Annotated in this window: 55 protein-coding genes (2 of these 55 cut by a window edge); 29 read left to right on the forward strand and 26 right to left on the reverse strand. The window is 66.0% G+C overall.

The window, feature by feature from the left end; all coding sequences use genetic code 11:
- On the reverse strand, positions 1-123 hold the start of the coding sequence (locus J7573_RS07770; RefSeq protein ID WP_294332063.1) for a LysR family transcriptional regulator. It extends 669 nt beyond the left edge of the window; only the first 123 of its 792 coding nucleotides appear in the window; the start codon lies at positions 121-123; its stop codon lies beyond the left edge, outside the window.
- 122 nt (positions 124-245) lie between these two features.
- On the opposite strand from J7573_RS07770, the gene J7573_RS07775 reads away from it, so the two are divergent.
- Entirely contained in the window at positions 246-974 is a 729-nt protein-coding gene (locus J7573_RS07775) for an SDR family oxidoreductase (RefSeq protein WP_294332066.1), read from the forward strand.
- Positions 975-985: 11 nt separating this feature from the next.
- On the opposite strand, the gene J7573_RS07780 is transcribed toward J7573_RS07775, so the two are convergent.
- The 3 genes from J7573_RS07780 to J7573_RS07790 form a co-directional block, all read right to left on the reverse strand.
- On the reverse strand, positions 986-2,209 hold the full coding sequence (locus J7573_RS07780; RefSeq protein WP_294332069.1) for an amidohydrolase family protein: 1,224 nt from the start codon (positions 2,207-2,209) through the stop codon (positions 986-988).
- A 64-nt stretch (positions 2,210-2,273) separates the two neighbouring features.
- A complete protein-coding gene (gene cynS / locus J7573_RS07785; RefSeq protein ID WP_294332074.1) occupies positions 2,274-2,744 on the reverse strand; it encodes a cyanase in 471 nt (156 codons plus the stop codon).
- Positions 2,745-2,773: 29 nt separating this feature from the next.
- Entirely contained in the window at positions 2,774-3,433 is a 660-nt protein-coding gene (locus J7573_RS07790; protein WP_294332076.1) for a carbonic anhydrase, read from the reverse strand.
- A 111-nt stretch (positions 3,434-3,544) separates the two neighbouring features.
- Here J7573_RS07790 and cynR point away from each other — a divergent pair, with 111 nt between their 5' ends.
- Complete coding sequence (gene cynR / locus J7573_RS07795) at positions 3,545-4,432, forward strand: transcriptional regulator CynR (protein ID WP_294332079.1); 888 nt, start codon at positions 3,545-3,547, stop codon at positions 4,430-4,432.
- Positions 4,433-4,449: 17 nt separating this feature from the next.
- On the opposite strand, the gene J7573_RS07800 is transcribed toward cynR, so the two are convergent.
- The 6 genes from J7573_RS07800 to J7573_RS07825 are packed head-to-tail and all read right to left on the reverse strand — an operon-like array spanning position 4,450 to position 9,403.
- The gene (locus tag J7573_RS07800; protein ID WP_294332082.1) at positions 4,450-4,935 is read right to left on the reverse strand and encodes a DUF2878 domain-containing protein; all 486 of its coding nucleotides are present in this window, start codon (positions 4,933-4,935) and stop codon (positions 4,450-4,452) included.
- A 2-nt stretch (positions 4,936-4,937) separates the two neighbouring features.
- On the reverse strand, positions 4,938-6,197 hold the full coding sequence (locus J7573_RS07805) for a cyclopropane-fatty-acyl-phospholipid synthase family protein (RefSeq protein WP_294332084.1): 1,260 nt from the start codon (positions 6,195-6,197) through the stop codon (positions 4,938-4,940).
- Positions 6,172-6,984 (reverse strand): DUF1365 domain-containing protein, encoded by an 813-nt coding sequence (locus J7573_RS07810; RefSeq protein WP_294332087.1) that lies wholly within the window; start codon positions 6,982-6,984, stop codon positions 6,172-6,174. The genes J7573_RS07805 and J7573_RS07810 overlap by 26 nt, the downstream gene beginning before the upstream one ends.
- Entirely contained in the window at positions 6,981-8,228 is a 1,248-nt protein-coding gene (locus tag J7573_RS07815) for an FAD-dependent oxidoreductase (RefSeq protein ID WP_294332089.1), read from the reverse strand. The genes J7573_RS07810 and J7573_RS07815 overlap by 4 nt, the downstream gene beginning before the upstream one ends.
- A 3-nt stretch (positions 8,229-8,231) precedes the next feature.
- Positions 8,232-8,984 carry an SDR family NAD(P)-dependent oxidoreductase gene (locus J7573_RS07820; RefSeq protein ID WP_294332090.1) on the reverse strand — a complete coding sequence of 251 codons (753 nt, stop codon included), beginning with the start codon at positions 8,982-8,984 and terminating at the stop codon, positions 8,232-8,234.
- Entirely contained in the window at positions 8,981-9,403 is a 423-nt protein-coding gene (locus J7573_RS07825; protein WP_294332092.1) for a nuclear transport factor 2 family protein, read from the reverse strand. The genes J7573_RS07820 and J7573_RS07825 overlap by 4 nt, the downstream gene beginning before the upstream one ends.
- A 171-nt stretch (positions 9,404-9,574) precedes the next feature.
- Between J7573_RS07825 and J7573_RS07830 the strand changes: the two genes are divergently transcribed.
- Positions 9,575-10,537, forward strand: coding sequence for a helix-turn-helix domain-containing protein (locus J7573_RS07830; RefSeq protein WP_294332095.1), 963 nt, complete (start codon positions 9,575-9,577; stop codon positions 10,535-10,537).
- Here J7573_RS07830 and J7573_RS07835 read toward each other — a convergent pair.
- Genes J7573_RS07835 through J7573_RS07845 form a run of 3 tightly spaced genes read right to left on the reverse strand, consistent with a single transcriptional unit; the run spans position 10,513 to position 13,423 of the window.
- Complete coding sequence (locus J7573_RS07835) at positions 10,513-11,808, reverse strand: FAD-binding oxidoreductase (RefSeq protein WP_294332096.1); 1,296 nt, start codon at positions 11,806-11,808, stop codon at positions 10,513-10,515. The two genes, J7573_RS07830 and J7573_RS07835, sit on opposite strands and share 25 nt — an antisense overlap.
- A 23-nt stretch (positions 11,809-11,831) precedes the next feature.
- Entirely contained in the window at positions 11,832-12,254 is a 423-nt protein-coding gene (locus J7573_RS07840; RefSeq protein WP_294332099.1) for a Rid family hydrolase, read from the reverse strand.
- A 29-nt stretch (positions 12,255-12,283) separates the two neighbouring features.
- Positions 12,284-13,423: a tyramine oxidase subunit B gene (locus tag J7573_RS07845; protein ID WP_294332102.1), complete on the reverse strand. Its 1,140-nt coding sequence runs from the start codon at positions 13,421-13,423 to the stop codon at positions 12,284-12,286.
- A 305-nt stretch (positions 13,424-13,728) separates the two neighbouring features.
- Between J7573_RS07845 and J7573_RS07850 the strand changes: the two genes are divergently transcribed.
- Together J7573_RS07850 and J7573_RS07855 are read left to right on the forward strand one after the other, a co-directional pair.
- Positions 13,729-14,940: an MFS transporter gene (locus J7573_RS07850; RefSeq protein WP_294332106.1), complete on the forward strand. Its 1,212-nt coding sequence runs from the start codon at positions 13,729-13,731 to the stop codon at positions 14,938-14,940.
- A gap of 85 nt (positions 14,941-15,025) precedes the next feature.
- Entirely contained in the window at positions 15,026-15,970 is a 945-nt protein-coding gene (locus J7573_RS07855) for a 2-dehydropantoate 2-reductase (RefSeq protein ID WP_294332109.1), read from the forward strand.
- Here the strand turns inward: J7573_RS07855 and J7573_RS07860 are convergent.
- Positions 15,937-16,563 carry an NIPSNAP family protein gene (locus tag J7573_RS07860; RefSeq protein ID WP_294332112.1) on the reverse strand — a complete coding sequence of 209 codons (627 nt, stop codon included), beginning with the start codon at positions 16,561-16,563 and terminating at the stop codon, positions 15,937-15,939. The genes J7573_RS07855 and J7573_RS07860 overlap by 34 nt on opposite strands.
- Before the next feature lie 269 nt (positions 16,564-16,832).
- On the opposite strand from J7573_RS07860, the gene feaR reads away from it, so the two are divergent.
- Positions 16,833-17,738: a transcriptional regulator FeaR gene (feaR, locus tag J7573_RS07865; protein WP_294332115.1), complete on the forward strand. Its 906-nt coding sequence runs from the start codon at positions 16,833-16,835 to the stop codon at positions 17,736-17,738.
- Positions 17,739-17,753: 15 nt separating this feature from the next.
- Here the strand turns inward: feaR and J7573_RS07870 are convergent, their stop codons facing one another.
- The 4 genes from J7573_RS07870 to J7573_RS07885 form a co-directional block, all read right to left on the reverse strand.
- The gene (locus J7573_RS07870; RefSeq protein ID WP_294332117.1) at positions 17,754-18,896 is read right to left on the reverse strand and encodes a LuxR C-terminal-related transcriptional regulator; all 1,143 of its coding nucleotides are present in this window, start codon (positions 18,894-18,896) and stop codon (positions 17,754-17,756) included.
- Between the two features lie 114 nt (positions 18,897-19,010).
- The gene (gene cysN, locus J7573_RS07875) at positions 19,011-20,903 is read right to left on the reverse strand and encodes a sulfate adenylyltransferase subunit CysN (RefSeq protein WP_294332120.1); all 1,893 of its coding nucleotides are present in this window, start codon (positions 20,901-20,903) and stop codon (positions 19,011-19,013) included.
- Positions 20,903-21,817 carry a sulfate adenylyltransferase subunit CysD gene (cysD, locus tag J7573_RS07880; RefSeq protein WP_294332586.1) on the reverse strand — a complete coding sequence of 305 codons (915 nt, stop codon included), beginning with the start codon at positions 21,815-21,817 and terminating at the stop codon, positions 20,903-20,905. Before cysD ends, cysN begins: the two co-directional genes overlap by 1 nt.
- A 93-nt stretch (positions 21,818-21,910) precedes the next feature.
- Entirely contained in the window at positions 21,911-22,381 is a 471-nt protein-coding gene (locus J7573_RS07885; protein ID WP_294332121.1) for an SRPBCC domain-containing protein, read from the reverse strand.
- A gap of 146 nt (positions 22,382-22,527) precedes the next feature.
- Between J7573_RS07885 and J7573_RS07890 the strand changes: the two genes are divergently transcribed.
- From J7573_RS07890 to J7573_RS07905, 4 genes are read left to right on the forward strand one after another with little or no spacing between them, the layout of a single operon-like run.
- A complete protein-coding gene (locus tag J7573_RS07890; protein WP_294332123.1) occupies positions 22,528-23,649 on the forward strand; it encodes a DUF1214 domain-containing protein in 1,122 nt (373 codons plus the stop codon).
- Positions 23,639-24,808 carry a sulfotransferase gene (locus J7573_RS07895; RefSeq protein WP_294332124.1) on the forward strand — a complete coding sequence of 390 codons (1,170 nt, stop codon included), beginning with the start codon at positions 23,639-23,641 and terminating at the stop codon, positions 24,806-24,808. The genes J7573_RS07890 and J7573_RS07895 overlap by 11 nt, the downstream gene beginning before the upstream one ends.
- A gap of 23 nt (positions 24,809-24,831) precedes the next feature.
- Positions 24,832-25,620, forward strand: coding sequence for an SDR family oxidoreductase (locus J7573_RS07900; protein ID WP_294332126.1), 789 nt, complete (start codon positions 24,832-24,834; stop codon positions 25,618-25,620).
- Positions 25,621-25,630: 10 nt separating this feature from the next.
- The gene (locus J7573_RS07905) at positions 25,631-26,596 is read left to right on the forward strand and encodes an acetyltransferase (RefSeq protein ID WP_294332129.1); all 966 of its coding nucleotides are present in this window, start codon (positions 25,631-25,633) and stop codon (positions 26,594-26,596) included.
- An 81-nt stretch (positions 26,597-26,677) separates the two neighbouring features.
- Here J7573_RS07905 and J7573_RS07910 read toward each other — a convergent pair whose 3' ends face one another.
- Together J7573_RS07910 and J7573_RS07915 are read right to left on the reverse strand one after the other, a co-directional pair.
- Positions 26,678-28,060, reverse strand: coding sequence for a DUF1329 domain-containing protein (locus J7573_RS07910; RefSeq protein ID WP_294332134.1), 1,383 nt, complete (start codon positions 28,058-28,060; stop codon positions 26,678-26,680).
- Between the two features lie 23 nt (positions 28,061-28,083).
- A complete protein-coding gene (locus J7573_RS07915; RefSeq protein ID WP_294332136.1) occupies positions 28,084-29,661 on the reverse strand; it encodes a DUF1302 domain-containing protein in 1,578 nt (525 codons plus the stop codon).
- Between the two features lie 243 nt (positions 29,662-29,904).
- Here J7573_RS07915 and J7573_RS07920 point away from each other — a divergent pair, with 243 nt between their 5' ends.
- Positions 29,905-30,714 (forward strand): FAD-dependent oxidoreductase, encoded by an 810-nt coding sequence (locus J7573_RS07920; protein ID WP_294332141.1) that lies wholly within the window; start codon positions 29,905-29,907, stop codon positions 30,712-30,714.
- Positions 30,715-30,716: 2 nt separating this feature from the next.
- The gene (locus J7573_RS07925; protein ID WP_294332143.1) at positions 30,717-31,595 is read left to right on the forward strand and encodes an SDR family NAD(P)-dependent oxidoreductase; all 879 of its coding nucleotides are present in this window, start codon (positions 30,717-30,719) and stop codon (positions 31,593-31,595) included.
- A 46-nt stretch (positions 31,596-31,641) separates the two neighbouring features.
- Here J7573_RS07925 and J7573_RS07930 read toward each other — a convergent pair whose 3' ends face one another.
- From J7573_RS07930 to J7573_RS07955, 6 genes are all read right to left on the reverse strand, one after another.
- Positions 31,642-33,225, reverse strand: coding sequence for a FadD3 family acyl-CoA ligase (locus J7573_RS07930; RefSeq protein WP_294332145.1), 1,584 nt, complete (start codon positions 33,223-33,225; stop codon positions 31,642-31,644).
- Between the two features lie 68 nt (positions 33,226-33,293).
- Positions 33,294-34,040, reverse strand: a complete 747-nt coding sequence (locus tag J7573_RS07935) for an SDR family oxidoreductase (protein WP_294332147.1) — start codon at positions 34,038-34,040, stop codon at positions 33,294-33,296.
- Between the two features lie 92 nt (positions 34,041-34,132).
- The gene (locus J7573_RS07940) at positions 34,133-35,224 is read right to left on the reverse strand and encodes a ferredoxin--NADP reductase (RefSeq protein WP_294332149.1); all 1,092 of its coding nucleotides are present in this window, start codon (positions 35,222-35,224) and stop codon (positions 34,133-34,135) included.
- Position 35,225: 1 nt separating this feature from the next.
- Positions 35,226-35,981: a glucose 1-dehydrogenase gene (locus J7573_RS07945; RefSeq protein ID WP_294332151.1), complete on the reverse strand. Its 756-nt coding sequence runs from the start codon at positions 35,979-35,981 to the stop codon at positions 35,226-35,228.
- The gene (locus J7573_RS07950) at positions 35,969-37,633 is read right to left on the reverse strand and encodes an FAD-binding protein (RefSeq protein ID WP_294332589.1); all 1,665 of its coding nucleotides are present in this window, start codon (positions 37,631-37,633) and stop codon (positions 35,969-35,971) included. The genes J7573_RS07945 and J7573_RS07950 overlap by 13 nt, the downstream gene beginning before the upstream one ends.
- A 22-nt stretch (positions 37,634-37,655) precedes the next feature.
- Complete coding sequence (locus J7573_RS07955; protein ID WP_294332153.1) at positions 37,656-38,171, reverse strand: flavin reductase family protein; 516 nt, start codon at positions 38,169-38,171, stop codon at positions 37,656-37,658.
- A 215-nt stretch (positions 38,172-38,386) separates the two neighbouring features.
- On the opposite strand from J7573_RS07955, the gene J7573_RS07960 reads away from it, so the two are divergent.
- From J7573_RS07960 to J7573_RS08040, 17 genes are all read left to right on the forward strand, one after another.
- Positions 38,387-39,568, forward strand: coding sequence for an acyl-CoA dehydrogenase family protein (locus J7573_RS07960; RefSeq protein WP_294332156.1), 1,182 nt, complete (start codon positions 38,387-38,389; stop codon positions 39,566-39,568).
- Positions 39,569-39,702: 134 nt separating this feature from the next.
- On the forward strand, positions 39,703-40,830 hold the full coding sequence (locus tag J7573_RS07965; protein WP_294332159.1) for an LLM class flavin-dependent oxidoreductase: 1,128 nt from the start codon (positions 39,703-39,705) through the stop codon (positions 40,828-40,830).
- Positions 40,831-40,849: 19 nt separating this feature from the next.
- Entirely contained in the window at positions 40,850-41,746 is an 897-nt protein-coding gene (locus tag J7573_RS07970) for a VOC family protein (RefSeq protein ID WP_294332163.1), read from the forward strand.
- A gap of 11 nt (positions 41,747-41,757) precedes the next feature.
- Positions 41,758-42,639, forward strand: a complete 882-nt coding sequence (locus J7573_RS07975; RefSeq protein ID WP_294332166.1) for a CoA-transferase — start codon at positions 41,758-41,760, stop codon at positions 42,637-42,639.
- Positions 42,640-42,650: 11 nt separating this feature from the next.
- Positions 42,651-43,442 (forward strand): ketoacid CoA transferase, encoded by a 792-nt coding sequence (locus J7573_RS07980; protein WP_294332169.1) that lies wholly within the window; start codon positions 42,651-42,653, stop codon positions 43,440-43,442.
- Between the two features lie 38 nt (positions 43,443-43,480).
- Positions 43,481-44,353: an enoyl-CoA hydratase gene (locus J7573_RS07985; RefSeq protein WP_294332171.1), complete on the forward strand. Its 873-nt coding sequence runs from the start codon at positions 43,481-43,483 to the stop codon at positions 44,351-44,353.
- Between the two features lies 1 nt (position 44,354).
- Complete coding sequence (locus J7573_RS07990; RefSeq protein WP_294332175.1) at positions 44,355-45,422, forward strand: nitronate monooxygenase; 1,068 nt, start codon at positions 44,355-44,357, stop codon at positions 45,420-45,422.
- Positions 45,423-45,434: 12 nt separating this feature from the next.
- Positions 45,435-46,190 (forward strand): enoyl-CoA hydratase family protein, encoded by a 756-nt coding sequence (locus J7573_RS07995; protein WP_294332177.1) that lies wholly within the window; start codon positions 45,435-45,437, stop codon positions 46,188-46,190.
- Between the two features lie 11 nt (positions 46,191-46,201).
- Entirely contained in the window at positions 46,202-47,368 is a 1,167-nt protein-coding gene (locus J7573_RS08000; protein WP_294332180.1) for an acyl-CoA dehydrogenase family protein, read from the forward strand.
- Between the two features lie 10 nt (positions 47,369-47,378).
- Positions 47,379-48,434: an acyl-CoA dehydrogenase family protein gene (locus J7573_RS08005; protein ID WP_294332183.1), complete on the forward strand. Its 1,056-nt coding sequence runs from the start codon at positions 47,379-47,381 to the stop codon at positions 48,432-48,434.
- A 21-nt stretch (positions 48,435-48,455) separates the two neighbouring features.
- A complete protein-coding gene (locus J7573_RS08010; protein ID WP_294332186.1) occupies positions 48,456-49,604 on the forward strand; it encodes an acetyl-CoA C-acetyltransferase in 1,149 nt (382 codons plus the stop codon).
- 9 nt (positions 49,605-49,613) lie between these two features.
- A complete protein-coding gene (locus J7573_RS08015) occupies positions 49,614-50,489 on the forward strand; it encodes an SDR family oxidoreductase (RefSeq protein WP_294332189.1) in 876 nt (291 codons plus the stop codon).
- 169 nt (positions 50,490-50,658) lie between these two features.
- Positions 50,659-51,807, forward strand: a complete 1,149-nt coding sequence (locus J7573_RS08020; protein WP_294332190.1) for an acyl-CoA dehydrogenase family protein — start codon at positions 50,659-50,661, stop codon at positions 51,805-51,807.
- Positions 51,804-52,994: an acyl-CoA dehydrogenase family protein gene (locus J7573_RS08025; RefSeq protein ID WP_294332192.1), complete on the forward strand. Its 1,191-nt coding sequence runs from the start codon at positions 51,804-51,806 to the stop codon at positions 52,992-52,994. The genes J7573_RS08020 and J7573_RS08025 overlap by 4 nt, the downstream gene beginning before the upstream one ends.
- A 16-nt stretch (positions 52,995-53,010) precedes the next feature.
- Entirely contained in the window at positions 53,011-53,793 is a 783-nt protein-coding gene (locus J7573_RS08030; protein ID WP_294332196.1) for an SDR family oxidoreductase, read from the forward strand.
- A 2-nt stretch (positions 53,794-53,795) separates the two neighbouring features.
- Positions 53,796-54,254 carry a MaoC family dehydratase gene (locus tag J7573_RS08035; RefSeq protein ID WP_294332199.1) on the forward strand — a complete coding sequence of 153 codons (459 nt, stop codon included), beginning with the start codon at positions 53,796-53,798 and terminating at the stop codon, positions 54,252-54,254.
- A gap of 10 nt (positions 54,255-54,264) precedes the next feature.
- A protein-coding gene (locus tag J7573_RS08040) for an acetyl-CoA C-acyltransferase (protein ID WP_294332202.1) crosses the window boundary here: on the forward strand, positions 54,265-55,239 show its 5' portion. Its footprint extends 228 nt past the window's final position; the window shows 975 of its 1,203 coding nt (coding positions 1-975); the start codon lies at positions 54,265-54,267; the stop codon falls past the right edge of the window.

Here is a 55,239-nt window from a genome sequence, read left to right on the forward strand (position 1 = left end):
ATCTTCCAGTGCCTTGATGCTGCCCGACAGCGCCGGTTGGCTGAGGTGTATGGCGCGTGCGGCGGCGGTGATATTGCGTTCTTCAAACACGGCGATGAACGCACGAAGCTGACGATAATCCACGGGTTATCCATAAGTTCTGCCGATGGCAGCCACAAGAATATCCCATTTTTCGGGGTTTTAACCCTTACCTATACTTGCCCTGCGCTTTATCAATAGGTACTTCGAATTTCAGGAGTTACACCATGACTACCCATAAACCCCTGGTCGTGATCACCGGTGCCAGCTCTGGCATTGGCCTGGCCACCGCCAGGCTGCTGTCCGGTCGCGGCCACGCGTTGCTGCTGCTGGCGCGTCGCCTGGAGCCGATGCTGCAGCTGCAACTGCCCAATACCCTGGCGCTGTCGGTCGACGTGACCGACCGGGCGGCGGTGCTGGCGGCGGTAGGCCAGGCCGAACAGCGTTTCGGCCCGGTGGACGCGATCATCAACAACGCCGGGGTGATGCTGCTGGGTAACATCGCTACCCAGGACCCTGGCGAATGGGACCGCATGCTCGACATCAATGTGCGCGGGCTGCTCAACGGCATCCATGCCGTGGCTGCCGGCATGGTCGAACGCAAGCAAGGCACCATCATCAATGTCAGCTCCGTTGCCGGGCGCAAGACGTTCCCCAACCACGTCGCCTACGTCGGTACCAAGTTCGCTGTCAGCGGCCTGTCCGAGAACCTGCGCGAAGAACTGTCGCCGAGCAATGTGCGGGTGATCACCATCGAGCCGGGCGCCGTGGACACCGAACTGCTGAGCCATACCAGCGATGAAGCCATCAAGGCGGGCTACGACGAGTGGAAGAAAGACATGGGCGGGGTACTGAGTGCCGAGCACATCGCCGAGGTGATCGACTTCGCCTATGGCCAGCCGCAATCGGTCTGCGTGCGCGAGATCGTGGTCTGCGCCACGCGTCAGCAGCAATAACGGCAGGCGGCTCAGAAGATCACCGCGCGCCGATGTTCTGCGGTCGCCACCACCTTGCCCCGCTTGAGCACCATCAACCGCGCTGGCAGGTCGAGAATCACATCGCTGACCGTCTGCGTGTCCACCAGCACCAGGTCGGCGTCGTTGCCCACCGCCAGGCCATAGTTGTGCAACCCCAAGGCCTTGGCCGGGCGGGTAGTGAGCATCGACAACACCGTGGCCTGGTCATCGGCGCCGCCCAGGTGGCAGGCCGGGAGGGCGAGTTGGGCGATGTTCAGCAAGTCGCCGGTGCCATACGGGGTGAATGCATTGCGAATGTTGTTGGTGGCCAGGCACACGTTCACCCCGCCATCGCGCAATGCCCGCACCGGGGTCAGGGTGCGCCGTACATTGTGGCTGTCGCCGCGGGCGCCCAGGTGCAGGTCGGTGGCCGGCAGGCACATCACGCTGATGTCGGCCTCGCGCAGCAGTTCGATGATGCGCGCCTGCCGCTCGGGCTCGACTGCGGCCAGGCTGGTCAGGTGGCCGACGCAGACGCGGCCTTGGTAGCCCTCGACGAGGGTGCGTCGGGCCACGTACTCGATGGTCATCTGCTCGGCGTCATCGGCGAAGTCCTGGTGGAAGTCGATGTCCTTGCCGTAGCGCTTGGCCAGGTCGAAGACGAAGTCGATGTGATCGAAGGGGGATACGTCGTTGTAGGGAATGCCGCCGACGACATCGGCGCCTTTTTCCATGGCCTCGACCATCATCGCCTTCATGCCCGGCAGTTTCAGGATGCCTTCCTGGGGGAACGCGACCACCTGGATGTCGATGATGTCGCGAAATTTCTCGCGCAGCTCCAGCACCACGTCGAAGCCGGTGAAGCCTTGCACCGGGTCGAACTCGGCATGGGCGCGGACATGGGTGCTACCTGCCTGCACGAGGGCGCGCAGCACCTGGGTCGAACGTTCGAGGATGTCCTCGCGGGTCAGCGTCGGTTTGAGCGCGGCGGTGACTGCAATCGCTTCCTTCAGGGTGCCGGAGCGATTGGCCTTGCGCTGCATGACGTTGGCTTTCTCCAAGTGCAGGTGGCCTTCGACGAAGCCCGGAATCAGCACATTGCCGTTGCCTTCGATTTCCTGCGCTGCCTGTGCGGCAATCGCCGGCGCGATCTGGGCGATCTTGCCGTCGTGCACGGCCACGTCCAGCAACGGTTGCGCGTCATCGATGCGCACGTTTCGAAAGATGAGATCCATGGGCATTGCTCCTCGCATTGGGTCGGGCCCGCCGCCCTCAGGCGGCGAGCCGGTTACAGCAGGATCAGAACGGCTTGGTCGGCAGGTACTTGCCATCAAGGGTGATCACGGCGCGGGAGCCGCCTTCCGGGTCGTCGACCTTCTTCACGTCCAGCTTGAAGTTGATGGCGCTGATGATGCCGTCGCCGAACTTTTCGTGGACCAGTGCCTTCAGCGTGGTGCCGTAGACCTGCAGCATCTCGTAGAAGCGGTAGATGGTCGGGTCGGTCGGGACGCCGTTCTGCATGCAGCCGCGGATCGGGATGGTCTGCAGCAAGGCGATGCCGTCAAGGTCGAGGCCGAGCTTGTCGCCCACCACCTTGGCTGCGTCGGCGGGCAGCGGGTGCTGGCCGAGCAGGGCGGCGGTGACGAAGGCTTCGGAAAGGCCGGTGCCCTCGGTGATCTGGGCGTAGGACAGGTCCTTGCGGGCCTTGGCCATGAGGATGACTTCGGTCAGGGCCTGGCGAACGCTCTGGGTAGCTTGCGACTGGATCATGGGGTTATCTCCGTGGGTGGAAAGCAGGGTCAGGCAACGTGCCTGGCTTGATGGAAAACGGCGTGTACCTCGGGGTTGTCGGCGAGGGACACGAAGCTGTTGGTGCGGCCGTCGAAGGCGTCGATGCGGCCGCTCTCGATGTCGTAGATCCAGCCGTGCAGGGTCACCCGACCTTCTTCGAGGGCCAGGCGCACCGACGGGTGGGTCTGGATATTGGCCAGTTGGGCGATGACGTTCTCGCGCACCATGGCCGCAACCTTGGTCGGCTGGTCCGGGTGCTGGCGGGCTTCGTTGACCACCCGGGCGGAGTCGGCGTAGCGCAGCCAGCCGGCAACGGCGGGCATGTGCTCCAGGCACTTGCAGGTGGCGATGGCGGTCATGGCGCCGCAGTCCGAGTGGCCGCAGATGACGATGTCGGCCACCTGCAGTGCTGCGACGGCGTATTCGACCGAGGCGGAAACGCCACCTGGCTCAGGGCCGTAGGAGGGCACGATATTGCCGGCGTTGCGGATGACGAACAGGTCGCCGGGCTCGCGCTGGGTGACCAGCTCCGGCACCAGGCGGCTGTCGGAGCAGGAGATGAACAGCGCCCGTGGGCTTTGCTGGGTGGCCAGGTCCTTGAACAGCTTGACCCGCTCCGGGAAGGCGTCGCGCTGGAATTTCAGGAAACCGTCGATGATGTCTTTCATGGCTGCTGCCTCAGTGTCGCGGTGTGTTGAAGCAGAGATTACGGAGCGTGTGGCATAAGGTAAAAGTCTCATTTATGATGGCTACCATCAGATTATCTTATGTGAATAGCCATGCTTGCCCGACACATCCAGTACTTCCTCGCCGTAGCGGCGCACCACAGCTTCACCAAGGCCGCAACGGCCCTGCATGTGTCTCAGCCAGCGTTGTCGCAACAGGTCCGCCAGCTGGAGGAAAGCCTGGGTGCACAGTTGTTCGATCGCTCGGGGCGTACCACGCGGTTGACCGATGCCGGGGAGGTCTACCTGGCCTATGCGCGCCGGGCCGCGCAGGAACTGGAAGAAGCCAGGCGCGCCATTCATGACGTGAGCGACCTCAGCCGCGGTTCGCTGCGGGTGGCGGTGACGCCGACGTTCACCACGTACCTGGTCGGCCCCTTGGTCGAGGCGTTCCACAATCGCTATGGGAACATCACCCTGAACGTGCGTGAAATGTCCCAGGAGCGCATGGAAACGCTGCTGCTCGCGGATGAGCTGGACGTGGGGATCGCCTTCGAGGGCGCCCAGGCCCAGGACATCGAGGCCAGCCCGCTGCTGGTCGAGACGTTGGCGTTGGTGGTCAACCGCCGCCACCCCTTGGCCCAGGCAGCGTCCATCGGGCTGGAGGCCTTGAGCGCAGAATCGTTGGTGCTGCTCAGCGGCGAGTTTGCTACCCGCGAACAGATCGACCGCTTCTGCCAGCAACATGGCATTCACCCGCAGGTGCGGATGGAAGCCAACACCATCAGCGCGGTGACCGAGATCGTGCGCCGCACGACCCTGTCGACCCTGCTGCCTGCGACCATCGCGCTGGCCCATGACGACCTGGCCGCCATTGCCCTAGACCCGGTCCGCCTGCAGCGCACGGCTGTGCTGATGCAGCGCAAGGGCGCCTATCAGAGCGCTGCGGCGCGGGTGTTCGTCGAGATGGCTACACAGGTGGCTGCGCAATTGGGCAGTTGAACCTTGCGTCGCTTTGGTCAGCCTCGTGCGGCGAAGCGCAAGGCCAGCGGCAGTGCCAATGCCCAGACCGGCGCCAGGACCAGCGCGGTCTCCAGTCGCCCCAGTGGCAGCCCGACACCCGCCAGTCGGGCGCCGGCCAGGTAAGCCAACGGGCCACCGAACAGGCCCAGCAGCACCGCGAGCCACGCGGGTTGGCCGAGCCCTGCCAGGCTATGACGCATGCCACTGGCCAACACCAGCCACAGCAGTGCCAGCCAAGGCGGTAGCGGCCTCGGGTTGAAGCTGAACACACCGAACATGCCCAAGGTGCTGTCCAGCAGGCAGCCAGCCACCGCGACCCACAGCAGCACGCGCAGCTCACCGCTTGGGCTCAGCCACAGGTGCAGCAGCAGGCCGATCACCACCATGAGCAACAGCCAGGGCCGGTGCGCGCCCAGCACACACAGCCACCAGCCGGCCTGCAGCCACAGCGCATTGCCCAGCAGCCAGCCACGGCGGCCCATGTTCAGGCGCCCGGTAGCGGCGCCCGCCGCGCCTTGGGCCCGGCCCACAGCATCTGGGCCACGCCGATGGTCCGTTCCTCGAAGCCGCCCTGGCAATAGCACAGGTAGAACTCCCACAGGCGCTGGAAGGTGTCGTCGTACCCGAGCCTGCTCAGCTCCGCACGCGAATGGCGCAGGTTGTCGCGCCAATGGCGCAATGTGCGCGCATAGTCCTGGCCGAAATCCTCGAGGTGCACCAGGTTCAGTGCGGTCTGGCGGCTGGCGGTGTCGAGCAGGACGCTCAGCGAGGGCAGGGTGCCGCCGGGGAAGATGTAGCGCTGGATGAAGTCCACCGAGCGCCGGGCCTGGGTGTAGCGCTGGTCGCGGATGGTGATGGCTTGCAGCAGCATCAGGCCGTCGTCCTTGAGCAGCGCGGCGCACTGGCGGAAGTAGGTGGGCAGGTAGCGGTGGCCGACGGCCTCGATCATCTCGATGGACACCAGCTTGTCGAAGCGCCCGCGCAGGTCGCGGTAGTCTTCGTGCAGCACGGTGACCAACCGCTCCAGGCCCAGCGCCTTGACCCGCTGCAAGGTGTGGGCGTGCTGCGCGGCGGAGAGGGTGGCGGTGGTGACCCGGCAGCCGTGGTGCAAGGCCGCGTGGATGGCCAGGCTGCCCCAGCCGCTGCCGATTTCCAGCAGGTGTTCGCCGCTCTTGAGTTCGAGCCGCTGGCAGATCTGCCGGAGCTTGTTCGACTGGGCCTGCTCCAGGCTCTGCTCGGCACTGTCGAACCGCGCGGCGGAATACATCATGGTCGGATCGAGCAGCCGCTCGAACAGCGCATTGCCCAGGTCGTAGTGGGCCAGGATGTTGCGCCGCGCACCGCGCCGGCTGTTGCGGTTGAAGCGGTGCAGCAGGCGCAGGGCCGGGCGCGCCAGGCGGGCCAGGCCGCCTTCCATGGCGTCCAGCACGTCGAGGTTGGCGACGAACAGCCGGGTCACCGCGGCCAGGTCCGGGCTGCGCCAGTAGCCGTGGATGTAGCCTTCGCCCGCGCCGATCGAGCCATTGCCGGCCACCAGGCCCCAGGCGGCCTCGTCGACAATTTCCACTTCCGCGTAGAGCGGGCTGGCGACATCGCCAAAGGTCCATTGCCGGCCCTGGCTGATCAGGCGCAGATGGCCACGGCTCAGCCGACGCAACTGCGCCAGCACTGCGCGCCGGGCCAGGCCGCCGAGCAGCGGCGCGATGCCGGCCGATTTGCTAATGCTCAAGGTCGGTTCGGACATGGTCGGGTTCCTCGCGGATGGCTTGGCCAAGGGCCAGGTCGTGCTGGCTGACGGTGTGGTCGTGCACGGGGGTGCGTTTGAGCAGCAGGCGCAGGGCTTGCCAGTAGATGCCGCTGACGGTGCGCAGGCTCATCCAGGGGAAAGCCAGCAGGTGCTGTTGCAGGCTGGCGCGGTCGAGCGGCTGGCGCTGCACGGCAAGGTTCGCTGCGAACACCGGGTGCCCGGCGCGCCAGTTTTCCATGTGCACACGCACGCGCTGCCCGTCGACGGCGAAGCGCAGCCGGTAGTCCATGTCCATCGGCATGAACGGCGAGACGTGGAAGGCCTTGGCCACGGTATATGGCCGGGTCAGGTCGCCTTGCACCGGCAGCACGTAGTGAAAGCGCTCGCGCCAAGGGGTGTTGCGCACTTCCAGCAGCACGGCCGCGACCTGCCCTTGGCGGTCGTGGCAGAAGTAGACGCTTACCGGGTTGAACGACAGCCCCCAGCAGCGCAGTTGCGTCAGCAGGTGCACGGCGCCTTCGGGCACCTGCCCGGTGGCCTGGCCAACCAGCAGGCGCGCGGCCTCGACCAAGGGCATGCCTTGGCGGGTCAATGCGGGCAAGTAGTCGGTTTCGCGCCAGCACAACGGCGCCAGGCGCGAGCGGCCCAGCCAGCGGGAGAGGCTGAGCAGGCGCGGCAGTTCGTCGAGGTCCAGGTAGAACAGGCCGATGCGGTAGCGGAACGCGTGGGGCCTGGGCGTCAGGCGCCGGTGGCTGAGCCAGCCGTGGCACAGGCTGCTGTTCACAGCGTTTCTCCAAAGCGCCTGGCGACCGTCAGTGCACTGAGCACGCCGTCTTCGTGAAAGCCATTGGCCCAGTAGGCACCACAGTAGTAGCTGTGCAGCGGGCCCTGCAGTTCGCCCTGACGGGCCTGGGCGGCCAGCGCGGCAAGGCTGTACTGCGGGTGCGCGTACTCGAAGCGGGCAATGATTTGCGCCGGGTCGACCATCGCGGTCTGATTGAGGCTGACACAGAAAGTGACCGGTGCCTCGATGCCCTGCAGGATGTTCATCGCGTAGGTGAGTGCAGCGGGGGCCTGTTCGCTGCCGCCCAGGCGGTAGTTCCAGCTGGCCCAGGCCCTGCGCCGGCGCGGCAGCAGGCGGGTGTCGGTGTGCAGCACTACGTCGTTGCTGGCATAGCGGATGGCGCCGAGGATCGCCTGCTCCTGCTCGCTGGGGCTGCCCAGCAGTGCCAGGGCCTGGTCGCTGTGGCAGGCGAAGACCACCTTGTCGAAGCGTTCGCTGCCGCCTGCCCAGGCCACGCTCACGCCTTCATCGTCGCGGTTCACCCGTTGCACCGGGCAGTTCAGCCGGATGCGTTCGGTAAAGGGCCGGCACAGCGGTGCCAGGTAACTGCATGAACCGCCCTCGATCACCCGCCATTGCGGGCGCTGGTTGACTGACAGCAAGCCGTGGTTGCGGCAGAAGCGCACGAAGAACTGCAACGGAAAATGCAGCATGTCGGCCCGTGACATCGACCAGATGGCCGAGCCCATGGGCACGATGTAATGCTCGATGAAGCGTTGACCGTAACCATTGTCGTGCAAGTAATCGCCCAGGGTGGTCGCGCCATCGATGCGTTGCTGGTCGAGGTCGGCCAGTGACTGGCGGTTGAAACGCAACACATCGCGCAGCATGCCCCAGAAGCCTGGCGACAACAGGTTGCGGCGCTGGGCAAACAGGCTGCGCAGGTCATGCCCGTTGTACTCGAAACCGGTTCGCGGGTCGTGCACCGAAAAGCTCATCTCGGTGATGCGCGAGGCCACGCCCAGGTGCTCCAGCAGGCGGATGAAATGCGGATAGGTCCAGTCGTTGAAGACGATGAAACCGGTGTCCACGGCAAAGTGCTGGCCGCGCCAGTGCACATCGACGGTATGGGTGTGCCCGCCGACCCGGTCTGCCGCTTCGAATACCGTGACAGCATGCCGGCGTGACAGCAGGTGGGCGCAGGTGAGGCCGGCGATGCCGCTGCCGATGATGGCGATGCGCATGGTTCAGCCCTGGGGTTGGCGCGCCAGGCGCTGGCCCAGCTTCAGGCGCCAGCCTGCCGGCAGTGCACCGAGCAGGCGCAGCAACAGGGTGAAGCGGGCGGGGAAGGTGATCTCCAGCGGGCGACGGGGCAGGCGCGCAACGATGTGCCCGGCGGCGCGCTCGGCGCTCCACAGCTGGGGCATGGGGAAGTCGTTGCGCCGGGTCAGCGGGGTATCGACGAAGCCGGGGCTGACCAGGGTGACGGCGATGCCCTCGCTGGCCAGGTCGAGGCGCAGGGATTCGACCAGGTAGCGCAGCGCGGCCTTGGACGCGCCATAGGCACCGGCCCGTGGCAGGGCAAACCAGCTGACCGAACTGCCCATCACCACCAGGTGCGGGCGTTGGCTGCGCCGCAGCAAGGGCAGGGCGGCGGCCAGGCAATGGCTGGTGCCGATCAGGTTGGTGCGGATCACCCGCTCGACCAGCGCCGGGTCGAACTGCCCAGGCTCAAGGTACTCGCAGGTGCCGGCATTGAGGATCACCAGGTCCAGCGAGCCCCAGGCCTGTTCGATCTGCGCGGCGATGTGTGCCACCTGCTCAGGCTGGTCGACATCGCCGATGGCTAGCAGCACCTGGCCTGCAAAACGCGCGGTCAGGTCTGCCAGGCGCTCTGCCTGGCGAGCCCCAAGCGCTACCTGGTGGCCTTGCTCCAGCAGGCGCTGCGCCAGTTGCGCGCCGATGCCGCTGCTGGCACCGGTCAGCCAGCAGCGGCTCATGCCAGCCTGCCCTTGAGCCAGCGCACCGCGCTGCCCAGCACCGGAACATGTTCGTAGAGCAAGGCGCCGGCGTCGAAGTAGTCCTGATGGAAGTAAACCCGTCCACGCCAGCGCAGGTGGCTGCAGCCTTGCAGGCTGATCGGCTGGCCGCCGGCCAGGCGCGGGTGGCGATAGTGCAGGGTCCAGCGGATGTAACCGTGGCCCGCTTGTGGCTCGTCAAGGCCCTCGAAGCTGTAGCGGACCTCGGAAACATTGGCATACAGCTGCGCGAAATAGGCACGCAAGGCCGCGAGCCCACTGACGTGATGGAGAGGGTCGCGAAAGCTGACATCGTCGCTGTACAAGTCGCCAAGCAGGTCGAGATTGTGTGGACCCAGCGTGGCAAAGCGCTCGGCGAAATGCTGCAGGTAGGTGGACATGCACAATACCTGTACAAAATGAAATTACTGTACAAGGTATAGTGCAGGTCACCGGGGAAATCTATACAGAAAAATCATTTTGTACAATTTACCCGGACCACGCCGCCGATACCCCGGGTGGCCTGCTCTTTGCTTGCTTTCGCCTCACGCAATCGAGGTAACAGCAACGCCATGCACGCCCAACGCCACCGCTTCAATGACGTCAACGCCCATGCCAGCGCGATCCTCGGCTGGCAGCAGACCTACGACCAGATCAGCGCCGGCAGTGCACACACCGAGCTCACGCACCTCACCGCCGAGCGCTTCCAGATTTTTCGTGAATGCCTGGACAAGCGTGTGGTGCAGCACGGGGCAGCGCCGGCGCGGCGCTTTTGCCTGGCGATACCGGCTGGCAGCGCGCGTGCCGGGGTGTTCCAGGGCAGCAGCGTCGGTAGCGCGGATGTCACGCTTCTTCACAGTGGTCAGGAGTTTTTTGTCCATGCGCCCGAAGGCATGGACCTGCTGGCGGTCAGTGTCGAAGCCGATCGTCTGGAGCGACTGGCCGAGCGCGAGTTCAGCGCCCAGGAACTGCGGGCGTTGAACAGGGCCACCCGCTTGAACGTCAGCCCGGCCTTCCTGGGCGCGATACGCGCGCAGTTGCAGGGGTTGATCAACGCGGCGGTGCAGGGCGAAGCACTGGTGGAAGCGCAGCTCGAAGACTTGCTGCTGGAGTGCATGCTGGTGCTGCTGGACCAGGTCAGCCAGGGCGGCGCGGCACGTGCGGGTAATGTTGCGGTCAGTGCCTACCTGGTCCGCCAGGCGCACCAGATGGCCCTGGATTGCCTGGACGAGCCGTTGTCGGTGTTGCAGATCTGCGAGCGCCTGGATGTCAGCCGCAGCACCTTGCAGCGCAGTTTCCTCGGGGTCACCGGCCTGAACCCGGTCGAGTACCTGCGTGCGGTGCGCCTGAATGCCGTGCGGCAACGGCTGCAGTGCACCGCCGCCGAGCAGTTCACCGTTGCCCGGGTGGCCAGCGACCTGGGCTTTACCCACCTCGGGCATTTCTCCGGTGCCTACCGCGCGTTGTTCGGTGAACTGCCTTCACACACCGCTCGCCAGGACAGCGCCGTTCAGGCAAAGCGTTCCAGGCGGTAAGGCGTGGGGTCGACCAGCGGGGTGCTGCCATCGACCAGGTCCGCCGCCAGTTGCCCGGCTGCGGGCGAGGTACCGAAGCCGTGGCCGGAGAATCCGGTCGCCAGCACCATCCCCGGCAGTTGCTGAACCGGCCCGATCACTGGCAGTGAGTCGGGTGTCACATCGATGGTGCCGGCCCACGCCTGCTCGATGCGCGCCTGCTTGAACACTGGCCAGGCGGCCCTGAGGTTGTCCAGCGCCTCCTGGTTCAACGCCGGGTTGGCGGCGGGGTCCTGGGTGCGGATGCGCTCGAACGGGGACACCGAAGCGGGCGACCAGCGCCGTGCCAGTGCCAGGTCCTTGAAGAACGGCTTGCCGAACGACACCCGCAGCAACCCCCGCTGGGCGCGGAACTGCGGCAGGTAGCGTCGCCCAAGCAGGGCATGATCGAGGGTCAGATGGGCATCGAGGGCACCCCGCTGGGTGATGATGAAACCACCGTCCATATGCTTGCGGAACGAGAAGTCCGGGCCGCCCACGGCGATGTCGGTCGGGCCTTCCATGGCCGCCGTGCGCAGCACCGAGCAGTTCAACGGCAAGGTCGGCAAGGCGACCCCGTGGTTGCCCAGCAGACGCCGCGACCACAAGCCGCCGGCCAGCAGCACCTGCTCGCAGCGGATCTCGCCGTGTTCGGTCACCACGCCGTCGATACGCCCGGCGGCGGTGGTTACGCTGCGCACGGCGCAATGCTCGACAATCACCGCGCCACGGGCCATGGCGGCCTGGGCGATGGCGCTGCTGGCCAGGGTTGGCTCGGCACGGCCGTCGCTTTCGGTGAAGATGCCACCGGCCCAGGTGGCTTGCCCACCTGGCACGCGCTGGGCGATTTCGGCGTTGCTCAGCAGCCGCGAACCGACCGGCAGGCCTTCTACCGACTTCAGCCAGGCCTGGTGCATCGCCATTTGCCCGGGTTCCCGGGCGGCGAACAGGATGCCCGCCTGCCGGTAGCCGACCTCGCGCCCGACCCGGGCGGGCATTTGCGCCCACAACCGGTCCGCGGCCAGGGCCAGGGGCAGGTCCTCGCGGTGGCGGCTGGTCTTGCGCACCCAGCCGAGGTTGCGCGATGACTGCTCGCCGGCGATGCGGCCTTTCTCCAGCACCACCACCGGGATGTTGCGCTCGGCGAGGGTCAGGGCAGCGGTCAGGCCGACGATACCGCCGCCGATGATGACCACGGTGGTGGCGCTGGGTGGCGTGTTTGCGCAGTGCACCGGCGCGATGACAGGGGACATGGACGGTTCTCCTCGAAGGCGGGCTAGCGCGACAGGTCGATCAGCTGGGTGGTGGCACGGGAGGCACCGCGGTAGGCGGTGACCTCCAGCTCCACCCGGTACACCGTCGCGCCCAGGGGCGGGCAGGTGACCGTGCTGGCCGGGTCGATGCCGCGAAACACTTCGCCGACGAGGGTCATCACGCTGGCGACATCCTCAGGCCTCTGGATGAACACCCGTGAGCAGACCACATCGGCCAGGGTCGCATCCACGGCGTTCAGCGCCGCTTCGATGTTGGCGAACACCTGGCGGGTCTGGGCCTCGAGGTCCTCGGGGATTTCGCCGGTCGCCGGGTTGCGCCCGGCGGTGTTGGAAACGAAGATCCAGTCGTCCACGGCCACCAGGCGCGAATAGCTGCCCAGGGTCTCGTATTTCGATCCGGTCTTGAGTTTGGTGATCTGCAGCATGGCATTGTCCTCAGGGTTGGATGGATGAATCAGCTCAGGGCCGGGCTTTCCCACAGGTTGAGGCTTACACCGACGCCGCGCTCCAGCGCCTGGCGGTACACCACCGTGCCCCAGGCCACGTCCTCGACCGGCATGCCGCCGACCGACATGATGATGATCTCCTCGTCGTTGCAGCGGCCGGGGGCAACGCCTGCGACGATCTTGCCGATGTCTTCCAGCTGCTCGGCCGGCAAGGTGCCTTCGGCGATCATGTCCATGAACCGCACGCCTACCAGCGGCACGTGGTTGTGCGCGGGTTTCGGCAGCTCCTCGAACCAGGCCTCGTAGAGGCCGGTGTTGTCGACCACCTTGCGCACGTCGGGCTGTTCCATGCCGGCGTCGATGCTGCAGCCGGCCGGCATGGCCAGGAATGCGCCGGGCTTGACCCATTCGCGCTTGACCAACGGGTAGGTGGAAGGGTCACCGGTTTCGCCGGAGGTGCAGTAGGTGACCAGGTCCGAGCCGCGTACCACCTCTTCGATGCTGTCCACCACTTCGATGGTGGTGATCTGCGGGTAGGTGTCGCCTACCCAACTGATGAAGTCGTCCAGGCTCTTCTGGCCGCGGCCCTTGAGCTTGAGCGTGTCGACCTGCGGGCACACGGCCATGAATGCGGCCACGGTGGTCTTGCCCATGACGCCGGGGCCCAGCAGGCCGATTACCCGTGAATCGCGACGGGCCAGGTGGCGTGCGCCGACACCGGGGATGGCGCCGGTGCGGTAGGCCGACAGCAGGTTGGCCGACATGTGCGCCAGGGGCGCGCCGGTGTCCGGATCATTGAGGGTGAACATCAGGATCGAACGCGGCAGGCCCTTTTCGCGGTTGGCGATGTTGGAGCCGTACCACTTGACCCCGGCGGTGCAGAAGTCGCCGCCCAGGTAGGCAGGCATCGCCATCATGCGGCGGTCGGCCGTGGGCTTGGGCATGTTGGGGAAGGGCGAGTCCTTGGGGAAGGTGATCATCGCACCGTGGGAGTCGCTGTTCGGCCCGGCCATGCGGTAGTCGCCGTGGTGGAGCAGGGCGAACATCTGCTCCATGGTGTTCACGCAGGCCAGCATGTCGGTGACACCGGCGCGGATCATGTCCTGCTCGGACAGGTAGAGAAAGTCGATTTTTGTAGTTGTAGTCATGGCTCATCTCGGGGCGGAGGAAGAGGGCCGGCAGCGAAGGCTGCTGCCGACGGCGCCGATGTTAGGAACCCGCCAGGGCTCGCGGCTATCCCGAATTGGTCAGGAATGACGGGGTGCCCACAGCCATCTCGATCCGTGCGCTCTAGCCTGCGGTTCGCCGCGATTTCAGCGGCGTTCGGGCCGTATCGGCGTTGGCAACCATGACCAAAAGCGCGGCAACGGGGTACATGCCGGGTACCTGCGGGCATTGCACACTGTGGCAGTCACAGGGCACCCGCTCAGCACACTCCATTCAGGATCAATCCATGAGAACAACAACATCCAATCCGATTGACAAAACCTCCGTGTACATCTGCGCCGGCCTGGTTTCCGCCGGCGGGGCGCTGCTGCTCAATGTGCTGCCGGTGCTGTTCGGCGCCCTGGCCGAGCAGTTCGGTTATGGCGAACAGCAACTGGGCAGCCTGGCCATGGCCATGAACCTGGGTTTCGGGGTGCTCGGCCTGGCCTCGCTGCTGTGGATCCAGCGCCTGAGCTGGCGGGTGATCTCTACCTTGTCCTCGCTGCTGGTGGTGGCTGCGCTGGCGGGCATGCTGGGCAACCCCACGTACGAGACGCTGATGCTGCTCATGGCCCTGGCAGGGGCCGGCACCGGTGCGCTGTATGCCCTGGCGATGACCATCTTCGGCGACAGCGCGCAACCTGAGCGGGCCTTCGGCTTCAAGCTGGGCATGGAGACCGTGCCCGGCGCCTTGCTGCTGATCGTGCTGCCGGTGGCGGTGGCGCCGCTGTGGGGCTTCCAGGGCATGCTGGTGACGCTGGTCATCAGCATGCTGCTGATGGGCGTGGTCCCGTTGCCGTGGGTGCCGAGCCGCAGCGCACGGCAACTGGAGGCGCGTGCTGGCGGGGCGCCAGTGGTGTGCCGCCACAGCCGCACCATCGCCTGGCTGAGCCTGCTCGCCAGCCTGGTGTTCCTGACCGGCATCATGTCGGTGTGGGCCTTCCTTGAACTGATGGGCAAGAAGAGCGGCCTGTCTTCGGACACCATCGGCTCGGTGCTGGCGCTGGGCTTCATCATCAATGCCGGCGGCGGCTTCATTGCCTCGTCGGTCGGCCTGAAGGCCGGGCGCTTCCTGCCGGTGGCGGTGATCATCGCGGCCGAGGTGGCGGGCCTGGTGCTGTTGGCACAGTTCGACTCGCTGACCACCTATGTGGCCGGGGTGATGTGCTTCCTGTTCTCGATCAGCTTCGTGCTGGCCTACACCTTCGGCGTGATGGCCGAGTTCGACCTGTCGGGCCGGCTGGTGGCCCTGGGGGCACTGTGCCTGTCGGTTGGTGCGGCGGTGGGGCCGGCAGTCGGTGGCCTGCTGATCGAAACCTACGGCTACACCGCGGTGCTGCTGTTCTCCGGTGCCTGCTCGATCAGCGTGCTGGCGATCTACGGTGCTGCCGTGCTGCGCTCGCAGCAGGCGGGCAAACGCGAGCCGATGGGCGACGCGGTGACCTTGCCGAAGCTGTAATGGCGGCCGCTTATCCAGCCGAGGCTCGCCGGGGATGACCCGGCGAGCTTTTTTCATGGCGCAGACAACAAGGACGAAACCCAACATGAAGATTGCCGTGATCGGGGCAGGGGCAATGGGCAGCCTGTTTGCCGCCCGGTTGATCGACGCCGGTGCCGAAGTGACCCTGGTGGATGTCGATGAGCGCTTGCTCGACACCCTGCGTACCCATGGCCTGCGCCTGGAGGACGAACAGGGCGTGCGCGTGTACTGGCCTCGGGTGGCACGCGCCGAACAGTTGCAGGGCGAGGTCGATGCCTTGCTGATGTTGACCAAGAGTCATCACACCCGTCAGGCCATCCAGGCGTGCCGGCACCTGCTTGGCCAGCAGACCCTGGTGCTGACGTTGCAGAACGGCCTGGACAGCGTGCCGGTGTTGCGCGAGTACGTGGCGGAACCTTGCCTGGCGATCGGCATGACCCTCTACCCGGCCGATGTGCTGGCACCCGGCAGCGTACGCAGCTGCGGCGGTGGCGAGGTGCGTTTGCGCGGGCTGTTGCCTGGGGCGGGGCAGGCCGGGCCGTTGCAGGCACTGATCGATGGCCTGCGCCGTGGCGGCATGTGCTGCATCGAAGACCCGGATATCGAGGTGAGCATCTGGGAAAAGGTCGCCTTCAATACGGCCCTGAACTCGCTGTGTGCCCTCACGGGGGTGAGCGTGGGCGAGCTTGGGCGGTGCGCGCGCGGCCGCGAGGTAGCGTTGGCATTGGTCGCCGAAGCGGCCGCGATTGCCGCGTCGGTGGGCGTGGCGCTGGACCCGCAACGGGTTGTGCAGGCGGTGGAGGAGGCGTTCGTCGTGCACGCCGGGCACAAGCCCTCCATGCTCCAGGACCTCGAACATGGCAGGCGCATGGAGATCGACGCGCTGTCCGGCGCGTTGCTTGCCCATGCCCGGCGCCAGGGTGTGCAAGCCCCGGCGATGGCTGCCATCGACCGGCTGTTGCGCCGGGCGCAGCGTCAGCGCAGCGGTGAGAAAGCTGCTGGCAGATAGACCACCGAGTTCATCTTCTGCAGTTGCGGGGCAGAATTCTCCGGTGGCCATACCCCGTCGCCGACGGCGCGGGTGCGCACCTCCAGGCGTTGCTCCAGGCTGGCGTAGGGCCAGATGTGCAGGTAGCGCGGCAGCCGGCCATTGGTGGCGTAGAACGCGGCATACACCGGCGAATACTGCTCCCCGGTGCGCGGCCCGACCGCCTTGCGCCAGCCGGCCAGGGTCGGTGCCAGGCCCGAGGTGACCAGGTCGTACTCGCGCAGCTCGTAGAACGGCCCATGCTTGCCCGGGGTCAGTGGCTCGAGAAAGGGGAACAGGCGATAGTCGTCCATGTGCTGCTCAAGCACGAACTCACCAATGCCGAAGGCGTCGCTGGCCAACAGCACGCGCTCGCGTTCGGCCACCTGGACCTCGACGCTGGCGAAGCGGCGCAGCACCGCAATTGTGTTTTGCGGGCCGATCTCGGACACCCAGCAGCCGATCAGCTCGACGCCTTCGATGGCGGCCTGCAAGGCCTCCTGCAGGCGCGGCAGGGCCTGGCCGGGTGTGCGCACGCGCAAGGTGAAGCGCAGCAGTTCGTAGTGGTTGGACATCAAGCGAGACTCCTGGATAAAAGGCCCGGACCTTCCCCGCACGGCAACGCCCGGGCAAAACGGTAGGGCACGCTAAAGGGCAGCAGGCCGGGCGCTCAATGACAGGGGCGATCAATGTTGTTGCGCTATCCGCAACGACTTCCCGGTCCGAGATCACCTTGGGCAATGTGGCGCGGTATGTGCTTGCGCTACGGTCATCAGTCTTTTTGTTACCCAAAATCACGTGAATATTGCACTAATATGGCGCGTGCTCCCGATAGAGGTGGTTCATGAACGGTCAAGCGATGTCTGTCTGGAACGAGCGTGTCCACGCGGTATGCGGGCGCTTCGAAACCCGCTACGACCAGTGCCAGAGCCTTTTCATCGGCGATTTGCGCCCGTCGCTGCTGGGCACCACGCAGGTCGCCCACATCCGTAGCAATGCCCACGCGATCGCCCGTTCGGGGCGCGAGGCGGGGCGTGATGGTGACTCACATTGTTTCCTTGTGTTACAGCAACAAGGGGAAATGTCCATCGAACTGGGCGACCGGGTGATGGAACTGCGCGAAGGCGACATGGCACTGCTGGATTCGGCGCAAGCAATGAAGATGGTCCCCCGCGGGCTGTTCTCCCATGTGTCCATCCACTTGCCCCGTGAACGCTTGAAAAACCTCGATTCCAGCCGTTTCGGCAAGCTGTCCACCGCCGGCGCCTGCGGCCAGCTGTTGGCGACGATGGTGCGCCAGGTGGCCGAAGGCGAGCTCGAACAGTGGGCCTGCGCGGAAGACGGTGACGGCCTGCAGGCCGCACTGGTGGGGCTGCTCGGCTCGGTGCTGGAATACCGGGCGCGTGACAGTTCACCCGGCCTGCACCTGCATGAAGTGCAGTCGCTGATTCAGCAGCGCCTGGACTCGCCGCGCCTGACGCCGGTCGCCCTGGCCGACGAGCTGGGCATTTCCAGCCGCCAGCTGTATCGCCTGTTCGAAGCCAGTGGCGACAGCGTCTGCCGTTACATCCTGCGCGAGCGGCTGCTCAAGGCCGCCCAGGACTTGCGCAACCCTGCCTATGGGCATCGCTCGATCACCGACATCGGCACCCGTTGGGGCTTTGCCGATTCCGCGCATTTTTCCAAGACCTTCAAGAAGCAGCTGGGCATGACGCCGCGCAGCTATCGCGGTCAGTGGCAGCAGGCGTGAGCCCGTCCACGTGGCTCAGCCCAGCGATGCCACACTGTTGAGCAGTGTCTTTACCAGCTGCGCCTGCCGTGTGGCGCCGGTCTTGGCGAAAACACCGCGCAAGTGCGCCCGTACCGTATTGCGGGAAACCTGCAGAGACAGCGCCGTCTCGTCCAGTGTCTGCCCATCCATCACCAGCAGTGCCACCTCTGTCTCGGTCGGTGTGAGCTGGAACAGGCTGCGCAACAGATGGCGTGAAGCCAAGGGTGAATCCGCGGGGTCACGAATGAACAGCGCCACAGCCGGGCGCCGAGCACCCTTGCGGGCCTGGTAGCTCAGCGGTATCGGGCGCAGCAACAGGTTCAACGGCATCTCACCGCTGGGCCGGGACAGGGTCAGCACCTCCAGCTCATCCAGGCCGCGCTGGCGCAGGACATTCTGGATGGCTTGCTGCAGGGTGCGGTTTTCGTGATTGAGATAGGCACACAGTTTCTCTTGCCGGCATTGCAGGCCATCACCGTTCTCGAACAAGCGCGCCGCCGCCTGGTTGCAACGCAACATCCGGCCGTTCTCGTCGAGGATCACGGTGCCGACCATCAACCGGTCGATGGTGGCTGCATACAGCTGGCGTTCGGAGTCGAGCTGATCAACCGCCGAATGGAGGTCAACGGCCTGTTGCAGGTGCGGCAACAGCATCTGCACCAGGGCGATCTGGGTACCGTCGAAATCTTCGCTGGCATGCCCGCGGCTGGCAAACAGCGCGCAGTGCATGCCGGCCTGGGTCACCATGTTGGCTACCAGTACGTGCCGCAGGTCCAGCGGCTTGAGGTACTTGCAATAAAAGTCGTGTGCCTGCCAGGCCTCACGGCCAAACACCTGGTCAGCGGTGGCCACCTGGCCGGGCGGCCATTCAATGAACGGGCAGATCGAATAGTAGTATTCGCTGTACGAAGGCTCCCCTGGAAGCAGCGGTCCATGGGCCGAGGCGTTGACGATCAAACCAGGTCGCTGATGCTCGGGGTTGCGCAGCACCAGCGTGATGAAGCTGGCGTCCAGGCGCTGGCGGAGCTGCTCCAGGAACCCTGCCCACGGTGCGGGTTCGAGGGGGCCCTGGTACACCAGGCCGAGCAAGGCGCTGAGTTCCTCTGTAGCGATGGGGGACGGGCATAGGGTAGGCATGCTGTGCTCATCGATTGGCAAGGATAAGGCAGTATCGATGCCGGCTTTGGCCGGTAAATCGTCCGTCTGGACTAGCAGGGCACAGGTGCGGCGGGGTCGCCGCACCTGTTTTGCTCAGTGCTTGAGCAACGCTTCGACGATGCGCTCGGCGGCCGTTTCGGCGGTTTCACGCTGGGTGTCGATGTGCAGCTCCGGGTGCTCCGGTACCTCGTAAGGCGAGTCGATGCCGGTGAAGTTCTTCAGCTCACCACGGCGGGCTTTCTGGTACAGGCCTTTGGGGTCGCGCTGCTCGGCCACGGCCAGCGGGGCGTCGATGAACACCTCGAGGAAGTTGCCCGGCCCGGCCAGGTTGCGTGCCATCTCGCGCTCGGCGCGAAATGGCGAGATGAACGAGACCAGGGTGATCAACCCGGCGTCGAGCATCAACGTGGCCACTTCGGCGACGCGGCGGATGTTCTCCACCCGGTCAGCTTCGGTGAAACCCAGGTCGCGGTTCAGGCCATGGCGCACATTGTCGCCGTCCAGCAGGTAGGTGTGGCGGCCAAGTGCATGCAGCTTGCGCTCCACCAGGTTGGCAATGGTCGATTTGCCCGCGCCTGACAGCCCGGTGAACCACAGCACGCGCGGCGTCTGGCCCTTGATCGCGGCATGGGCAGCTCGGTTGACGTCGATCGCCTGCCAGTGCACGTTCTGTGCGCGGCGCAGGGCAAAGTGCAACATGCCGGCACCGACGGTGCGATTGCTCAGGCGGTCGATGACGATGAAGCCTCCCGTGTCGCGATTGACGCCGTAGGCATCGAACGCGATGGGGCGGTCCAGGTGCAGGTTGCACACGCCGATGCCGTTCAGCTCGAGGGTCTTGGCGGCCAGCTGGGTGAGCGTGTTCACGTCCACCCGGTGCTTGAGGTTGGCGCAGCTCATGCCCACCGTGCGGCAGCCGATCTTCATCAGGTACGGGCGCCCGGGCAGCATGGCGTCTTCATCCATCCACACCAGGGTGGCTTCGAACTGATCGGCCACTTCGGCGGGGGCGTCGGCCAGGGCGATCAGGTCGCCGCGGCTTATATCGATCTCGTCCTTGAGCACCAAGGTCACGGCCTGGCCGCATTCGGCGTGTTGCTGGGGGCCGCCGGTGCCAAGGATCCCGGTGACTTCACTCTGCTGGCCGGAGGGCAGCACGCGGATGCGCTCGCCGACGCTGATGCTGCCGGCGGCGACGTTGCCGCAGAATCCGCGAAAATCCAGGTTGGGGCGGTTCACCCATTGCACTGGCAGGCGGAATGGCGCCTGGCTGGCGTGGGCTTGCTCGAGCGGTACCTCCTCCAGATGGGCCAGCAGGGTGGGGCCGGTATACCAAGGGGTGTTGGCGCTGGGAACCAGCATATTGTCGCCGCACAGGGCCGACAGCGGGATGCACTGGATGTCGTCAAGGCCGATCTGTGCGGCGAAGGCGCGATACTCGGCTTCGATGCGCTGGAAGACGGCTTCGGAGTAGTCCATCAGGTCGAGTTTGTTGATTGCCAGCACCACCTTGCGGATGCCCAGCAACGACACCAGGTAGCTGTGCCGGCGGGTCTGGGTCAGCAGGCCCTGACGGGCATCCACCAGAATGATTGCAAGGTCTGCGGTCGAGGCACCGGTGACCATGTTGCGGGTGTACTGCTCATGGCCAGGGGTGTCGGCGACGATGAACTTGCGCTTGTCGGTGGCGAAAAAGCGGTAGGCCACGTCGATGGTGATGCCTTGCTCGCGCTCTGCCGCGAGCCCGTCCACCAGCAGGGCGAAGTCCAGTGCGTCGCCTTGTGTGCCGAGCTTTTTCGAGTCGGCTTCGAGCTGGCCGAGCTGGTCTTCGAACAAGACCTTGGACTCGTAGAGCAGGCGCCCGATCAGGGTGCTTTTGCCGTCATCGACACTACCGCAGGTAATGAAGCGCAGCAGTTGCTTGTGCTGCTGCGCTTGCAGGTAAGGCGTGAGTTCGTCGTGCTGGCCGTGGGTGATTGCATTCATCAGAAGTAGCCCTCTTGTTTCTTCTTCTCCATGGATCCAGCCGAATCGCTGTCGATCAGGCGGCCCTGTCGTTCCGAGGTGCGGCTGACCAGCATTTCGCTGATGATCGAAGGCAGGGTGTCGGCGTCGCTGTCGATGGCACCGGTCAGCGGGTAGCAACCCAGGGTGCGGAAGCGCACCTTGCGCATCTGTGGGGTTTCGCGCTCACGCAGTGGCAGGCGGTGATCGTCGACCATGATCAGGGTGCCGTCGCGCTCCACCACCGGGCGTTCCTTGGCGAAATACAGCGGGACGATGGGGATCTGCTCAAGGTAGATGTACTGCCAGATATCCAGCTCGGTCCAGTTCGACAGCGGGAACACCCGCAGGCTTTCGCCCTGGCGCTTGCGCGTGTTGTACAGGCGCCACAGCTCGGGGCGCTGCTGCTTGGGGTCCCAGCGATGCTGCTCGGAGCGCAGGGAGAACACGCGCTCCTTGGCGCGGGACTTTTCCTCGTCGCGCCGCGCGCCGCCGAACGCGGCATCGAAGCCGTACTTGTCCAGTGCCTGTTTCAGGCCTTGGGTCTTCCACACGTCGGTGTGCAGCGCCGAACCATGGGTGAACGGGTCGATGGCTTTTTCCACCCCCTCAGGGTTGATGTGCACCAGCAGCTCCAGGCCCAGGCGTTTCGCGGTCTGATCGCGGAAGTCGATCATTTCGCGGAATTTCCAGGTGGTGTCCACGTGCAGCAGGGGGAAGGGCGGCTTGCCCGGCGCGAAGGCTTTCATCGCCAGGTGCAGCATGACGGCGCTGTCCTTGCCGATGGAGTAGAGCATGACCGGGTTTTCACACTCGGCCACCACTTCGCGGATGATCTGGATGCTCTCGGCTTCCAGCCATTGCAGATGAGTCAACATTGCATACCTCCTCGTGATCTTCCGGGCTCTGGCCCGGCTGAGGCCAAGGTATGCAATGCGCCACCGGCGCCTCTTCGTCTGCTCGGACGAAGTGTGCCGGTGGCATGAACCTCAGTTGCGGCGGGCGTGCAGCAGCTCGGCACGGGCCTTGAGCGCCAGGGCCACGGCGTCGAAGCCTTGCTTGACCCATGGGCCGTGGTTGCTCATGACCGTATCGGCAGTGGGGCCGAGAAACTGGTCGGTGGTGCAGTAGCGGCAACTGTTCGGGCCGGTACGCTCGATCAGCTGCTCGCGGCGGGCGGCATCGGGGTTGTCGGCACTGGCGTGCATTTCCCAGGCGAGCAGGCGCTGCGGTTCGAAGTCGGCCAGGTACTCGACCACGTGCAACAGCTCACCTGGCGAGGCCGGGTTGGGCAGGTACAAGTTGACCGCCTCGCCCAGGCGCAGGGTGGACTCTACCTTGACGGTGTAAGGGTTCCACTGCGGGTAGCTGGGCAGGTCGATCAGGATCGACCAGACCCGTTCGGCGGGGGCGGCAATGTCCACGGTTAGCGAGCGGACCAGGTTTTTTTCAGTCGTCATCAGTACTTCCTCATTGTGTGAACCAAGGGCCGATCGTCGCTGGATACGGCCACTGGCTCCTCGTCCGCTCGGACGTAGCATGCCAGCGCCGGGGCTCCTTAATTTCTCCAGGCATGGCGGTACCACCGCTGACCAAGGAGATCGACATGGCCGAAGAACAGACCGTTGAGCAGGTATGCAACGGCGAAACCTGGAACCAGTTTTGCGAGCAGCTGCGGCGCAGTGGCGAGCAGATCATGCGTGCGGAGGCGCCCGCCGACGCACAGACCCGCGCCGAAGGCTTTCGTTACCTCACGCGGCTGCTGCGTATCGCGCTGGAAATGCACCTGGAGTACGCCGACCCCGACTTCCCGGGGTTTATCACGCCCTCCCATGAAACCGCCAAGATCGGCGCCGATAACCCCGACAACCTGTACCGCTACGCCCGCCTCAACGGTGCCCGGCGCTACCGGGTCAGCGGCCAGCGCGGAAGCGTTGCCTACCTGAGTTTCGGTACCCAGAAGGGTGGCTACGAAACCAACGGCAAGATGATCCAGACCGGCTTCATCGACGCCAGCCAGTTGCAGCTGGACGCCGACGGCCATTTCGAAATCATCCTCAGCCAAGAGCCGCAGGCCGGTGGCAACTGGCTGCGGCTGGAACCCGAGAGCAACGCGCTGATCGTGCGCCAGACGTTCCTCGATCGTGCCAGCGAGCAGGCTGCGCAACTGCACATCGAGCGCCTGGACGCGGATCGGCTGCCGCAACCGCTGGATGCCCACGGCCTGCAGCAAGGGCTGCAACGCGCCGCTGCGTTCGTTGAAAACACCGCACGCCTGTTCGCCGACTGGGCCCAGGGCTACCAGGCCCACGTCAACCAGCTGCCACCGGCCGATCAGCCGCTGTGCCAGGCGGTGGGGGGCGACCCGAACATCTTCTACTACCACTCCTGCTGGGCGCTGGCAGATGACGAAGCCCTGGTGATAGAGGTCAGCCAGGTGCCGCGATGCGACTTCTGGAACCTGCAGATCAACAACTACTGGATGGAGTCGCTGGATTATCGCTACCACCGCATCTGCCTGAACAAGCACTCGGCGCGTCTTGACCCGCGGGGCGGCCTTCGCGTGGTACTCAGCGCGCGTGACCCGGGCCTTGCCAACTGGCTGGAAACCGCCGGCCACCCGCACGGCACCTTGTGCCTGCGCTGGGTGGGCGCAGACACACCGGTACACCCCACCACCCGCGTGGTGAAACTGCACGAACTGGAGGCGCTTGCCGATGAACAGTGAATTCTCCCCGCAACGCCTGCTGGCCGAAGCCAGTGCCCGTGCCGGGGGCTTGCAGGATTTTGGCCAGGGAAGCTTCCGCGAGGGCCTGGCGGTATTGGCTGACGCACTGGAGAACGAGGCCCGGCTGACGCCCGGCGGGCGTTCCCAGTTGCATGAGAAGCTGCTGGCGCAGCTGGTCAACCGCCTGGTCATCGAGCACTTCTGCAAGCGCTTCCCGGAGATCCTCGACCAGCCCATCGACGACCCGTTGGTGATCGTCGGCCTGCCACGTACCGGCACCACCCTGTTGCAGCGTACCCTGGCGGTAGACCCCCAGTTCAACAAGGCCCAATGGTGGGAAACACGCTATCCGGCGCCTCAGCCTGGCGAAGACCCTGCCAGGCCCGAGGCCCGCATCCAGCGTGCCCGCGCCGAAGTGGCGGCGATGGTGCAGCATTTGCCACAACTGCTGGCGATCCACCCGTTGGACGCCGAGCAAGCGGACGAAGAGTTCATGCTGATGGAGCACAGCTTCCTCTGTGCCATGGACTCCTACGTCAACGTGCCGAGCTACACCGCCTGGCTGGACCGCCAGGACCAGACCCAGGTCTACCAGTACCTCAAGCGCTGCCTGCAGTTCCTGCAGTGGCAGCAGGGGCTGCGCGGCGTGGCCCCTGGCCGGCGCTGGCTGCTCAAGAGCCCGCAGCACCTGCACACCCTGGAGCTGCTGTTCAAGGTATTCCCTGATGCCCAGGTGGTTCTTACCCACCGTGAGCCTGCCAATACCATTCCGTCGCTGGCCAGTTTCATTCACACGTTGTGGCAGCTCTACAGCGACAACGCCGATGCTGCGGCCGTGGGCGAACAGTGGAGTCGCCGCATGGCCCGGGCCATGCGCCATACGATGACGGTGCGCGAGGGCCTGCCTGAACGGTGCGTGCTGGATGTGCACTTCGAGGACACGGTGCGTGAGCCGCTGGCGGTGGTCGAGCGCATCTATCGTTTTGCCGGCCTGCCATTGAGCGTACCGGTGCGCCAGGGGATCACCCGCTGGCTGACCGAAAACGGTCGCGAGAAGCGTGCCAGCCACCAGTACAGCCCGCAAATGTTCGGCTTGAGCGAAGCCAGCCTGCAGCGTGATTTCGACGAATACCGCCGTCGTCACCTGGGTAATGCCTGACAACACAACAATAAGGAAACAGCATGCTACTTGAAGACAACGTCGTGATGATCTCCGGAATCGGCCCCGGTCTGGGTATCAAGCTTGCCCTGGAAGCGGCGCGTCAAGGCGCCCGGGCCGTGGCGATCGGTGCGCGCAGCGCCGAGCGGTTGGAACAGGCGCGCGCCCGCATCCTTGCCCTGGGCCACGCGTGCCAGGTGTTGTGCGTACCCACCGACATCACCGAGCCCACTGCCTGCGCGCACTTTGCCCACGCCACGCTGGCGGCGTTCGGCCGTATCGACGTGCTGATCAACAGTGCCTTCAGCCATGGCGGGTTCCAGTCCGTGGACGAGGCTGACAACGCGCCGTTGCGTGAAGCCCTCGAGGTCAACCTGCTGGGCTCTCTGAACATGACCCGCGCCGTGCTCCCGGCCATGCGCGAACAGGGCGGCGGCGCCGTCGTGATGATCAACACCCTCGGGGTGCGCAAGCCTTACCAGGGAGGGGCGGCCTACTCGGCGTCCAAGGCGGCGCTGGCCGCCAGTGTGCGTTACCTGGCCAGCGAGCAGGCGGCCCACGGCATACGTGTCAATGCCCTGGCCTGTGGCTGGATGTGGGGAGAACCGGTGCAGGCCGTGGTCCACCAGAGTGCGACAGCGCGAGGCATCAGCGAAGCGCAGGCCAAGGCCGAGTTCAGCGCCGGCATTCCCGGCGGGCGCATGCGCACCGATGACGAGTGCGCCCGCGCGGCGGTGTTCCTGGCGTCGGACTACTCCAGCGCGGTCAATGGTGCGCAACTCGACGCCAATGGCGGCGAAGTGATGTATTGAGGGGGCGAACATGATCGATCATTGTGCCTTCAATGGCGACGCCGATGGCCTGTGCGCCCTGCAGCAACTGCGCCTGGCTGGCGAGCTCGACCCGGCTGTGCGGCTGGTCAGCGGGGTCAAGCGCGATATTGCATTGCTGCAACGGGTCAAGGCTCGGGCAGGCGAACGGGTGACGGTACTGGACATCGCCCACGAGCAGAACCGCGAAGAGGTGCAACGGCTGCTGGCCGATGGCGTCCAGGTACGTTACTTCGACCATCACTTTGCCGGCGAGCTGCCCCGGCATCCGGGCTTCGATGCGCATATCGACACGGCGGCGAACGTCTGTACCAGCCTGTTGGTCGATACCTGGTTGCAGGGTAAGGCGCATCGCTGGGCGGTGGCCGCCGCGTTTGGCGACGGCATGCCGGGGCCTGCGCGGGCGTTGGCCGAGCACCATGGCTTGGCCGAGCATCAGGTGGCGGCACTGGCGGAGCTGGGGCAGTTGCTCAACTACAACGCCTACGGCGAAAACCTTGCCGACCTGCATTTCGAACCGCTGGCCCTGGCCGCGCAGCTGTTGCCGTATGCCGACCCGCTGGAGTTCGTGCGCTGCAGCGAAAGTTTCGCCGTGCTGCGCGCCGGGCATGCTGCGGACATGGCTGCCGCCGCCAATCTTGCGCCATGGCGTGAGGCACAGGGCATGCTGTTGTTCCGCTTGCCGCAACAGCCCTGGGCGCGGCGGGTGAGCGGTGTCCTGGCCAACAGCCTGGCGGCTGCTGCACCGACGCAGGCAGTGGGGCTGCTCAGTGCAAGGGTGGACGGCAACTGGATGTTCAGCTTGCGGGTGCCAGCCGATGCGCTGTGGTCGGCGGATGCGTTCTGTCGCCAGTTTGCAACGGGCGGCGGGCGCGTTCGTGCAGCGGGCATCAACTGCCTCAGCCCTGATCAGTTGCCCCGTTTGGCTGAGCAACTGGCGGGCTGTTATCCGGGTTGAAGAGCCTGGTTTGCCCGTGTAAGCACAAAGCCCCGTGAAACGGGGCTTTGTTTATGGGGCAGGGTTCATGTGGCGTGGCGCTTAGCGGGTGCCCAACTTGCGCAGGTTACCGGGGGTGAACTCATCGGGGCCGAAGTTGCTGGCATTGAGCAGGGCCGGTTTCTGCTGATCGAGCAACCGGTCGACCATGTAGGCGCCGGCGATCAGGTCATGGTAGATGGCCAGGCGAGCGTGAAAGCGCTGGATATCGTAGGCGTAGATCGAGGTTTGCATATTGGTCCGCCACAATTGGCCGCGGCCGTCGTAGTTGTCGGCCAAGGTGGCAGCCCAGCTGTCCTCGTCGATGTAGAAGGTGCGTTTGGCGTAGATGTGGCGGGCGCTGGGGCGCAGCGTTGCCTGCAGGATCCAGGTCCGGTGCTTCTCGTAACGCATCAGGTCCGGGTTGATGTGGCCGGCGCCATTGATGATGTCGGACTGCTTGATGTCCGGGTTGTCGATCTTGTAGTTGTTGTAGGGGATGAAGATCTCCTTCTTGCCGACGATGGTCCAGTCATAACGGTCGGTTGCACCGTTGAACAAGCGGTCTTCGTCATAGACACGGAACCCACCGGCACCGGTCGGCGAGTCGTAGCCCACCGTGGGCGCGCGGCGCACGCGGCGCTGGCCGGGGGTGTACTGCCAGGCCTGGCGGGGCTGCGCGGCAGAGTCGGTGAACTCGTGGCCGACGATGATTTCGCCTTTCTTGCGCACGGGCTCCAGCGTGGTCAGCAGGAAGTTGGTGAACACGCCATCGGTGCTTTGCGCGTTCTGCTTGGGGTCGGACCACAGCGAGTAGATCTTGTAGTTGACCTTCTCCAGTACACGGTTGTTGTCGGCATAGACGACGACCTGGTTGTAGTTGGCTTCCTCGGTGACAGCGCGCGCTTGCATGTTGTGGTTGAGAATCAGCTCGTTGCCGTTCTTCGGGATCGGGAACGGCGAGGCGCCGAACGCTTCCAGTGCATCATTGCCATCGGCGCTGAGCTTGGCGGTCTGCGCATTGCGCAGGATCGCCGCTTCTGTGTCCTTGTCCGTGCGGAAATCCCGGTGGCTGGGGTAGACCGGCATCTTGAAGGTGGTGGGGTAGCGCTTGAACAGCGCCTTCTGGCCCTCGGAGAGATTGTCGGCGTACTGGGCCATGTTCTGCGCAGTGATGACGAACAACGGCTTCTCGTCGGCGTAGGGGTCCGGGTAGGGGCTGCCGGGGCCGTCGAATTTCACTTGCGGTGGGGTGCCGCGCCACTTGCCGCTCCACGCGGGGATGCTGCCATCGGCGTTGCCCGCGCGCTCGGCGCCCATTGGCGTCAATGTGTTGCCGAGCTGTGCTGCATCGGTGCTGTTGGCGCTGGCGTGCAGCACCACACTGCTGCTCAGAAGGGTAGCGGTGAGTGTGGCGTGCAGCCAGGCGTGCTTGAAGTCACTCATGTCGTAGATCCTCGATCAGGGCTTCAGAATCGGTATTTGAAGTTGAGTGCCACGTTGTCGCGGTCAGCCCAGGGCGAGTTGTTGGCATTGCCCAGGTAAGCGCTATAGAGCGCCTCGACGGTGAAGTTGCCGAGGTAACGCCAGGTGGTGCCGATACTGGCGCGGTCGTCGCCCTGGCCATAGTTGATCGAGCCGGTCAGGGCGCTGTCATGCTGGGCGGCGGTGCTGAAGTTGATGGGCACCGACATGTCCCAGCCACTGAACACGTCGTTGTAGTCAAAGTTGACCTGCACCGTGTAACCCCAGGCATCGCGGTCGCCCACCAGGCTGTCGGTGCCGTCGAGGGTAAGGCCGGGGGCCAGGGTCAGCGGGTCGGACTTGTCGTTGTGCAGGACGGTGTTGTAGACCAGTTCCCCGGTCAGGGTGGTGTTGTCGGAGAAGGCATTGGGCCCGAACACGTGAATGGCCGACACCTGTGCCTGCAAGGTCTCGGCGCGCACGGCGCTGGAGAAACCGTTGTTGACCATCACCGGCTGGCCGTCCCGGTAGCTGACTTCGCCCGCCAGGCTGGTATCGCCGAGCACGGTGGCGAAACTTGCGCCATACAGGTCGATGTTGTCGAAGTAACGGGCGCGGTAGAAGCCCAGGTCGCTCTGGAAGTCCAGGGTTGGGGTCTTGTCGTGGTAGCGCACGTAGTACAGGCCGAACTCGGTGTTGTTCAACGAGGCGGCGGTATAGCGCAACGCCAGGCCGTACTGGCCACTGTCGCTGGGCTCATCGTCCTTCAGCCGCCTGACGAAGCCGGTGGCGTCGCTGTAGCCGCCACGGTCGATGAAGTCGGTGGTGGAGAAGTAGCTGCCGACGCCGAACATCTGGGTCTTTTCCCACTTGTACTGGTAGTAGGCCTCCACATCCAGCGCGTCAGTCAGGCTGAACTGGCCGAACACCTGGCCGACTGGCAGCAGCACTTCCTTCACCTCGACGCCTGGGGTGGTCGCCTTGGTGGCGTCCACCGGGCTCTGTGCGCCCGAGACGCCGGGATAGAACAGGCTTTCACCCCAGCTCACCACTTGGTCGCCGACGCGCAGGTTGAGATTGTGGCCAGCCATGTCCCAGGTGCCGTAGGCATAGGCATCGAGCATGCGCAGGTCGTCACGGTGCTGATCGACCGTGTCCTTGGGGAAACGGTCCGGTTTGCTGCACACGCCGCTGGCAAAGCAGTTGGACGTGCCAGTGTCGTTGTCGTTGCTCTGATCGTATGCCCGGTCATAGAAGCCCGAGGCACGCATGAACACGCCGTAGTTTTCTTGCCAGCGCAGGTTGGCCTCGCTGAGGAAACCCACGCGGTCGGTGATCAGGCTGCCGCGGTCGAAGGCGTTGTCGCCATCGTTGCCATCGGCGTTGGCCACAAGCTTGTGGTCGCGTTTCTCGGTGCGCCAGGCGAGGCTGTAGCTCAGCGTGGTGTCCCAGTCGATGCTGAGGTCATCGCTGGGCTGGAAGGTCAGGGCGCAGGCAGGTTGGCTGAGGCTCCCGGCCAGCAGCAACAGGGGCAAGCTTATGTAGGTGTTGAGCGGTGGGGGCGCAATTGTTGTTCTTATCATTGTCGTCCTCGTGCGCGGGCATGCCTGCCCGTCCGACGTTTGGGTAGGTGGTGCAGGCACGACTATGGGATGGGGCTTGGGCTGCAACATCGTCCAAGTGGACTACGCGAAACGGGCCGTGACTCGATAGTCCCAATGGACGATGCCGGGTCATGCAGAGGCTTGGACAATCCCTGGCCGAGGGCCCGAAGCCGCCTGATTCCGGCTTGGCCATGGTGCTATCGGACTGAGGGAGGTGCGCGGATGATCAGGTGGGAGGAATGTTGTGATGTGCTGGTGATCGGAGCGGGGGCGGCCGGCATGACCGCCGCGCTGCGTGCTCATGACCTGGGCCTCGATACCCTGCTGATCGACAAGGATGACCGCTACGGGGGGGCCTCGGCGCAATACAGCGGCACGCTCTGGCTGCCCGAGCACGGCCGCGCCATGCTCGAATATCTTGAGCGCGACACACGGGCACGCTTCGCCGCGCAGGCGCCCCGGCCATTCGATGGCGCAGCCCTGGGCGAGGAGTTGCTGCGCCTGCGGGCGCCGTCGCCCGGCACATTGCTCATGGGGCGCATGGCCATGACCCTGGAAGAAACGCGCGTGCTGCTGCACCGCAGCAAGGGCTGGCTGGGCCTGGCGGCAAAAGTGTCGTGGCGCTACTGGCGTGACCTGGAGGGGCGCAAGGCGTCCCGTCGCGACCGTTTTCTCACCCAGGGCAACGCCTTGGTCGGCGCCTTGCGTTGCTCGCTGAGCGACCGTCGCGTGCCACTGTGGTTGAACTGCCGGCTTGATCAGCTGCTGATCGTCGGCGATCGCCTTTGCGGTGCCCGCGTGCTGCGTGACGGGCAATGGCTGAACATCAAGGCCCGCCTTGGGGTGATCCTGGCGTCGAGGCAGTGCCAGGCGCACGCGGCGATGCACCCCGGCGTCCCTGGCCTTTACGCCATCGGCGCGGGCACCACGCTTGGCCCGGCCATGACCTTCGGCTACCTGGCCGCCAACCATATTCGCGGCAATAGCCAGCAACGCCAGGGTGAATTCACCCTGGCCCTGACCGGGAGATAAGCATGCAGACGGATAGACCACAGGTGGCCTTGGTAACCGGTGCCAGCCGAGGCGTCGGGCGGGGCATCGCCCTGGCCCTGGGGGAGAAGGGCATGACCGTGTATGTCACCGGCCGGGTGCCGGGGCAGGGCGGTTCGACCCTGTACGGCCACGCGCTGGAGGGCGACCTGCAAGCTGTTGCTGCCGCCATCGAGGTCGCCGGTGGGCGTGGGATCGCGGTAGCCTGCGACCATGCTGACGATGAACAGGTGCGGGCGCTGTTCGAACGCATCGAGCGGGAATGTGGGCGGCTGGATCTGCTGGTCAACAACGTTGCCCACGTACACGACCAGCTGATCGAACCGGGGCCGTTCTGGGAGAAACCGCTATCGCTGGTGCAGATCCTCGATGTCGGCCTGCGCTCGGCCTATGTCGCCAGCTACCACGCGGCGCCCCTGCTGTTGCGCAGCGGCCGGGCGCTGGTGTGTTTCACCTCGTCGTTCGGCGCCGGTTGCTACATGCATGGGCCGGCGTATGGGGCGCAGAAAGCGGGGTGCGACAAGCTGGCGGCGGACATGGCCATCGATTTCGAGGGGCGCGGGGTGGCGGCCGTTTCACTGTGGCTGGGGCCGCAGCTGACCGAGCGCACGCGCATTGCCGGGGAGCAGCATGGCGAGCAGTACCGGGCGTTCCTGGAAAATGCCGAGACCCCGGCATTCAATGGTCGGTTGATCCACGCCTTGCTCAATGATCCGCAGTTGCCTGAATACAGCGGGCAGACCCTGATCACCGCCGAGCTTGCTCCGCGCTATGGCATTACCGAGGCCGACGGGCGCCAACCCCCTTCGCACCGGGCAATGCTGGGTGAGCCTCGCCAGCAGCATCCGGCCCGGGTGATCTAGGTGTTGTAAACCTGGGGCTGCCTGGCAGCCCCGGTGTCAGGTCATCTCAAGCGGGCTCGGCCATCCAGCTGCGCAACACCTGCTTGGCCACTTTGCCCGTGGCATTGAGCGGCATGTCATCCACTACCTGCACCCGCCGTGGCACCTTGTAGTTGGCCATCTGCTCGCGGCACCAGGCCAACACGGCCGCCTCGTCGATCCGCTGCCCCGCTACCGGCAACAGAAACGCCATGGCCACCTCGCCAAGTCGCTCATCGGCAATGCCGATCACCGCCGCCTGGGCCACGCCTGGATAACGCACCAGGGCTTGTTCGATCTCTGCCGGGTAGACATTGAAGCCACCGGTGATGAACATGTCCTTCAGCCGGTCGGTGATGCGCAGGTAGCCCTGGTCATCGAGCACGCCGACATCCCCGGTATGCAGCCAGCCTTGTTCATCGATCGCTTCGCCCGTGGCCTGAGGGTCGTCCAGGTAGCCACGCATCAGGTTGTAGCCGCGTACCAGTACCTCGCCTGGCGTATTGGCCGCTACCGGCCGCCCCTGGGCGTTGACGCAGCGCACTTGCACATCAGGCATGGCGCGGCCGCAGGTGGTGGCCACCCGCTCGGCGCTGTCGCCGCTGCGGCAGATGGTGACGAAACCACAGGCTTCGGTCAGGCCGTAGGCGGTGACGATGGTGGCAAAGCCCAGCTCGCTGCCCATCCGTCGGATCATCTCGACCGGGATGGAGGCCGCACCGGTCACGGCCACGCGCAAGCTGCCCAGGTCATAGTCGCCACGGCGCGGGTGGGCCAGCAGTGACTGGTACAGCGTGGGCGGCCCAGGCAGCACGTTGATGCGTTGCTGCTCGATGCATTCGAGCAGCGCCTGGGGGTCGAACACCTGCTGTGGCAGCAGCGTGCAGCCGCGCATCAATGCCGCCAGCCAGCCCGCCTTGTAGCCGAAGGAATGGAAGAACGGGTTGACGATCAGGTAGCGGTCCCCCACCTGCAGGCCGACGATCTCGCTCCAGTCGCGCACCACGCGCAGGTTCTGGCCATGGGCACTCATCACCCCCTTGGGTTTGCCCGAGGTGCCGGAGGTGAACAGCAGGTCCGACAGGGTATCGCCGTTCACCTGCCGCTCGCGCTCGGTCAGCTGGGCGTCGCTGACCTGCTCGGCAAGGGCAAGGAAATCATCCCAGGCCAGGCCGCCGGCCACCTCGCCCCGGGGCCGCAGGTGAATCACCTGGCGCAGCGCCGGTAGCGCCTGCTCGGCCAGCAGGGCAGGGTAGTCGGTGTCGAGGAAGTGGCTGATGCAAAACAGCACGCAGGTGTCGCTGTCGCGCAGCACCTGCGCGGCTTCGGCGCCTTTCATGCGGGTATTGAGCGGCACCAGGGTGGCGCCGACGCTGTGCAGGGCACCGGCGGCGACGATCCATTCCCACAGGTTGGGCGCCCACACCGCCACCCGGGCCGCAACCGGCACGTCCAGTGCCAGCAGGGCGCGTGACGCCAGCCGGCGCAATTGATCCAGACGCTGGTAACTGATGGCCTGTCCTGCTTCCTCGATGGCCGGGCGATTGCCATAGGCTGCAGCGGCCAGGGCGAAGAGTTGCGGGAAGGTCTGAGCGTTTTCCACGGACGGCATGGGGCCTCCTCAGGCAGAGGATCGATGAGCCAAGGGGAAGGCCGGGCCCATGGGCCCGGCCGGATGGGTCAGGCGCTGGGCGGGGCGAAGCGGCGGCCGGCCGAGAAGCCACCGTCCACCGCAATCATTTGCCCGCTGACGAAGGATGCCTCGTCCGAGGCCAGGAACAGCGCGACGTTGGCAACCTCTTCGGGCTGCCCCGAGCGGCTGAGCATGTGCTGCGAAGCGAAGAAGTCATGGAAGGCTTGCTGTTCGCGGACCATGCTGGTCATCGGCGTTTCGATCAGGCCAGGGCACAGGCCGTTGACGCGGATGTTGGCGTGACCGTAGTCGATGGCCATGCTGCGGGTGAGCTGGTTGATACCGCCCTTGGAAACGTTGTAGGCCACGTTGCCGTCACAGCCCTGCAGGCCGAAGATCGAGCCAATGTTGATGATCGAGCCGCTGCGCTGGGCTTGCATCTGCCCCAGCGCATGCTTGCTGGTGAGCATGCTGCCGGTCAGGTTGATATCCAGCACGCGTTGCCAGTCGGCAGTGCTGGCCGTGGTCACGCTGCCTTGGCTGGCAACGCCGGCGGCATTGACCAGCACGTCGATACGGCCAAAGCGCTGGATGACTTCGCTCATCACCTGCTGCACCTGCTGCTCATTGCGGACATCCAGGGCCATGAACAGGCCTGGGAAGTCTGCAGGCGGCTGGCCGACGTCCAGCCCGACCACCTGGGCACCCTCGGCGCAGAAGCGGCGAACGCAGGCCAGGCCGATACCCGACGCACCTCCGGTGACCACTGCGACCTTGCTTTGCAAACGAGCCATATTCAATCCCTCTGTCTTATTGTTGTGGAGTGTCCGCCGGCAAGTCTACCGGTTGCCGAGCCTGCCGGGATCGTCTGCAAGGACTAGACGCATCAAGCGGGAAACTTCACCCGCACCCGTGCCCCCTGGGGATGCCCCTGGCAGGCCAGGGTCCAGCCAGCTTCAAGCTCGGCACTGCTCAGGACATCATTGCGGGTCAGCCGCGCCTGGCCCTCTTGCACGGTACACATGCAGGCCCCGCAGAACCCTTCCTCGCACGAGAACGGCACATCGAGCCCCGCCGCGCGGCAGCTGTGCAACAAGGTTTCGCCAGGGCGCGGCACGATCTGGTGCGTGACGCCGTCGAGTTCCACCAGCAGCAGCTCGCACACGGCACCCTGGGCCTCGATGGCGGGCTGGGCAGTACCCGAGCTGCATGGGTCTGGCGGCGAAACGAAGCGTTCCACGTGGATGCGCTCACGCGCCTCGCCCAGGGCCAGCAGGGTGCTTTCCACGGTATCCATGAACGGCCCCGGCCCGCAGATGAAGTAATCCGCGCCGCGCCACAGGCGCACCAGCTGGCGCACCTGTGGGGCATCGACAAAGCCCTGCAGCGTGTCCAGCAGATGCACCACGTGCAGTTGCTCCGGGTGTGCCTTGGCGAGCTGGCGCAGTTCGTCACGGAAGATCACCGACGCTTCGTCGCGGTTGGCGTACACCAGCAGCACCGGGCGTTGGCCGGCATGCAGCACGGCCTTGAGCAAGGAGAACACCGGGGTGATGCCCGAGCCACCGCCAAACAGCACCAGCGGCCGGGTGGTGTCGGCTGCCTGGTGCTGGTCGATGCAGAAATGCCCGGCCGGCGGCAGCACCTTGAGCCAGTCGCCCACCTGCACGCACTGGTTCATCCAGTTCGACACGCGCCCGCCAGCGACGCGCTTTATGGTCACCTTGGGCCTGGCATCGGTCCATGGCGAGCTGGACATCGAGTAGCAGCGGGTCAGGCACTGGCCACCCACGTCCACGCGAAAGCCGAGGAACTGCCCAGGTTTGTAGGCAAAGCGCGCCCGCAGCGCCTCGGGCACATCGAACACCAGCGAGCGGGCGTCGGCGGTCTCGTCGATGATCGCGCACACCTGCAGGCGCAGCTCGCCTGCAGTGGCGTTAACGGCCGTGGTCGATTCTGCAGCAGCCAGGGTGCTCATGTCAGATGCCACTGATCAGCTGGGCGTTATCCACCCGAAGCTCTGCACCGTTGACGAAGCGCGACTCGTCGCTGGCCAGGAACAGCACCACGTTGGCGATATCGCGGGGCGCGCACATGCGGTTCATCGGGTCCTGGTCGAGCACCGCCTGGGGGATCGCCTGGCCGCCTGCCAGGGCCTGGGTCATGGGGGTATTGACGCCGTCCGGGTGCACGCTGTTGCAGCGGATGCGATAGCCCTGCTGCTTGCAGTGCAGGGCAATGGAGCGGGTCATGGCCGCCACCGCACCCTTGGATGCCGAGTAGGCGCAGAACATCGGCATGGCACCCAGGGCCGCCACCGACGACATGTTGATAATCGAGCCGCCGCCGGTTTTCTTCATCGCTTCGATGGCGTACTTGCAGCCGAGGAAGTAGCCGTCGCCGTTGATCTTCTGCACCGTCTGCCACTGCTCCAGGCTGGTGTCTTCGATAGTGCCCATGGCCAGGATCGCGGCATTGTTCACCAGCACGTCGAGGCGGCCGAAGTGCTCCAGGGTGGTGGCGATCACCTGCTGCCAGTCGCTTTCGCTGGCAATGTCGTGCTTGATGAACAGGGCGTTCTCGCCGATCTGCGCGGCCACTTCACGGCCGGCCTGGTCGTTGCGGTCGGTGAGTACCACCCGGGCACCCTGGCTGGCCAGCAGCAGGGCATCTTCACGGCCGATGCCGCTGGCGGCGCCGGTGACCAGGCAGACCTTTCCTTCTACACGTTGCATGGTTGTACTCCTTGGTGGCTAGGGTCGCTGGCGTGGCGTTGGGCAACATGAGCTGCAGCGCGTCGGCCAGAAAAGACACAGTCGGCCAGGGACAGGCCGGATATATAAAGGTTGGAGGCCACGCCCACCGCACAACGGCCGGCGGCGTACAGCCCGGTAATCGGCTTGCCCAGTGCGTCGAGCACCTGGCCGCTGTGCTCGCATACCCGCAGGCCGCCCAGGGTCAGGGTCGGGCAGGGATAGAGGCGGCTGGCATAGGACAGGTCCAGGCAGTACCAGGGGCCGTGGCCAAGGTCATGGCGCATCGCCGAGGATTTGCCCTGGGGGTCGTCGATTTCGCCACGGGCGGCGCGGCTGTAGGTTTCCACGCTTTCGCGCAAGGCCTGGCCTGGCAGCCCGCAGCGCTCGGCAAGCTGTTCGAGGGTGTTGCCGCGCCGGCAGTTGAACAGCAGGTTGAGCAGGACCGGCAGGCGCTGGAACGACCACACCTTGCCTGGCCCCACCTGCCGCAGTGCCTGGTTGCGCAGCTGGCGATCGAGGATCAGCAGTGCGCGGCCATCGTGCGCCTCGACCATGTGATGGCCGAGGGTGGCGCCGTACACTTCTTCATTGCAGTAGCGCTCGCCGCGGGCATTGACGATCAGCCCGCGGGCCCAGGCCAGCGGCGGGTTGATGAAGCGCCAGGCACTGACCTTGTGCATCTGCCCGAGGCTGCCCCCGGCACTGCGGCCCAGGTCGATGCCGCTGCCGTCGCAACCGTTGCTGCCCAACGGCAGGCCATCCAGGTAGCGGGGTGCGTATTGCTGCAAAAGCGCGCGGTTGAGCACGAAACCACCGCTGCTCAGCAGCACGCCGTGGCGCGCGCGTATCCATACCGGCTCGGCGGATGCCTGCTCGATGCGCTGCAGGCGTGCCCGCAGGCGCGCCGACAGTGCTGGCGCGTACATGTGCACGGCGGCCGCCCAGCGCGACAGGCGCGCATGCTGGCGGGCGGCGCGGCTGCCGACCGGCAGCTGCCAGGCCTGCACACCCACCACCTGGTCATCGCGGTCGATCACCAGCCGCCGCACCTGGCACTGCGTGCGTACTTCGACGCCCTGGCGTCGGGCGCTGCTGGCCAGGGCCGCGAACAGGCTGGCACCGGACAGGCCCGAGCCTTTGGCTCGGTGCCCGCGTGGCGCAGGCTTGGCGCTGGCGGCATAGCTCGGCACGGCTTCGTTGCCGGAGTAATAGAGGTAGTAGCGGTCGCTGGGGTAGGAGGTCTTGTGCGGCGCCATGCTGCCTTCGAACACCACGCCCTGGCGTTCCAGCCAGCTCAGTTGATCGGCGCTGGCGTCGCAGAAGGTGCGTAGCGTCTGCTCACCGACGGCATCGCCGACCTCCTGGCGCAGGTAGGCGAACATGGCCTCGGGGTGGTCCTGGTAACCGGCCTGGTGCTGTTGCGGTGTACCGCCACCGGCATACACCACGCCGCCGCTGAGCGCGGTGGCGCCGCCCCCGGCAAAGCGCTCCAGGGCCAGCACCGAGAGGCCGCGGCTGGCCGCCTCGATGGCGGCACTGGCGCCGGCGCCACCGAAGCCGACCACCACCAGGTCGGCCTGCTGCTGCCATGGCAGTTGTTGCGCGTGTTCGACCCGCAGCGGTGCCAACACCGCCGGCTTCGTCACGTGCGCCTCAGCCGGCACTGGCCGCGAGAGGCACAGGCTTGGCAGTGGTCGTGTAGTGGCCGTCCAGGTACACCAGCGGCGTGATGGTCGGGGTGGTGTGAATGCGCAGGATACGGCCAATGAAAATGGTATGGGTGCCGTAAGCGAACTGGCCGTCCTGGCGGCAGAGGATCGACGACTGGGCGTCGGCCAGGTAGGGGATGCCTTCGTCGCTGGTCAGCCATTGGCCTTGGCCGAAGCGGGCCTCGCCCTTGATGCTGCCGCTGCACAGGTGGGCCAGGTGCTGTTGTTCCAGGCCCAGGATGTTCACGCAAAAGCCCGCACCGCCGGCCAGCGCCGCATGGGGGGACGCACTCTGGTTGACGCAGATCAGCAACGATGGCGGTTCGGTGCTCAGCGAATCGACCGCAGTCGCAGCCATGGCAAAACGCTGGCTGCCGTCGCTGGTGCTGATGATGGTGACGGACTTGGCCAGGCGGCGCATGGCCTGGAGCATGTCGGCTTTCAGAGAGTTGTCGTTCATCGCACGGCCTCGGTGTTGGCGGGTTCAGTGCGATGAATTGTTGCAACCGTGGCAATGGCCAACATCGTCCGAGGGGACTAGTCGCGGCTTACCGCGCATGGTCCGTTTGAGGGATGCCGAGCCCTGATCTCCTTGTTGCAATGCCGGCGGTGGAGGCTCCAGCGCCTCTCTCGCATGCGCTCCGGCGAACGGGGCGATCAGAGGAGAACAACAAGATGAATACCGACCTCACGCGTCAAACCTTGCGCCAACGCGCTCGCGAACTGGTGCCGGTACTGCGCGAGCGCGCCGCCCAGGCCGCACAGGCAGGCCGCCTGCCGGAAGAAACCATTGCCGATTTCCACGAGGCTGGCTTCTTCCGCATCCTCCAGCCGGCCCGTTGGCAGGGCCTGGAGCTGGAACCCAAGGATTTCTTCGAGGTGCAGATGATCCTTGCCGAAGGCTGCATGTCGTCGGCCTGGGTGCTGGGCGTGGTGGCCATCCATAACTGGCAGCTGGCGCTGTTCGACGACCGCGCGGCGCAGGATGTCTGGGGGCAGAGCAGCAGCGTGCTGATCTCTTCGTCCTATATGCCGGTGGGCAAGGTCGAGCGGGTCGAGGGCGGCTTTCGCCTGAGTGGTCGCTGGGGGTTCTCCTCGGGCAGCAAGCATTGCCAGTGGGCATTCCTCGGTGCGCTGGTGCCGCCGGAAGCGCCAGGCGGGGCTCCGGACTACCGGACCTTCCTGGTGCCGTGCAGCGACTATCAGGTACTCGACAACTGGAACGTCATGGGGCTGGAGGCCACCGGCTCCCACGACGTCGTGGTCGACAATGCGTTCGTGCCCGAGTACCGCACGCACCGTGCCGCCGACGGGTTCATGCAGCAGAGCCCCGGCAACCAGGTGAACACCTCGGCGCTTTACCACCTGCCGTTCGGGCAGATCTTCGTGCGCGCGGTGTCGTCCTCGGCCATTGGTGCGCTGCAGGGGGCCGTGGACCATTTCATTGCCCATAACCGTGCGCGGGTCGCCGTCAACGACGGCCGCAAGGTGCTGCAGGACCCGGCCGCCCAGGGCGCGTTGGCCAACGCCATGATCTGTGTCGACGAGTGCCGCACCGTGCTGTTGCGCAACTTCGAGCTGATGCTGGACAGCGCCCGTGGCGACACGCCGCTGGACATGCAGCTGCGGGTGAAGATGCGCTACGACTCGGCGCTGGTGGTCGACCGCTGTGCCAAGGCGGTCGCCGAGCTGATGTTCAACAGCGGCGCTTCGACCATTTTCCGCGATCACCCGATCAACCGCGCCTTCCGCGATATCCACACCGGCCGCGCCCATGTGGCCAACAGCCCGGCCAAGTATGCGTGGAACCTGGGGGCGGTGAGCATGGGCCAGGACAGCAGCGACTTCTTCCTCTGAACACACGCTGACCACACCGGGCGCTCACCGGTTTCGGCTAGTCCATTTGTGGGATTCGAGCGCCCGGGCAAAGGGTGAGGATGTGATCAAGGCCGGGCTCCCGGCCATGTCTGCAGAACAACAAGGAAAGACACATGAAATTCTCGCTGATATACGAAGCCCAGACCATCGATGCCAGCCGCGAGGGTGACCGCAAGATCTTCGATGACACCGTCGAGCAGGCGGTGCTGGCCGACCAGCTGGGCTTCGACACCTTCTGGTGCGTGGAGCACACCGCGCTGACCAACTACTCGCACATGTCTGCGCCCGAGACCATGCTGGCCTTTGTCGCCGGCAAGACCGAGCGCATCGGCATCGGCCATGGCGTGGTCTGCCTGCCGCCGGCCATGAACCACCCGGTAAAGGTGGCCGAGCGTATTGCCACCCTCGACCTGCTGTCCAAGGGGCGCGTGCATTTTGGCGTGGGCAAGGGCGGCACCCAGCAGGAGGCCGGCACCTTCGGCTATGACCTGGCGACCTTGCAGCCGCAGATCGACGAGGCCATGTACCTGATCCCGAAAATGTTCGTGCAGGACGAAATCGAACACCACGGCGACTTCGTCAAGATCCCCAAGCGGCCAATCCACCCCAAGCCGTACCAGGACCCGCACCCACCGATGTACCTGGCCTGCACCAATACCGATTCGCTGAAGAACGCCGGTGGGCGTGGCATGGGCGCACTGGTGCTGGGCTTCGGCGGGCCGGAGGAAATCGCCAAGAAGGTCGAGGTGTACCACGAGGCCTTCGACAACCGTGACGAGCGCAAGCAGGTCGGCTTCCGCCCCAACCGCCACATCGCGGCGCTGTGCCCGGCGATCGTGCTGGACGACAACGAACAGGCGCGGCACATCGGTATCCGTGGCCAGCGCTACTTCATGGAATCGCTGGGCTACTGGTACGGCGGCGGAGAACGCCCGGACCCGGAAAAGTGGAAGGACGACACCTACGTCGATGGCAACGGCCAGGCGGTGATCAAGTCGCGCTTCGCTTCCGAAGAGGTACGTGTCGATTTCTCCGACCCGACCATGGCGATGATGAACCCCAACCACGCCTACGGCACGGTCGAGGACTGCATCGGCTATGTCCAGCGGCTGATCGATGCCGGCGCCGACGAGATCCTGTTCATCTGCCAGATGGGCACCGTGCCGCAGTGGGCGCAGCTGGAGACCTTGCGCAACATCGGCGAGAAGGTCATCCCGCATTTCCGCAAACAGCAGCAGTAACCAGACGAGGAGACGGCACATGGATATCCGTGGCCTGGGGTATGTCACCGTGCAATCGCGCGACCTGCAGCAATGGCGCCACTATGCCAGCCAGGTGCTGGGCATGATGGTCGCCGAGGACGCGTCCGGCGAGCGCCTGTTGCTGAAGATGGACGAGCGGCCTTATCGCATCCTGGTGCAGCACAGCGCCCAGGATGGCTTCGGCGCCTGCGGCTGGGAGGTGGCCAGCCAGGCCGCCTTCGACCAGGCCGTGGCCGAACTGCGTGGCGGCGGGGTCAGTGTGGAGCAGGGCGATGCCAGCCAGTGCGAACAGCGCCGGGTGCAGGCCCTGGCGCTGTTCGCCGACCCGGATGGCAACCGTCACGAGCTGTACTGGGGCCCCCGCCAGGACTTCGCCCGCTTCGTCTCGCCGGTCGGCGTACGCGGCTTCGTCAGCGATGAGCTGGGCATGGGCCACGTGGTGCTGCCGGCGCCGACCTTCGAACGCTGCCGCGATTTCTACGAGCAGTTGATGGGCTTCGGGCTCTCGGACCTGATGAAGGTCCGCTTCACCGCCGACCCGGCCGAGCCGGAAAAGCGCATCCACTTCATGCATTGCAACAACGGCCGTCACCACTCCCTGGCGATTTTCGAGTGCCCGGTCGCCAGCGGCTGCGTGCACATGATGGTCGAGGTCGACGGCCTGGACGAAGTCGGTCGCGGCCTGGACCGCCTGCACGCCCACGGCGTGCAGCTGACCGCCACCCTCGGCCAGCACACCAATGACCAGATGATTTCGTTCTACATGCGCACGCCCTCCGGTTTCGACCTGGAGTACGGCTGCGACGGGCTGGTGGTCGACTGGAGCCGCCACACGCCCTTCGAGAGCACGGTGGTCAGCCACTGGGGCCATGACTTCAGCGTCGGCCGCCAATGAGGACAGTACCCATGGACAAACAGATGACTACCGCCGCGATGGTCGCCCAGCTGCAGGACGGCATGACCCTCGGCATCGGCGGCTGGGGCCCGCGGCGCAAGCCGATGGCGCTGATCCGCGAGATTCTGCGCTCCGACCTCAAGGACCTGACCATCGTCGCCTACGGCGGTGCGGATGTCGGCATGCTGTGTGCCGCCGGCAAAGTGAAAAAGCTGGTGTTCGCCTTCGTCTCGCTCGATTTCATCCCGCTCGAGCCGCATTTTCGCAAGGCACGCCAGGCAGGCGCCATCGAGGTGATGGAAATCGATGAAGGCATGTTGCTGCTGGGCCTGCGGGCGGCAGCGATGAACGTGCCGTTCATTCCCACGGCCGTCGGCCTGGGCACCGACGTGCTGCGCTGCAACCCGGATATCCGGCTGATCGCATCGCCCTATGCCGACGGCCGTGACTGGGTCGCCATGCCGGCGCTCAAGCTCGACGCCGCGCTGGTCCACGTTGACCGTGCCGATGCCCGTGGCGTCTGCCAGATCGCCGGCCCCGACCACTACATGGACGACCTGTTCGTGCGGGCCGCGGCGCGCACCTACGTCACCTGCGACGAGCTGGTGGACAGCGACTGGTTCCATGCCGAGCCCGCACGGGCGCACCAGGTGTTCTGGGAACGCAACCTGACCACTGCGCTGGCCCATGTGCCGGGTGGCGCGCACCCTTCGTCCTGCGCGCCGCTGTACGGCTTCGATGTGCCGCACTTCAAGGCCTACGCCGCCTCGGCGCAAAGCGAAGAGGACTGGCAGGCGTACGTCGAGCGCTATGTGGACTGTTCCCACTCCCAGTACCTGGAACGTTGCGGCGGCCTCGAAGGCATCCGCCAACTGCCCCTGCCGGTTTTCTAAGCGAGGAACGTATGACCAACGCACCCACCTACAGCCTCGCTGAACTGATGATCTGCGCCGCCGCCCAGGCCTGGCGCGACGACGGCGAGGTGCTGGCCACCGGCATCGGCGTGATCCCGCGCCTGGCGGCCTCACTGAGCATGCTCGACGGCAACCCCAGGCTGATGATGACCGACTCCGAGGCCTACATGGTCGCCGAGCCGGTGCCGATCGGGCCGCGCAACGGCTATGTGCCCAAGCGCGACAGCTGGATGGGCTTCTCGCGCATTTTCGACAACGTCTGGAGCGGCAAGCGCCACGCCATGATCGGGCCGATCCAGGTCGACCGCTTCGGCCAGGCCAACCTGTCGTGCATCGGCGACTACGCCAAACCCAAGTCGCAGATGCTCGGCGTGCGTGGCCTGCCGGGCAACTCCATCAGCCATGCCAACTCGTTCTACGTGCCCAGCCATAACCGCCGGGTGTTCGTCGAAGGGGAGTGCGACATGGTCTCGTCGGTGGGCTACAACCCCGCACGGCTGGCCCGTGGCTGGTCGCTGGACGACATCGACATCCGCCTGATCGTCACCGACCTCTGCGTGCTGGACTTCCTCGGCCCGCAACACCAGGTGCGGGTGCGCTCGCTGCACCCCGGGGTGAGCCTGGACGAGGTGCGTGACAACACCGGGTTCGAACTGCATGTGCCCGAGCAGGTGCCGCTTACCCAGGCACCCAGCGCGGCGCAGCTGCAACTGATCCAGCGCCTGGACCCCGATGACCTGCGCGCCAGCCAGCTCAAGGGCAACCCGCCAGGCCTGCGCTGAGCCGCGCAGGGCCAACACCTCGAACCGGAGTAGCAGCAATGAGCGAGCAAGACATCACACAAGCCGATGAGGTGGTGCTGTACGAAGTACGCGGCGCGGTGGCCCTGGTCACCATGAACCGACCCGAGTACCACAACGCCCAGAACTCACGCATGACCTATGCCCTGGACAAGGCATTTGCCCGTGCCTGCGCCGATGACGCGGTGAAGGTCATCGTGCTGCGCGGCGCTGGCAAGCATTTCTCCGCCGGCCACGACATCGGCACCCCGGGGCGCGATGTCGACCAGAGCTTCGACCGGGTCAGCCTGTGGTACGACCATGTCGGCAAGCCGGGCGGCGAGTTTCTTTACGCCCGCGAACAGGAGGTCTACCTGGGCATGTGCCGGCGCTGGCGCGACATGCCCAAGCCCACCATCGCCATGGTCCAGGGCGCCTGCATTGCCGGCGGCCTGATGCTGGCCTGGGTCTGCGACCTGATCGTGGCCAGCGATGACGCCTGGTTCCGCGACCCGGTGGTGCGCATGGGCATCCCGGGGGTGGAGTACTTCGCCCATGTGCACGAACTGAACCCGCGCATCGCCAAGGAGTTTCTGCTCCTGGGCAACCCCATGCCGGCCGCCCGCGCGTACCAGATGGGCATGCTCAACCGCGTGGTACCCCGCGAGCAGCTGGAGCAGGAAACCCTGGCCATGGCCGAGCAGGTCGCGCAAATGCCGCGCCTGGGCCTGCAGCTGGCCAAGCAAGCGGTGAACAATGCCGAGGACCTGATGGGCAAGCGCGCCACCATGGACATGGTGTTCGGCCTGCACCACTTCGCCCATGCGCACAACGAGCTGGCCTGCGGCGATCGCCTGGGCGGGCACGATGCCCGCTCCATGGCCAGCGCCCAACGTGAAACGGGGAGGGCGTGAGATGGCCGTGTCACTGCAGACGCGCCTGACCGCCTTGCTCGGTTGCCGCTACCCGATTGTCCAGACGGCCATGGGCTGGGTCGCCGACCCGCGCCTGGTGGCCGCCACCTGCAACGCCGGGGGCTTTGGCTTCCTGGCCGGGGCGACGATCGAGCCCCGGCAGATGGAGGCGGCGATCGTTGAAACCCGGCGCCTCACCGGCCAGCCTTTCGGGGTCAACTTTCACATGTACCAGGCCAACGCCGGCGAAATCGTCGAGCTGGTGCTCAAGCACAAGGTACGTGCGGTCAGTTACAGCCGCTCGCCCGGCCGGCAGATGATCGCCCGGCTCAAGGATGCCGGGGTGGTCTGCATGCCCACGGTTGGCGCCCTCAAGCACGCGCAGAAAGCCGTGGAGATGGGCGCGGACGTGGTCACCGTGCAGGGTGGCGAGGGCGGCGGGCACACGGGGGCGGTGCCGACGGCGATGCTGCTGGGCCAGGTGCTCGATGCACTGCAGGTGCCGGTGGTGGCCGCGGGCGGCTTCAAGGATGGTCGCGGCCTGGTGGCTGCCCTGGCCCAGGGAGCCGATGGCATCGCCATGGGCACGCGCTTTCTGATGAGTGCCGAAAGCCCGGTGCCACAGGCCACGCTGGCGCGCTACCTGGCGGTCCGCGACCCGGGCCAGGTGATCGTCAGCCGGGCCATCGACGGCATGCCGCAACGGATGATCCGCAACGAACTGCTGGACGCACTGGAAGCCGGTGGCGGCCTGCGCCGTTGGCTGCTGGCGCTGCGCAGCGGCCTGGCGTACCGCCGCCACACCGGGCTGGGCCTTGGCCAGCTGCTGGGCAGCGCCCTGAAGATGCGGCGCGACGGCGGGCTGACCGCGGCCCAGAGCCTGATGGCCGCCAACGCGCCGATGGTGATCCAGAAGGCCATGGTCGAAGGCCGACCTGCCGAGGGCGTGCTACCGGCCGGGCAAGTGGCCGCAGGCATCGACAGCCTGCCCCGGTGCGCCGAATTGATAGAGCAGATCGTCCAGGATGCCGAACGGCACCTGGACGCGCTGTACCGCCGACTTTCCTGAGGGGGAATCCCGATGCAAGCATTCAGCGTCAACATTGACCGCGGCATCGCCGAGATGGTGTTCGATCACCCACCGGTCAATGCCTTCAACAGCCAGGGCTGGGCCGATATTGCCCGCACCCTGGACGACCTTGGCCGCGACCAACGGGTGCGGGTGATCGTCATCCGTGCCGAGGGCCGCGGCTTCTGCGCCGGGGTCGACATCAAGGAACTGGCCGCTGACGGCAACCTGATCGTTGCGGTCAACAAGGGCAACTACGACACCTTCAAGGCCATCCACCGCAACCCGTTGCCGGTGATCGTCGCCGTGCACGGTTTCGTCCTGGGCGGCGGGATCGGCATCTGCGGTGCCGCCGATATCCTGGTCGCTTCCGACTGCGCACGCTTCGGCGTACCCGAAGTGGACCGTGGCGCCATGGGCGGCGGTGCGCACCTGCAGCGGTTGTTCCCGGTGCAGAAGGTGCGCCACATGTACTTCACCGGCGAAATGATCGACGCCGCCGAGGCCTACCGGCTGGGTGCAGTGGAGCGCGTGGTGCCGCGCGAGCAGCTGCGCGAGACCGCCCTGCAGATCGCTGCCTCCATCGCCGGCAAGAGCGCGGCCATGATCCGCCTGGCCAAGGAAGCGCTCAACGGCATCGAGGATGGCAACCTCGAAGACAAGTACCGCCGCGAACAAGGTTTTACCCTGGAGGCGTACCGCACCCAGGACTCCCAGGAAGCGCGCGACTCGTTCGTCGAGAAGCGCAGCGCTCACTTCAACGGCTGAGGGCAGCGACCATGGACCTCACTTACACCAAGGCCCAGCAGGCATTCCGTGCCGAAGTGCGGGCCTGGCTCGAAGCCAACGTGCCAAGCGCAGCGCTGCCCTCGTTCGATACCGAGGAAGGCTTCGCTGCGCACCGGGCCTGGGAAGCGACACTCAACGAAGGGCGCTGGGGCATGGTCACCTGGCCAACCCGGCTGGGTGGGCGTGGCTGCGACCTGATCGAGTGGCTGATCTTCGAGGAAGAGTACTACCGTGCCGGCGCCCCGGCGCGGGTCAACCAGAACGGCATCTTCCTGCTCGGCCCGACCCTGATGGAGTTCGGCACCGAGGAACAGAAGGCCCGCTTTCTGCCGCGCATGGCGACCGGGCAGGACATCTGGGCCCAGGGCTGGTCGGAGCCGGGTGCCGGCTCGGACATGGCGGCGATCCGCGCCAAGGCCGTGCGCGAGGGTGACCACTATGTACTTAATGGCCAGAAGACCTGGTCGACCCGCGCGGTATGGGCGGACTGGGTGTTCTGCATCTTCCGCACCGACCCGGCGTCCCAGCGTCACCACGGCCTGACGTTCATCCTGGTGCCCCTGGACAGCCCGGGTATCACCGTGCGGCCGATCCCGCAGCTGAACGGCCTGCCGGGGTTCGCCGAGATCTTCTTCGACGACGTGCGGGTGCCGGCGCACAACGTGCTGGGTGGCGAGGGCATGGGCTGGCACGTGGCGATGTCCACGGCAGGCTTCGAACGCGGGCTGATGCTGCGCTCGCCAGCACGCTTCCAGGAAACCGCACGGCGGCTGGTGCAGCTGTATCAGGCCAACCGTGAGAGCGCCGACCGTGATCCGGCCATCGGCGAGGCGGTGATGCGCTGCTGGCTGGATGCCGAGGCTTACACCCAGCTCACCTACATGACCGCCTCCAAGTTGGTGAAGGGCGGGCGGATCGGCCCTGAGTCCTCGACCAACAAGATCTTCTGGTCGGAGCTGGACCTGCGCCTGCACGACACCGCCATGAGCATCCTCGGCCTGCGTGGCGAACTGCTGCCCGAGGCCCCGGCGGCCGGCGACGTCGGCGCGTGGCTGGAGGGTTTTCTGTTCGCCCAGGCCGGGCCGATCTACGCCGGCACCAACGAGATCCAGCGCAACATCATCGCCGAGCGCATGCTCGGCATGCCGCGCGCCTGAGGAGCAGACCATGGACTTCAGTTTCAACAGCGACCAGTTGCTGTTCCAGGACAGCGTACGCAGTTTTTTCATCAACGAGGTCACCCCGGAGCGCATCCGCGAGCTGTGGCAGACCGACAGTGGCCGTTGCGATCGGCTCTGGGGCCAGTTGGTCGAGCTGGGCCTCACCGTCTTGACCGTACCCGAGCAGTACGGCGGCCTGGGGCTGGGCGCGCTGGACTTCGTGCTGCTGGCCCAGGAGTGCGGCTACGCCAGCCTGCCCGAACCGCTGGTGGACACCATGCTGGTGGCCGTGCCGCTGCTGGCCGAGCTGGGCGAGGCGCACGAGGCGCTCAAGCGCGACTGGTTGAGCCGGGTAGCCGAAGGCCGGGCGCGGCTGGCAGTGTCTGAGCCGGGCAACCCTCTGGTCAGTGACGCCCATGTCGCCGACCTGCTGTTGCTCAGCCATGCGGACGAACTGCATGCGGTGCCGCGCGAGGCCGTCGAGCTGGTACGCAATGCCTCGGTAGACCCGAGCCGCCACTTGTACCAGGTGACCTGGACGCCGGCAGCAAGCACCTGCGTGGCCCGTGGCGAAGAAGCCGCACAGCTGCTGGCGCGGGCTTTCGAGCGGGGTGCGCTGGGCTGCGCAGCGCAGCGCCTGGGCCTGGCCAAGCGCATGGTCGACCTGGCCGTGGACTACAGCTTCGAGCGCAAGCAGTTCGGCAAACCGATCGGCTCGTTCCAGGCGGTGAAACACCTGATGGCCAACGTCGCGGTGCGCATCGAATTCGCCAAGGGCCCGCTGTACCGCGCCGCCCATGCCGTGGCCCACGGCGAGGCTGCGCAGGCCGTGGCCGTGTCCCATGCCTGCCTGGCCACCTCGGAGGCGGCCTTGCTGGCGGCGCGCAACGCGATGCAGGCCCATGGCGCCATGGGTTACACCTGGGAAGTCGACCTGCAGCTGTTCATGAAGCGCGCCTGGGCGCTGGACAAGGCCTGGGGCGACCCGGCGCTGCACAAGGCGCGGGTGCGCGCGGCACTGTTCGAACAAGGGCTGGCCATTGGCGCCGGCGCCACTTTCTGATTGCGGATTACGAGGTAGAGCATGCCTGAAGCCTATATCGTCGACGCCCTGCGCACGCCTACCGGGCGGCGCAAGGGTGGCCTGGCGCAGATCCACGCCGCCGACCTGGGGGGCCATGTGCTGCGGGCCTTGGTCGAGCGCAATGCCATTCCCGACGACGACTACGACGACGTGATCTTCGGTTGCGTCGACACCATCGGCCCGCTGGCAGGCGACATCGCCCGCACCGCGTGGCTGGCAGCCGGGCTCAGCCAGGCCGTGCCGGGCACCACCATCGACCGCCAGTGCGGCTCGTCACAGCAGGCGGTGCACTTCGCTGCCCAGGCGGTGATGAGTGGCACCCAGGACGTGGTGGTCGCAGGCGGTGTGCAGACCATGACGCAAATCCCGATTTCCTCGGCCATGACCGCCGCCGAGCCGCTGGGCTTCACTGACCCGTTCAGCGGCTCCGAGGGCTGGGTACGCCGCTACGGCGCCACGCCACCGTCGCAGTTCCGCTCGGCGCAGATGATTGCCGAACGCTGGAACCTCAGCCGCCAGGCGCTGGAAGCCTACGCCATGGAGTCCCATCGCCGGGCGCTGCGGGCTGTCGAACGGGGTTATTTTCGCCGCGAGATTGTCCCGCTGGCGGGCGTCGAGCATGACGAGACGCCGCGCCACACCAGCCTGGAGAAGATGGCCGAGCTTGAGTCGCTGTTCGGCTGCGACCGGGTGACGGCGGCGGTGTCGAGCCAGACCTGCGACGCCGCCAGCGCCGTGCTGATCGTCTCGGAGGCGGCGCTCAAGCGCTACAACCTGACACCGCGGGCGCGGATCCAGCACATGAGCGTGCGTGCCGACGATCCGGTATGGATGCTGACCGCGCCGATACCGGCCACCGAGTACGCGCTCAAGCGTGCCGGCATGCGCCTGGAGGACATCGACCGGGTGGAGATCAACGAAGCCTTCGCCTCGGTGGTCATGGCCTGGCTGCAGGAGACCGGATACCCCCATGCCCAGACCAACGTCAATGGCGGCGCCATTGCCCTGGGGCATCCGCTGGGCGCCACCGGTACCCGGCTGCTGTGCAGCCTGTTGCATGAACTGGAGCGCAGCGGCGGCCGCTATGGCCTGCAGACCATGTGCGAAGGCGGCGGCCAGGCCAACGTGACCATTATCGAACGCTTGTAGGAGAACAGTATGGCGAGTTGCGAAAACCGCACCGTGATCATCACCGGTGCCGGCGGCGGACTGGGCCGGGCCTATGCCCTGGCCTTTGCTGCCGAGGGCGCCAAGGTGGTGGTCAACGACATCAACCGCGAAGCCGCCGAAACGGTGGTGGCGCAGATCCGCGCCCAGGGCGGGGAGGCCGTGGCCAACAGCAACGACATCACCGACTACAGTGATGCCGGGCTGATCCTGCAGGCGGCGCTGAGCACCTTTGGCGGGCTGGATGTGGTCGTGAACAACGCCGGCATCTGCCGTGACCGCATGTTTGCCAGCCTGAGCGAAAGCGACTGGGATGCGGTGGTGGCGGTTCACCTGAAGGGGCACTTCTGCCTGGCCAGCCATGCCGTGCGCTACTGGCGCGAGCAGGCCAAGCAGGGTGTGAAGGTGGATGCGCGGATCATTAACACAAGCTCCGGTGCCGGCTTGCAAGGCTCGATCGGGCAGTCCAACTATGCGGCGGCCAAGGGTGGGATTGCCGCGCTGACCCTGGTGCAGGCGGCCGAGCTGGCACGTTACGGGATTACCGTGAATGCCCTGGCACCGGCGGCGCGCACCGGCATGACCGAGCAGGTGTTTGCCGATGTGATGAAGCGGCCGGAGCAGGGTTTCGACTTCTTCGCACCCGAGAACGTCGCGCCAGTGGTGGTCTGGCTGGGCTCGACGGCGTCGGCGGGGGTCAGCGGGCAGCTGTTCGAGGTAGAGGGCGGCCGCTTGTCGATCGCCGATGGCTGGCGGCGCGGCCCACAGCTGGACAACCAGGGGCGCTGGGCAGTGACCGAAGTAGGGGCTGCCGTGGCGCAATTGCTGGAAATGGCCGTACCGGCGCAGAAAGTCTACGGCACCTGACTCCACGTTTTCCGCAGGCTTCGCGGGCCGCATCACATGCCAGTGTGATGCGGTTTTTTGTTGTGCGGGCCAGGCTCAAGGCAGCCCCTAGTCCGATTGGCCGATTCCACCGTCCCCGCACCCGCCCACACTTCACGCCACACCCGCCACACGAGTAGAAGGCCCCGCGATGGACTTTGCATTCACCGACGAGCAGGAAATGATCCGTGAATCGGCCGAGGGCTTCCTCGCCGATGTCTGCGACAGTGCCGCCGTACGTACGGCCATGGCCAGCGAAGCTGGCTACGATGCCGCACTCTGGCAACGCCTGTGCAGCGAGATGTACTGGCCGGCAATCCACATCCCCGAAGCCTACGGCGGGTTGGGCCTGGGCTATGTCGAGCTGGCCATCCTGCTCGAACAGATGGGCCGGCGCCTGCTCTGTTCGCCGTTCTTCGCCACGGCCTGCCTGGCCACGCCAGCGCTGTTGCTGGCCGGCAACGAAGCACAGAAACAACGCTGGCTGCCGGCCATTGCCGAGGGCAAGGTGCGCGCCACCCTGGCCTGGGGCACCGGGGCTGGCTGGTCGCCGGGCGACATCAGTGTGGCCGCCAGGCCCGAGGGCGAGGGCTATGTGCTCGACGGTGAATACGCCCAGGTCATCGACGGCTACAGTGCCGACCTGCTGGTGGTCGCGGGCTGCACGGCAGAGGGCATCAAACTGTTCCTGGTCGAGGCCGGGCAGGTCGGCCTGCAGCGCCAGTGGCAACCGAGCATGGACCAGACCCGGCGCCTGGGGCGCATTCGCCTGGAGCGCGTCTACGTCGGGCCGCACGCCGTGCTCGACGCAGCCTGGCCGGTGTTGCAGCAGGTGCTGCGCCTGGCCTGCATCGGCCTGGCGGCTGAACAGGTCGGTGGTGCCCAGCAAACGCTGGACCTGAGCGTTGCCTACCTGCAGGAGCGCCAGCAGTTCGGTCGCCCCCTGGCCAGTTTCCAGGCCCTCAAGCACCGTGTCGCCGACATGATGCTGCAGGTCGAATGTGCCCGCTCGGCCAGTTACTACGCGGCCTGCGTTGCCCAGGAAGTGCTCGCCCCGGCAGGCGACCGGCACGTCGCCGCCGAGCTGCCGCTGGCCGCCTCACTGGCCAAGTCGCAGTGCTCCCAGGCGTATTTCCATTGCGCCGCCGAGTCGATCCAGCTGCACGGCGGGGTCGGCTTCACCTGGGAGTACGACCCCCATCTGTATTTCAAGCGTGCCCGAGCCAGCGAAAGTTACCTTGGGGCACCCGCCTGGCATCTGCAGCAGATCGCCAACCTGGTTATCGGGGAGCAAGCATGAAGATCAGTTTCAATGAGCAGGACGAGCACTTTCGCCAAGAGGTCGCCGGTTGGTTGGCCGAACACTTGTGCGGCGAGTTCGAAGCGCTGCGTTTTCGCGGTGGCCCCGGCGACGAACACATGCTCGCACACGAGCGCAAGGCGTGGGAGCGCAAGCTCGCCGAAGGCGGCTGGACCTGTGTGGGCTGGGCTGCGGAGCATGGCGGGCGCGGGCTGTCGATCAGCCAGCAGGTGATATTCCACGAGGAATACGCCCGTGCCGGTGGGCCGGGGCGCATGGGCCACATCGGTGAAGGCCTGGCCGGCCCGACGATTGCCGCCTTTGGCAATGAGGCGCAGAAGCGCCGGTTCTTGCCTGGTATCGTCGCGGGCACCACCTTCTGGTGCCAGGGCTATTCCGAACCGGGCGCAGGCTCGGACCTGGCCGCGGTGAAAACCCGGGCCGCCCAGGACGCCAACGGTGACTGGCGGATCAACGGCCAGAAGGTCTGGACCTCGTTGGCCCACGAGTCCGACTGGTGCTTCGTGCTGGCCCGCACCGAACCCGGCAGCGTCGGCCATCATGGCTTGTCGTTCCTGCTGGTGCCGATGGACCAGCCGGGCATCAGCGTACGACCTATCGAACAGATGACCGGGACCTCGGAATTCAACGAGGTGTTCTTCGACGATGCCCGCACCGAGGCCGCCAACATCGTCGGCCAGCCGGGCGAGGGCTGGAAGATCGCCATGGCGCTGCTCGGCTTCGAACGCGGCGTGTCCACCCTGGGCCAGCAGATGCAATTCCACAACGAGCTGGACCAGATCATCGCCATCGCCCGGGCCAATGGCGCCGACCGCGACCCGCATTTGCGCCTGCGCCTGGCCGAGGCCTGGTGCGGCCTGCGCATCCTTCGCTACAACTCGCTGCGCATGCTTTCCGGGCCCCAGGACGGTTCGCTGCGCCGCGAGGCGACCATCTACAAGCTGAACTGGTCGAACTGGCATGCCAGCCTCGGCAAGCTCGCCATGGATGTGCTCGGGCCTGAGGCCGAGCTGCTCGAAGCTGCGCCTTACCAGCTCAGCCGCCTGCAGTCGCTGTACCTGTTCAGCCGTGCCGACACCCTCTACGGCGGCAGCAACGAGATCCAGCGCAACATCATCGCCGAACGCGCCCTGGGCATGCCCCGGGAGCCGCGAGTGCGTCCCTGATCGAAGGAGTTTCTGCATGACTGTTCCCCATTATGTTCCGGGCCATGGCCTGCTGCGCGGCAAGTCGGTGCTGATCACCGCCGCGGCCGGCTCCGGTATCGGCTTTTCCGCTGCGCTGCGCGCTGCCGAAGAGGGTTGCCGGGCGCTGATGATCAGCGATATCCACGAAGGCCGGTTGCACGAGGCGGTGGCGCGCATCCGTGAGGCCAGCCAGTTGCAGGCCGTTCATGGGCAGCTGTGCAATGTCACTGACGAAGCCCAGGTTCGCGCCCTGGTCGCCGCCGCCGAGCGTGAGCTGGGAGGGGTCGACGTGCTGATCAACAATGCCGGCCTGGGCGGCTCCCGCGCACTGGTGGAGATGCCGGACGAAGAGTGGCAGCGGGTGATCGACGTCACCCTCACCGGCACCATGCGCATGACCCGGGCCATGCTGCCGCACATGATGGCGCGGGGCGCCGGGGCGATCGTCAACAACGCCTCGGTGCTCGGCTGGCGCGCACAGAAGCAGCAGGCCCACTATGCCGCGGCCAAGGCCGGGGTGATGGCGCTGACCCGCTGTTCGGCGCTGGAAGCGGCCGAACATGGCATCCGCATCAACGCGGTGAGCCCGAGCATCGCCATGCATGATTTCCTCGCCCGCTCCGCACCGCAGGCGGTGCTGGACCAACTGGCCGCTGGCGAGGCCTTTGGCCGCGCGGCAGAGGTGTGGGAGGTGGCCAACGTGATGATGTTCCTGGCCAGCGACTACAGCTCGTACATGACCGGCGAAGTGCTGTCGGTTTCCAGCCAGAGGGCCTGAACATGCCGCGTATTTTCGAAACGCCAGGCGCGCTGCATGACGCCCAGGGGCAGGAACTGGGCAAAAGCGAATGGCTGCTGGTGGACCAGGCGCGCATCGACCTGTTCGCCGAAGCCAGCGGCGATCATCAGTGGATTCATGTCGATGCCCGGCGCGCCGCCCAGGGGCCGTTTGGCGCGTGCATCGCCCATGGCTACCTGAGCCTTGCGCTGGTCAACCTGTTCCTGCCGCAGATCGTCGAAGTGCGCGGGATCGCCATGGGCGTGAACTACGGTTGCGAGCGGGTGCGCTTCCCATCGGTGGTGCGCGTCGGTTCGCGTGTGCGCGGCAGCGCCACCTTGTTGTCCACCGAAACGGTGGGCACCGGTGTGCAGGCGCTGATCCGCGTCAGCGTCGAGATCGAAGGCCAGGAACGGCCAGGCTGCGTGGTCGACACGATCAGCCGCTACTACCCGAACTGAGGAATTGAGCATGAACGAAGCAGTCATCGTTTCCACGGCACGCACGCCCATCGGCAAAGCCTTTCGCGGTGCCTTCAACGATACCGAGGCACCCACGCTGGGTGGCCACGTGGTGGCCGAGGCCGTCCGCCGCGCCGGCATCGCGCCGGAAGAAGTGGAGGATGTGATCATCGGCGCCGCCGCCCAGCAGGGCACCCAGGCGTACAACCTGGGGCGCCTGTGTGCCACCGCTGCCGGCCTGCCGGCGCAGGTCGCCGGCATGGCGGTGGAGCGCCAGTGCGCCTCGGGCCTGATGAGCATTGCCATCGCGGCCAAGGGCATTCTCTGCAACGAGCTCGACATTGCCGTGGCCGGTGGCCTGGAGTCGATCTCGCTGGTGCAGAACAAGCACAAGAACCTCTATCGCCTGCAGTCCAGCCTGGTGCTGGAGCGCGACCCCACCGCGTACATCCCGATGATCGAGACCGCCGAGATCGTCGCCCAGCGTTACGGCATCAGCCGCGAGGAGCAGGATGCCTACAGCCTGCAGAGCCAGTTGCGCACCGCTCAGGCGCAGCAGGCCGGGCTGTTCGACCAGGAGCTGGCGCCACTGCTGACGCACAAGCTGCTGGTGGACAAGGCCAGCGGCGAGAGCCGGCATGAACAGGTGACCTTGCGCCAGGACGAATGCAACCGCGCCGATACCAGCGCGGCCAGCCTGGCTGCCCTGGAACCGGTGTGGGCGGGCGGGCAGTGGACGCCTGCCGGGCGTTTCATCACGGCGGGCAATGCCTCGCAGCTGTCGGACGGCGCCTCGGCGTCTGTGCTGATGAGCGCACGCATGGCCGCGCAGCGTGGCTTGCAGCCGTTGGGTATCTATCGCGGCCTGGCGGTGGCGGGGTGCCAGGCGGACGAGATGGGCATCGGGCCGGTGTATGCCATCCCCAAGCTGCTCAAGCGCCATGGCCTGAAGGTTCAGGACATCGGCCTGTGGGAGCTGAACGAG

Source organism: Pseudomonas sp. (assembly GCF_017744435.1).
Lineage (GTDB): Bacteria > Pseudomonadota > Gammaproteobacteria > Pseudomonadales > Pseudomonadaceae > Aquipseudomonas.

Excerpts from the sequence above, each read along its gene's own strand:
- J7573_RS07775 (WP_294332066.1), top strand. The coding sequence starts at position 246 with ATGACTACCCATAAACCCCTGGTCGTGATCACCGGTGCCAGCTCTGGC.
- J7573_RS07780 (WP_294332069.1), bottom strand. The coding sequence starts at position 2,209 with ATGGATCTCATCTTTCGAAACGTGCGCATCGATGACGCGCAACCGTTG.
- cynS (WP_294332074.1), bottom strand. The coding sequence starts at position 2,744 with ATGATCCAGTCGCAAGCTACCCAGAGCGTTCGCCAGGCCCTGACCGAA.
- J7573_RS07790 (WP_294332076.1), bottom strand. The coding sequence starts at position 3,433 with ATGAAAGACATCATCGACGGTTTCCTGAAATTCCAGCGCGACGCCTTC.
- cynR (WP_294332079.1), top strand. The coding sequence starts at position 3,545 with ATGCTTGCCCGACACATCCAGTACTTCCTCGCCGTAGCGGCGCACCAC.
- J7573_RS07800 (WP_294332082.1), bottom strand. The coding sequence starts at position 4,935 with ATGGGCCGCCGTGGCTGGCTGCTGGGCAATGCGCTGTGGCTGCAGGCC.
- J7573_RS07805 (WP_294332084.1), bottom strand. The coding sequence starts at position 6,197 with ATGTCCGAACCGACCTTGAGCATTAGCAAATCGGCCGGCATCGCGCCG.
- J7573_RS07815 (WP_294332089.1), bottom strand. The coding sequence starts at position 8,228 with ATGCGCATCGCCATCATCGGCAGCGGCATCGCCGGCCTCACCTGCGCC.
- J7573_RS07820 (WP_294332090.1), bottom strand. The coding sequence starts at position 8,984 with ATGAGCCGCTGCTGGCTGACCGGTGCCAGCAGCGGCATCGGCGCGCAA.
- J7573_RS07825 (WP_294332092.1), bottom strand. The coding sequence starts at position 9,403 with ATGTCCACCTACCTGCAGCATTTCGCCGAGCGCTTTGCCACGCTGGGT.
- J7573_RS07830 (WP_294332095.1), top strand. The coding sequence starts at position 9,575 with ATGCACGCCCAACGCCACCGCTTCAATGACGTCAACGCCCATGCCAGC.
- J7573_RS07835 (WP_294332096.1), bottom strand. The coding sequence starts at position 11,808 with ATGTCCCCTGTCATCGCGCCGGTGCACTGCGCAAACACGCCACCCAGC.
- J7573_RS07840 (WP_294332099.1), bottom strand. The coding sequence starts at position 12,254 with ATGCTGCAGATCACCAAACTCAAGACCGGATCGAAATACGAGACCCTG.
- J7573_RS07845 (WP_294332102.1), bottom strand. The coding sequence starts at position 13,423 with ATGACTACAACTACAAAAATCGACTTTCTCTACCTGTCCGAGCAGGAC.
- J7573_RS07850 (WP_294332106.1), top strand. The coding sequence starts at position 13,729 with ATGAGAACAACAACATCCAATCCGATTGACAAAACCTCCGTGTACATC.
- J7573_RS07855 (WP_294332109.1), top strand. The coding sequence starts at position 15,026 with ATGAAGATTGCCGTGATCGGGGCAGGGGCAATGGGCAGCCTGTTTGCC.
- J7573_RS07860 (WP_294332112.1), bottom strand. The coding sequence starts at position 16,563 with ATGTCCAACCACTACGAACTGCTGCGCTTCACCTTGCGCGTGCGCACA.
- feaR (WP_294332115.1), top strand. The coding sequence starts at position 16,833 with ATGAACGGTCAAGCGATGTCTGTCTGGAACGAGCGTGTCCACGCGGTA.
- J7573_RS07870 (WP_294332117.1), bottom strand. The coding sequence starts at position 18,896 with ATGCCTACCCTATGCCCGTCCCCCATCGCTACAGAGGAACTCAGCGCC.
- cysN (WP_294332120.1), bottom strand. The coding sequence starts at position 20,903 with ATGAATGCAATCACCCACGGCCAGCACGACGAACTCACGCCTTACCTG.
- J7573_RS07885 (WP_294332121.1), bottom strand. The coding sequence starts at position 22,381 with ATGACGACTGAAAAAAACCTGGTCCGCTCGCTAACCGTGGACATTGCC.
- J7573_RS07890 (WP_294332123.1), top strand. The coding sequence starts at position 22,528 with ATGGCCGAAGAACAGACCGTTGAGCAGGTATGCAACGGCGAAACCTGG.
- J7573_RS07895 (WP_294332124.1), top strand. The coding sequence starts at position 23,639 with ATGAACAGTGAATTCTCCCCGCAACGCCTGCTGGCCGAAGCCAGTGCC.
- J7573_RS07900 (WP_294332126.1), top strand. The coding sequence starts at position 24,832 with ATGCTACTTGAAGACAACGTCGTGATGATCTCCGGAATCGGCCCCGGT.
- J7573_RS07905 (WP_294332129.1), top strand. The coding sequence starts at position 25,631 with ATGATCGATCATTGTGCCTTCAATGGCGACGCCGATGGCCTGTGCGCC.
- J7573_RS07910 (WP_294332134.1), bottom strand. The coding sequence starts at position 28,060 with ATGAGTGACTTCAAGCACGCCTGGCTGCACGCCACACTCACCGCTACC.
- J7573_RS07915 (WP_294332136.1), bottom strand. The coding sequence starts at position 29,661 with ATGATAAGAACAACAATTGCGCCCCCACCGCTCAACACCTACATAAGC.
- J7573_RS07920 (WP_294332141.1), top strand. The coding sequence starts at position 29,905 with ATGATCAGGTGGGAGGAATGTTGTGATGTGCTGGTGATCGGAGCGGGG.
- J7573_RS07925 (WP_294332143.1), top strand. The coding sequence starts at position 30,717 with ATGCAGACGGATAGACCACAGGTGGCCTTGGTAACCGGTGCCAGCCGA.
- J7573_RS07930 (WP_294332145.1), bottom strand. The coding sequence starts at position 33,225 with ATGCCGTCCGTGGAAAACGCTCAGACCTTCCCGCAACTCTTCGCCCTG.
- J7573_RS07935 (WP_294332147.1), bottom strand. The coding sequence starts at position 34,040 with ATGGCTCGTTTGCAAAGCAAGGTCGCAGTGGTCACCGGAGGTGCGTCG.
- J7573_RS07940 (WP_294332149.1), bottom strand. The coding sequence starts at position 35,224 with ATGAGCACCCTGGCTGCTGCAGAATCGACCACGGCCGTTAACGCCACT.
- J7573_RS07945 (WP_294332151.1), bottom strand. The coding sequence starts at position 35,981 with ATGCAACGTGTAGAAGGAAAGGTCTGCCTGGTCACCGGCGCCGCCAGC.
- J7573_RS07955 (WP_294332153.1), bottom strand. The coding sequence starts at position 38,171 with ATGAACGACAACTCTCTGAAAGCCGACATGCTCCAGGCCATGCGCCGC.
- J7573_RS07960 (WP_294332156.1), top strand. The coding sequence starts at position 38,387 with ATGAATACCGACCTCACGCGTCAAACCTTGCGCCAACGCGCTCGCGAA.
- J7573_RS07965 (WP_294332159.1), top strand. The coding sequence starts at position 39,703 with ATGAAATTCTCGCTGATATACGAAGCCCAGACCATCGATGCCAGCCGC.
- J7573_RS07970 (WP_294332163.1), top strand. The coding sequence starts at position 40,850 with ATGGATATCCGTGGCCTGGGGTATGTCACCGTGCAATCGCGCGACCTG.
- J7573_RS07975 (WP_294332166.1), top strand. The coding sequence starts at position 41,758 with ATGGACAAACAGATGACTACCGCCGCGATGGTCGCCCAGCTGCAGGAC.
- J7573_RS07980 (WP_294332169.1), top strand. The coding sequence starts at position 42,651 with ATGACCAACGCACCCACCTACAGCCTCGCTGAACTGATGATCTGCGCC.
- J7573_RS07985 (WP_294332171.1), top strand. The coding sequence starts at position 43,481 with ATGAGCGAGCAAGACATCACACAAGCCGATGAGGTGGTGCTGTACGAA.
- J7573_RS07990 (WP_294332175.1), top strand. The coding sequence starts at position 44,355 with ATGGCCGTGTCACTGCAGACGCGCCTGACCGCCTTGCTCGGTTGCCGC.
- J7573_RS07995 (WP_294332177.1), top strand. The coding sequence starts at position 45,435 with ATGCAAGCATTCAGCGTCAACATTGACCGCGGCATCGCCGAGATGGTG.
- J7573_RS08000 (WP_294332180.1), top strand. The coding sequence starts at position 46,202 with ATGGACCTCACTTACACCAAGGCCCAGCAGGCATTCCGTGCCGAAGTG.
- J7573_RS08005 (WP_294332183.1), top strand. The coding sequence starts at position 47,379 with ATGGACTTCAGTTTCAACAGCGACCAGTTGCTGTTCCAGGACAGCGTA.
- J7573_RS08010 (WP_294332186.1), top strand. The coding sequence starts at position 48,456 with ATGCCTGAAGCCTATATCGTCGACGCCCTGCGCACGCCTACCGGGCGG.
- J7573_RS08015 (WP_294332189.1), top strand. The coding sequence starts at position 49,614 with ATGGCGAGTTGCGAAAACCGCACCGTGATCATCACCGGTGCCGGCGGC.
- J7573_RS08020 (WP_294332190.1), top strand. The coding sequence starts at position 50,659 with ATGGACTTTGCATTCACCGACGAGCAGGAAATGATCCGTGAATCGGCC.
- J7573_RS08025 (WP_294332192.1), top strand. The coding sequence starts at position 51,804 with ATGAAGATCAGTTTCAATGAGCAGGACGAGCACTTTCGCCAAGAGGTC.
- J7573_RS08030 (WP_294332196.1), top strand. The coding sequence starts at position 53,011 with ATGACTGTTCCCCATTATGTTCCGGGCCATGGCCTGCTGCGCGGCAAG.
- J7573_RS08035 (WP_294332199.1), top strand. The coding sequence starts at position 53,796 with ATGCCGCGTATTTTCGAAACGCCAGGCGCGCTGCATGACGCCCAGGGG.